Raw genomic sequence first — 57,671 nt, 5'->3', positions numbered from 1 at the left:
TTGACCGGCCGTGTGATGTTGAAGCGGACCGTCCAAGCGATGTTCTCCCCGTTGCCCACGCCAGCCGACTTTTTCAACATTGTCTCTCGGGAAATGATCCTCCGTCCCGTGCAGATCAAAGCGGAGGCTGAGGATGCCGCGTTCATGATTCCCGCCGCAGCACGGTTCAGCGCCGTTTATCTGGAGCTCAAGATGCCGATCAGCATCTTTGCGGGACAGGATGACAAGGTTATTGATCCCCAAGCGAATTCTGTGCGATTGCATCGCGAAATCGCGCATAGCACCCTCTTTATTGCGCGTCGAGCGGGCCACATGGTGCATTACGCAGTTCCCGCTCGAATTGTCGAGGCGATCGACCTCATGAGCGCTGGTCAACAGTCCGTGGAACCAGGCGATAGGCAAGCTGCCAGTGACGAGACGTCGGCGGCTGAGAGGTCGCCGGTCACGCCCGCGGAAGCATAACCCAGGGAAGCTTGCAGGAACGACAGGCAGCGACGACAGCGAACGGCGACAACTGGCCGAACGCGATGGCATGCTGAATGGATCTCCAATCTTCCAACCGGATTTCCTCAGGCACAGGCAGTGCGCAGGCAGGGAGATCCAAGTGGATCGGATGGTCCGCTACCACCACCCGAGGGCATATGCCTAAATCGACATCTAATGAGAATCATCGTTCTGAAGACGGCCTGCCAGAACAGTCCGGCGCTGCAGCCGAACCCATGTCGGATGAGAGCGCGCAACGCGCACTGGATGGGGGCGATCACGAGAAGATTGACCGCGCCCTAGACGAGCTTCACGTCTCCACCACGGAATCAGGTAAAGACCAATCGGCGAAGCCGGACACCGAAGGGTCGAATTCCTCCAGCAAGAATCTTGACGAACAGGGCGAGTAGCTATCGGCTTTGGCCGGTTCAGACAGCCGGCGAGCGCGGCAGGCACACGATGAAGCGGGTGCCGCTTGCCGACCAGGCAACGCCGATTGTTCCCTGATGCGCGCGATGAAGTCGCGTTAGTAAAGAGCCCCCCGTTGCCGGAGAAACTACATCGCTGGGCGAGCAGGCCCGGTCGCGCCTTGTAACAGCAGATGTAAAGACGGACGATCCAGAACACTAAGTGTCGCTACCATGTGGTTCACCTGGCGCAACGACCCGCTCGTGCATCGCCTTGCAATGCCAAACGAGGTTTGGCCGCGACAGCACGTAGCGCTTCAACGGCGTATCAATGTCATAGTAGTAGATGTTTGCAACGCAGCCGTAGATCGCGGCATCGACGGTGGCCGGCTCGGGGCCGAAGACAAAGCCGCTGTCGCCGAGCAGATCGGCCACGACGCGCAGATCGCCGATGCCGCGCTCATACACCTGATCCGGCTCGTAGCGGCCGATGCCCTGATAGTGATACCGCAGGCGGTTGTACTCGCTCGCGGCCTCGAGCGCACTCGCGGTGACTTTTGGGTGCGCCGCCATGAAAGCGTTGAAAAACGCCGGGCGGAAGCGCTCGTCGCGCCAGCGCGAAAAGCTCATCGGCCAGTAGAGGTCGTCGAGCGTGCGCCGCACGAGGAAGTCGAGATTCTCTTGCCCCGTGGAAAGCGCGCTGTCGATGCGTAGATCGTACTTGCGCTTCAGGTAGGCAATGATTGCATCACTATCACCGATTGATTCTTCGCCGTCGATCAGATACGGCAACTGCCCGTGCGGCGCCTCTTTCGTATCGAGAATGTGCCTGTGCTCGAAGTCGAGGCCGCACAAGCGCATGAATGCGTAGACCTTCAGGCCAAACGGATTGTTGTCGGCGACGCCGAACAGGTCCGGGTAGGAATACAGGGTGGGCATGGGGCTCTCCCGAATGGAGACAGGGTGCGGCCGGCGTCGAGGGTGTTCGCGGCCCGGCGCAATGTGTGATTGTGACACCTGGATGGCCGCTTCGACTGTGGACCAGCGAACGCAGCCGGTCTGAATGAATGTAATGACCGCCGCCAGCATGGCCGAAGACGGGATCAAAGAAGATGCGATAAAACATCACGGCATGGCTAGAGATGAAACCACAAATGTCGAGGCGAAGCAGCCGTGTCGATACGAAGTGAGCCACGGGCCGAGCAACATTGTCCGTTGGCTAGTAAAGAGCGGCCTTACATGGGGCGGTTTTGGCGAGCTGCCGGGCGTCGGCTTCTGGCCGCCTTGAGGCAATACCACTGCCAATTTGCTCGCCGGAAACCGGCCATTGCGCGGGGAGGACGAGACCTTGGGTACTCAAATTGGATGGCGACCTCGACCGACCGCTTGTGGCCCGTTTGAGGAAACTGGTCCTCATCGACGCTGAGGACTTGTTTTGGTCCGGAGGCTTACTTCGGCCGTGCAAAATTGCTCGGACTTCGGTTTTCCAGTCGAGCAGCAATTCGGCGACGCGGTTGGAATGTTCTGGATTCGCATCCAGACCCATTCGCAGGCTCGCGATGTTGTCAAGGTATGCCGCGATTGTCGACACATTCGCTCCCTCACCCTGCAGCATTGAGAAAACGATGGGCAGGTACCCGTAATATTCGTCGCGTGCTGCCGGGCTGTTTGCGACGCCAAGCGGGTCCCAAACATAGAACAGAACTTCATCCACTCGCCGGTACAATTCCAGCTCTTCATCGGCCAATTTGTGTCCCATTACTTCTCCCTTATTCGCCACTCGCTATCCGGAGACGGACACGGAAATTGTCCACGATCTAGGCGGTGGCGTCGAATGACCGGACGTGCCCCAACCCGAAAGCTCAGCCAGCTCCCCACCCATCACCCGGACCTCCAGGCGACCATCCCTTTTGCCCCGAAGCGGTCACCACATCAACTCATTTGTCGATAACAGGTTTGCGGTCCAAAGCGGCCGTCGTTCTGACCACCGACGACCGCGAACCGCCTTCCATCCGCTTTCCACCGCCTAACGCCGTCTCGAGCTTGTTTCGATCGAGCCCGCCTTCCCACGCCGACACCACGATCGCCGCCACCCCATTGCCGACGATATTGGTCAAAGCCCGGCATTCGGACATGAAGCGGTCGATGCCGAAGATCAGCACCATTGCGCTCACGGGAACCGTCGGCACGACGGACAGGCTCGCGGCGAGCGTGATGAAACCCGCGCCCGTTACGCCGGTCGATCCCTTCGAGGTCAACATGGTGACGAGCAGCAAGGTGATTTTTTGCGCGAAGGACAAGTGCGTGTTGGTCGCCTGCGCGAGGAACAGCACGGCGAGCGTCATGTAGATGTTGGTGCCGTCGAGGTTGAACGAGTAACCGGTCGGCACGACGAGCCCGACGACGCCCCGCGGGCAACCCAGCCGTTCGAGCTTGTCCATCAGTTGCAGCAGGGCCGCTCGGACGTCGAGGTGCCGAGCACGATCAGCAATTCGTCGCGAATGTAGGCGAGAAAGCGCCACAGACTAAAGCCGCACAGGCGCGCGACGAGGCCGAGCCCGACCGCCACGAACAGAAATGCGGTGAGATAGAACGCGCCGATGAGCTTGAGCATCGGCACCAGCGACAGGATGCCGTATCGGCCGATCGTAAAGGCCATCGCGCCGAAGGCGCCGATCGGCGCAAGACTCGTAACCATCCGCACAATGCGGAAGAACGCTTTCGAAAGTGTCTCGACCAGTTGGGTGACCGGCGCGGCGGGCGCCCCCATCAGCGCGAGCACGGTGCCGAACAGCATCGCGATCAGCAGCACGGGAAGGATATCGCCCTGAACCAGCGCGCCGACAAACGGATCCAGATAAAGAGATCCTTCGACGACGTGCCCTACGGAAGCGCGCCGTCGATCGTGATGCGTCGCAGTAACGCGCAGGGGCGGGGGGGTGCTCAGCCGGCGAAGCGCGGCTCAGGGAAGTCGTGACCCCGGGTGGCTTCGTCCGGTTCGGGCGCGCAACGCGCACGTCGCGTCTCGCGATGGCGCGGCGCTCGTCGACGCGACTCCGGGAATCTACCGATCACGCCGCTTTCAGCGGCGGTTCACCTCGTTCGCCGAGTCAAAGATGGGCCCCGAGAAACGCTCGATCCAGACCGCCAGGCGATCGGCCGCAAAACCTGCAGCACGTGTACTGGACCGGCAGACGATGGTGTCACCGTCACGCACGAACTGGAGAGCGCCACCGGCTTCGTCCAGCCACAAAAGGCAGGCAAGCCAGGAGGCATGCGTAGCCGATACACCCTCACCCACCGGCCGGGTCAGGAACTCGCTCAACGTGGCCGGCGAAGTCCAGATCAGCGCGTCGCCACGGCCTTGTACTACGTCGCCAAGAACATCAGCAAGGATAGGCACCGCATTAGCAGATCCGCGCCCCGCCGTCTGCGTACGCAACTCCATCAGGCGTGCGCCGACCGCATGCCCGAAGCTGCCGCTACATTCGCTCTCCGCCTGCACCACGTCAGCGTAGTCCATACGCTGCCAGTCCGGCTCCGCATTGCGCATACCAGCGAGTTGCGTACCCTCGAGGTAAGTCTCCACAGGCTCGAAACGGCCCGGGCCAATCAGGCTGGCGCACAGCGCGTGCACCATGCCGATGCGTGTCGCCACGGTCTGGGTCTGCATTACGCCCAGCTTTTCGCGCACGAGCTGGTCGCGTTCCTTGCGCAATCCGGACAACTCCAGTGCCTGCTTCATTTCCATGCGAAGTGCGCTAATGTCCCAAGGCTTCTTGATATAGCGGTGTATCTGCCCCTGGTTGACGGCCTCGACGGTCTGATCCAATTCCGAATACGCCGTGGTCAGAATCCGGACGATGTGCGGATAGCGCTCGCGCGCATAGCGCAGAAGTTCGTTGCCGTTATCGCCCGGCATGCGCTGATCGGACACGAGCACGGCCAGGCTGGCGGCGTGGGCGTCGAGCATAGCCTTGCCGTCTTCCACCGAGGCGCCCGTCACCACTGGCGCAATCGCGCCAATCGCGCGCTCGAAGTATTTGAGCGCGGTCGCTTCGTCATCAACGAACAGAATCGCCGGGGGCGGTGTCTGGGTGGTAATCAAGTCGGTCATCGGTAACTCCTTTGCATTCGATCCCTGAAAATTTTCGGACGTCAGCCTCACTGTCCTGCCGGCACCGGAGGACACCCATGCGATCCTGCAGTCACCGGAACGATTGCACGACGCGGTCGCCCAAAGCCTGCTCAGGCCGCCACCGCCCACCTTCCCGATAACCCGCTTTAACACAAGGCAGCATCAGGTCCGCCGCAATGCCGCAGCCGTTATGGCCGATGCCAGCACCTCGCGCACAACGGCCACGCCTAGCGGCTTCTCCAGGATCCGGAACACGCCCCCAGAAGTGACCGCTTCCAGCAGTGCGTGGTTTTCCGCGTAGGCCGTCACTAGTATCCGCACAATATGCGGATACTCCTCGGACACCTGGCGCATCAGGTCGTCGCCGTGCCGGTCAGGCATGCGGAAGTCGGTCACGAGGACCGCCACCCGTGCGCCTTCACGCCGCAGGATCGACATCGCGTCATCGGCTCCGCTCGCCAGCAGCACCTCATAGTCGCTGCCGGCCGCGCGCGCAAAGTACTTGCGGGCCAACTCCTCATCATCGACATAGACGACACTCGGCCGCGCTTGCTGTGTATCTTTCATCTCGACATCACTTGGCGCGCGGCAGGTCGAAATTGAACGCGGTCCACTCGCCCAACTGGCTTTCTGCGAACAGTGTGCCGCCATGCCGTTCCACCACCGCATAGCTAATGGACAGGCCGAGGCCGAGCCCCTGGCCGACTTCCCGGGTCGTAAAGAATGGCTCGAACACTCGCGCCAGATTGTCCGGCGCGATCCCCGGACCGTTATCGCGTACTTTCACGTGAAGCCGATCGTTCTGCCATTGGGCCGTGACGGCGATCTGCGGCGAAACGGTGCCCGCCTTGTGCATCGCCAGCGCGGCATTTGAAAACAGGTTGATAAGCACGCCGATGATCGCGGCTTCATCGCCCAGCACGAGCGTGTCGCCGGGCAGCTCGGACTTGACGCTCACGCCACGCAGCTCGTGTGCACTCAGGCGGACCGACGAATCCAGCGCTTTCTCGAACAGATAAGGCACGTCGTCTGCCGCTGCGCCGGGTTTGCGGTAGGCAAAGGTTTTCAGGTCCGACACGATATGCTGTATGCGATGCATGCCCTGCTTCACATCGGTCAGGCATTCCATGAGCGACGGGCTCCGTTTGGCCTGCGGTTCCTCGATGGCAAGTTCGATGGCCATCAGGCAGAAGTTCACTGGGTTGTTGACCTCGTGGAGCAGCCCCGCGGACAACGTACCGATCGCCGCCATCTTCTCCTGCTGGAGCAACTGTCCCTTGATCTGCGACAGGCTTTCATTCGTGCGAGCTAGCTGGTCGTTCTTCTGCGCCAACTCGTCCTTTAAACGGAAAAGCTGGAAACGGCCCTTCTCGTTGAAGTACGTGTAAATGGAACTGGCCACTGCGCAGAAGAAGATGAGGATCGACTGGAACAGAAACTTGCTCTGGTCGTGTATGCCGTCAGGATGGACGACGCAGGCAATGTAGTAAAGCCCGACCGTGGCGAGCCCGAACGCCAGCGTCTGCCAGTAGCCCGCAGGGAACAGGATTCCGACCGCGAAAATCGTCAGCGTCAGTCCGGCATAGAACAGCGACTGCTCGCCCTGCGTGACATAGATCATCCAGGAGATCATCGCCTGCGGCAGCAGCAGCCAGATGAAGGTGATGGTCTGCACATGGCGTTTGCCGGTTTTCGTGTAAAACGAGAGTAGCGCCAATCCGATGGCTACGCTCGTCAGCAGCCGGATGATGGCGAAGCGTTTTTGCTCTCCCGGATACACGACGTAGTCCAGCGCAACGCCCATCAGCACCAGCACGATTACGGTCAGGCCGCCGGCCTTGCTGCATAGCAGCCGGTAGTCGCGCAATTCTTCACGATAGTTCGAACGCAACCCCGCGATTGATGTTGTCATCTCAGGCGACTTGTTGCTGGCCGATGACCGTTTCGGCAAACACATTAACCCCGGTGGAGTCGGTGTACAGGCGCGGCTCGCCACAATTTTCCGGCATGACCGCGGCCATCTGGGCCTCGTTGCGATAGATCAGGTACCACTCCAGCACGTGCTCCATGCTCAAGCGCTCAGGATTGTCCGCGTGGACATTCGTGACCAGCAGGCGGCCGCCCCGTCGAATGCGGTTGGCGAAATGCTGGTTCAGCCGGGCGCAGACCTTGTCGGACAGGTAATCGAACAGCCCGGCGCAATAGACTGCGTCGAACTCGCGGATGTCCGATGCGTGTGCATCGATCCGGCGCTTCAGCAGATGGTGAACCGAGTCGTGCGTGTAGCTGATCGACATTGGCCGGGACAGTTTCTGCGCGATGGACGCAAGGCGCTCGCGCGTCCAGTCAAGCGTCTCCTGGCTGAAGTCGAGCAGTTCGAAGCTCAGCCACTCAGGTTCGTCGAATTCATGCATGAAGCGCTGAATCTCCTGAGCCGGGCCGCAGCCCACGTTCAGCACGCGAAACGGCCGGCCCTCAGCTCGCGCTTCATGGGCGAGCCGGGTTAGGTAGTCCACCAGGAGATCGACGCGATTCCGGTGCGCGCGCGCGACAGCCGTCTGCAGGAAAGCCGCGTTGACGATTTGGAAATACGTGCTCGGACCCTGGCGTGGATCGTCGAGCATCTGGTTGACCATCTGGTAGTCGCCAGCATAGCCCAGAGGCTTTGTGAAGGTGCGAAACACAAAGGGGGAGCGCAACAGCAGCGGATGCAGCGCGGCCTGCGCAAACGCACGGTGTGCCGGCGCCTGCTCTTCGTCGACCAACCGCGCCTCGCCTTCAAATTCGTCGAAGTAGAGCTTGGTCCGCTGCATGAGTGGCGTGGCCAGTTCGAGGAAGAAGTCCTCGCGCAGGGTATTGCCTTCTTTTGGCATGGTGTCAGCCAGGTCCGCCTGCTCGACCCAGCGCGACATGTCCGAAAGAAAAGCCCGGATCTGGTTAACTGCGATCTGATAGTCCCGGCGGATCTGAAAACGCCCGGCCCAGTCCTGCGCGAACCGTCGGGCTTCTTCGCCTACCGCGCGCGGTGCCAGGGCGCCGCTACTGAGTTCCCGCCACTCGGCGATCAGCGTGACCGACACAATGGCTGTCAGGCCGGTATTGACCATGCTGATGACGACCGCCTTGCCGGAATAGGCGTGTTCCAGGCCCATCTTCACCGACAGGTCGGTCAGCACCTCGCTGACCTGGACTATCGAGTACGGGTTATAGATCTCCATCACGAGCGAATTTCGCTGGAGATTAATGATGGTGCCCCGCACCTGCTCGCCCTGCGAGTTGCGGAAGCTCACTACCGGATCGATTTGCGTTTTTGAGTACACAGTGCTGCCGATAGGTGAATACCACGACAAGTCGGTTTGGGATCTGCCGCAAATCTGCTGCTGCACCCAGGCGAGTAAGTCGGGGCGCTCTAGCGTCGGTCGTTTCCGCGATAAAGGCAATGAGGCGCCGCAATGCGGGATCTCCACGATTGCAGCATTCTACTGATAAAAAACGCTGTGGTCTCACCTACTTCGGAGGCTCAACCATGTTATGCGACCTGAGCATTGAGCATCTAACTGCGAGCAGATGCTAACCTATCTCGCCGTTACCATGGCGTAACCCTTCCGGCATAAGACCGTGCGGCCGTCACGATGTCTGTCTTAACCAACGACAGGCATGTCGCGGCCGAAATGAGTTTGCATGTGCTGCCATACAACCTCAAGCGAGTCATCAGCGTTCTTGGGTTCGCAAAGACGATGCGCGCAATCAAGCTGGCAGGCGCGTGAACTCGCGCGCCGACGTTGTTCATCGAGCAAAGCTCGATCACGTCATCCGCGTGCGTCTCGGTCCAACGCAATCGTGCTCCCGGCAGGGCTTCACCAACCGGGCGTTATGCACGTTTTTACACGGCCTCGGCCACACCGAGACCGCCGTCATTCGTGGCGAGCTCTGGTCTTCTGCAGGCTCACCGCGGCGGCGGCGAGCGATCGGTCTTGCAACGCTCTAGCGGAAGCACCTCAGCCGAATAAAGCCGTAAGACTTTACCGGTGGCTCCGTCGGCGTCCATATCGATGCAGGCGCATCCGTAGCCAGGCCCGCCCGCATTCGTGTGCCGGTGGGCAGCAAATGAAAGCCTTGTCCTCCCGGTCAAATTGCTCGCCGCAATTCGCTAGAAAATTGAAAGCGCCGTATTTCTCCCAATGTTTCACAACAATGATTGCGGGCTCTCACCGGTTTCCAAACGAACCGTGCGCTATTCCACGGTAACCGATTTGGCGAGATTGCGAGGCTTATCGACATCGGTTCCCCGTGCCAATGCGGTGTGATATGCGAGTAACTGAAGTGGCACCACATGCAAGATGGGCGACAAGGCACCGTAATGCTCCGGCATCCGGACAACGTGAATGCCGGCTTCGCTATCGATCCGTGTGTCAGCGTCGGCGAACACATATAGCTCACCGCCCCTCGCCCTGACTTCCTGAAGATTTGACTTCAGCTTCTCGAGCAGTGCATCGTTGGGTGCAACTGTGACGACCGGCATTGCATCTGTCACTAGCGCCAACGGTCCGTGCTTAAGCTCGCCTGCCGGATACGCTTCTGCATGAATATACGAAATCTCTTTCAGCTTGAGCGCGCCCTCGAGTGCAATCGGATAGTGCGAGCCTCGCCCAAGGAACAATGCGCTGTGTTTCCCGGAGAACTTCTCGGACAAAGCGATAATCTGCGGCTCCAGCGCAAGAACCGCGTTCAACGCCGCCGGCAAATGACGCAGCTCGCGCAAGTAGTCGGCCCGTCGGGTTGCATCCAGTACCCCACGAACAGCCCCCAAAGTGACGGCGAGGATAAACAGCCCGACCAGTTGCGTGGTAAATGCCTTGGTCGAGGCGACGCCAATTTCGCGGCCCGCATGCGTATGAAACGACAGTGACGTCAACCGCACCATCGCACTCGTCGCGACGTTGCAGATCGACAGCGTGTGCTGATGCCCCTGCGCCTGCGCGTGCTTGAGCGCGGCGAGCGTATCGGCAGTTTCGCCGGACTGCGAGATCACAACCACCAGTGTCCTTGGATTTGACACGGAGTCGCGGTAGCGGTACTCGCTGGCAATTTCCACTTGCGTCGGAATCTTTGCGACGGATTCGAGCCAATACCTGGCCGTCAGCCCCGAGTAATAGCTCGTGCCGCAAGCCAGTATCAGCACACTGTCGATTTCCGCGAACACCGCGCCGGCCTCTTCGCCGAAAAGGGAAGCATCGAGCGTTTCGCCGTGTGGCACCGTATCGCCGATCGCCTGCGGCTGCTCGAAGATTTCCTTGTGCATGAAGTGCCGATACGGCCCAAGTTCGGCGCCGCCTCCGTACGCGGCCACGGTGCGTATCTCACGCTGCACGTCTGCGCCGTCGCGGCAGACGACCCGCACCCGCTCAAGTGTCAACTCGCACACGTCGCCCTCCTCCAGGAAAATGAAGCGCTCCGTTTCTCCGGCCAACGCGAGCGCGTCGGATGCAAGGAAATTCTCGCCCTCTCCGAGGCCGACGACCAGTGGCGAACCTTGCCGCGCACCCACCACTGAATTTGGATGGTCCTTGTGTTCAACCGCGATCGCATACGCGCCGTCCAGTTGCCCCACAGCTTCACGGACTGCCGCGAAGAGGTCGCCGCGATAGAGGCTATGCACGAGGTGCGCGACCACTTCCGTGTCGGTTTGCGAGACGAAAACATAGCCCTTATCACGCAGCATCTCGCGCAGTGACTCATAGTTTTCGATGATGCCGTTGTGCACCAGCGCTAACTCGTCCCTGGAAAAGATTGGATGCGCGTTGTCCGTCACCGGCGCGCCGTGCGTGGCCCACCGTGTATGCGCGATGCCGGTACGCCCCTCGACGTGTGTATCGCGGACCTGCGCATCGAGATCGGAGACGCGCGCCGTGCTACGCGCCCGGCGCAAACCCGCGGGAGTCAGCAGGGCGACGCCGCACGAATCGTAGCCCCGATATTCCAGGCGACGCAGTCCTTCCAAAAGAACGGGGACGATGTTACGTTGCGCAACCGCGCCGACTATGCCGCACATAATTTTGCTTTCCTGATAGATAGTGTGTCCGTAGAGGCCAGCGTGCCTTCGGGTTCGGACTGTCCGTCACGCGTAACCAGTCGGATTGCCCGACTGCCAGCGCCAGTGGTCTGCGCACATGCGTTCAATGCCGTATTGGGCGCGCCAGCCGAGAAGCCTGTCCGCCGCGGCAGGGTTCGCAAAGCAGCACGCGACGTCGCCAGGACGGCGCCCCACGATTTCATAAGGGACCCGCTTGCCCGATGCCTTTTCGAATGCGCGCACAACATCCAGCACACCGTAACCTCGTCCAGTACCGAGATTCACGACGAAGCCCGTATCGCGCCGCGCGAGCGCGTCAAGCGCAGCGAGATGTCCGCGCGCGAGATCGACCACATGAATGTAATCACGCACACCGGTGCCGTCCGGCGTGTCATAGTCGCCGCCGAATACGCGCAGTTTTTCCAGCTTTCCGATCGCCACCTGGGCTACGTACGGCATCAGGTTGCTGGGAATACCGCCCGGGTCTTCGCCGATCAAACCGCTTTCGTGCGCACCGACCGGATTAAAGTAACGCAAGGTGGCAATGCGCCATAACGGATCGGATGCTTCCAGGTCGCGCAGCACCTGCTCGGCGATCAGCTTGGTCTGGCCATAGGGGTTGGTTGCCGACAGGGGAAACGACTCGTCGATCGGCGACGTCTTCGGCACGCCGTAGACCGTCGCTGACGAACTGAACACCAACTGTTTTACACTGCGCTCACGCATGACCGAGAGCAGCGCGAGCAGACTGCCGATGTTGTTGTCGTAGTACTCGATCGGCCTTGTGACCGATTCCCCCACCGCCTTCAACGCGGCAAAGTGAATCGCTCCTGTAATGGGATGCCAGTCGAAGACGCGTCGCAACGCGCGCTCATCGCGCGAATCGGCTTCGTAGAACATCACGCGCCTGCCGGTGATCTGATCGACGCGCGTTAGCGACGCGCGGTTACTGTTGACCAGATTGTCGACCACGACGACGTCGTAGCCGCAATTCAACAACTCGACGCAGGTGTGCGAGCCAATAAAACCGGCACCGCCGGTGACCAGGATTGTGCCTCTTATCGTCATTCGTCAATCCTTTTTCCTGTTTGCCCAGTGTAAGTCGTGGGACTCGCTCAATGTTGGCGTGCCGACCCGAGGCCCACGCCCGCAAGCGCGCCATCGGTGACGTACGGCACGATCCCGGCCTGGCCGATGCGTGAAGCGGTGCCGGTTCGACAAGCTTCGTCGGCGGGATCGCAATAGTCGATTGCGAGCACCGGCAGTCTGTACCTGTCGCGGATCAACGCCGCCTGCTTGAGCAGCCAGTCACGGTCGCTTTGCGGCACTTCGACATAACGCTGCTTGCCCCCGTCCCAACCGCGATACAAGGATTCGAAGGCGACCATGTAGGCGAGCTCATGAACCTGCGGCAGCACTTCGAAACCCCGGTTGAAGATCAGCCTGGCTTTCGGATAACGGGCCTTGATCGCGCGTATGACCCGGACGAGCCCCGCTTCCTGGGCCGCACGCGCCTCGGGCGTTCTGGCAATGAGTTGATAGGAATCGAGTGTGTCGAGGAAAAAGCCCCGGTAGCCCTTTTTCCACAGCGGCGTGATGATTTCATCCACGAAAAATGCGGGCCATTCGGTCACCGTCTGATCGATCACCTGCGAAGCCCATGCCTCGTTGACGCCGCGCATCCAGGCGGGCGGTATCTGGCCGAAATAGGCGCGCTCGGCATTCACCTCGCCAACGCTGACATAGGCGAACCAGGCGGCATGCTGCTTCGCGTGCGCCCGCGGATTGAACTGCGCATCGGCATCGAGCACCACCACGTCGAATGAGGCCAGATCTTTGACCGGTGGATTCACCCCATAGTAGAGCGCAACCGAAGGGCCTCGGGGCCCTTCGGCCGCCCCTTGCGCCTGGCAGACCGAGGCCATCGCGCCCAGCGTCACCATGCGCGCAAATCTGCCGATGAGACGCAGCAGCGCGCGAACGGCAACACGCCAGTCCTGAACCTGCCCGATCAAACCCGATTGCTCTTTCATCTTGCTGGTGCTCACCCGCGACTCATCCTCGCAGCATGTAGGTTTCGTATTCGAGCGAATTGAATCTTCGGTCGAGCGTGATAACGGAGATCACCACCACGACCAGCAGCGCCAGCGCGAATCCGTAGCCATAAAAATCCGGGCCGAGTTTGAGCGTGATGGCGGTGAACAGACCGTTGAGCACGACGAAGCCAGCCGTGAGCTTGAGCACGGAGCGTCGCCCGTCCAGATAGAAAAACACGTTCAGCAAACCTAGCAGCAGCACTTGCAGGCTGGCCGAGATTACGTCCACGATCAGAAGCGGCATATACAAGGTCGAGATGCCCAGCGCTTCGAGCACGAGATGCCCGAAGGCGAGAATCATCAGCAGCACGACCGCCTGGATTTTCACGATCTCGTACAGCCCTGCCCGGACGCTGCTGACCATCATGTCGCGCATGTCGTTGATGTGGCGCAGGGTGGCGCCGCTGCGCACCGCATCGTAGAAACGGTCATAGTATTCGACGAAGTCCGCCTCGATACGTACGAGAAAGGTCGCCATGCCGGGCATCACGCATACGTATGCAATGAACACGGGAATGTCGTAGATCACCGACGCATGCAGCGGTCCGATCCCCTGCGCGCCCGTCTCTGGCGCATACCAGAACATGAACTTGTCGATCCACACACCCAGGTTGAACAGCAATCCCACCAGCGCGAGGCTCGGATACGCAAAGCGTTTTTCCATCACCTCGAACGAAATAAAGCGCGCGCTGCGGTAGTTGCGGTAGATAAGCCCGGACAGACCGGCGAGCAGCACGACATGCCCCGCGACGAAACCGCCGAGCAGACCAGACAGTCCATGACGGTTGAGCATGAGTGCGAACGCCACCGTGCAACCGTAGCCAAGCGCAAATACATACAGGATTTGCCGGTACTGCTTCACGCTCGATAGGAAAATCACCGCGATCCAGATATTGCTGACAACGACGAGGCCCGCCACCATCAGAAGCCGGTAGATCAGCGGCTCGCCGCGAAAACCGAACGTGACCGCGATCACGCCGAGCAGGCCGGCGACCGACGTGGATATCAGGACGACGCCGTTATAGTTGGAAAGCACGAGGTCGTCGCGCTTTTCGAACAGACGGTCTGAAATAAAGCGCGTGAACGATAGTTGCAAAGGCCCGGTCAGGATCAGGCTGCATGCGATCAGATACGTCACCGAGACCTGGAACTGCACGATCGCATACTTGGGTATCACAAACGCCAGGCTCAAAAGACCAATGATCAGGATACCGAATATCGACAGGATAAGCGGCCCCGAGCTGATGAGTCCCGCATACGCATAGGCGCGCGCGACGCCGGTCAGCGTCTGGTGTTTCAGTATCTTGCGAAGCTCGAAACCGATGCCCGCCATCAGTTCACTCCTTGCGATTGAGCCGGCGTTCCTGCAACGGCGCCATGGTGCACCGGACAGCCGCCGCGGGCCGCGGCCCGGCCGTCGGCATCGCCAGCCCGGGTGGGCGCCGCCGTCAGGCGCTGGTACAGCACGCGGTATTGTTCAATCATCTGTTTCTTCGTATAGAAGCGACGCACGCGTGCAATGCCGGCTTGCTGCGCGGCTAGCCAGCGCGGCTCGTCGCCGAGCAGTTCGAGCACGGCCTGCGCGAACGCGGCCGGATTGGCGATCGGCACGACACTGCCCGCAAAACCCAGCGCGGCGTCTTCGTCGCCAGAGCCTTCAATCAGCTGGCGGCATGAGCCGACGTCGGTCGTGATCGCGGGCACGCCCGCTGCGAAGCCTTCGAGTACGACGAGCGGCAATGCCTCGCTGATCGAACTCAGCGCTATCACATCCACTTGCGGCAAGATCTCATCGAGGCGCCGGAAGCCGAGGAACTTCACGTTTTTCGCAAGCCCGAGGCTTTGCACGAGTGCATGACATTCCAGTGCGTACGACGGGTCTTCCTCCTCCGGACCGACAATCCAGCCCTCGATGTCCGGCATGCTTCGCGACGCGATGAACAGCGCCCGGATGAAAGTCTTGATGTCCTTGATCGGCACCACGCGGCCAATCAGCGCGACCACGTTGCGCGCACGCACGGCGCGCTTTTCGATGAGCGGCGCGAACGCATCGACGTCGACGCCGTTCGGAATGCTGCGCGTGCGCGAGGCCTGCGCGCCGTCGGCGATCTGCCGCTGGCGATTGGCCTCGTACAGCGCGACGATGTCGTCGGCGGCGTCGTACGCGAGCTTGCCCAGCGCTTCAAAGAAGCGCACCCACAGCTCGCGGAAATAGCTGATCCGGGAAATGTCGCGCTCGAACGCACCGCGGTTGTCGCGAATCCACTGGCTTTGCAGCAGATCGATCTTGCGTTCCTTGGTATAGATGCCGTGTTCGGACACGAGCAGCGGCCGCCCCGTCCGGTAGTGGGCGAGCGCGCCGAGAAAGCCCGCATAGCCGGTGGACACTGTGTGATAGACCCTCGCCGGCGGCAACTGCTGCGCCACGCGCGCGAGTTGCCACAGCGGCTTGTGCATGATCCGCACGGTCCAGAAGTAATCGGTAAACGACGGGTCCGTGCAATACCGGTTGTACTGGTCGACGATAAAGTCCCACGCGGCACGGCTCCGCAGGAACTGCTCCTCGCTCAGCGGCGCATTGTCGCCGATCAGCTGCACCATGTCGGCCATCAGCACACCGGCGTCCGCGGCGCCATGATTACGCCATGCGTCGTGCAAGGCGGCGGAGCGGGCGAACGCTTCCGCGTCGCCCGGAATCTCACGCGCCGGCTGCGCGTCCGCGGGCGCGGCCTCGTACAGATAGTGCGCCTCGAAATGCACGACGTTATCCGGCAGCGCATACGCGGCGCCTTCGTAATCCTCTTCGCGGCTACCCACGAATACGATTGAGAACTGCAGTTCGGGATAAGAGCGGATCATTTCGTTGACCCAGCTCGACACGCCGCCGCGCACATACGGGAACGTGCCTTCCAGCAGCAGGCAGACATCGGCTTGCGCGGCGCGGCGCAGCAGTGAAGGTTTCATGTTGACCAGTAACGCGCGACAGGTTTGAGCATGGGCAGCGTCGCGGCATTGCCGAGCGACGCCAGCAGTTCGGACACGCGCGCAAAATCGCCGCGCAGATATTCAACTTCGGCAAGCCATGGGACGAGACGCTCGCGAGGAAAGCCGAGCGTCTGCGCACGCGCCATGTGTGCGGCGGCTTCGCCCGCCGCGCCGTTGGCAAGCGAAAGCCGGCCGCGGATCATCCACAGGGCGGCGTCGCCGTCGTCGATTTCGAGCGCGGCGCAGGCATGGCGGTCGGCCTGCTCGAGCGTATGCCGGTAGACCGCGCCCTGCACGAGGTTCTGATAGATCAACTCGGAATACAGCTCGGCTAGCTGACGATTGATCGCGCGACGTTGCGCATCGGTCGTGGCCGTCTCGAGGCTTTGCTCGCTCTGCAGGATGCGCTGCGTGACTTCGTTCTCCGCCTGATCGAGCGTTCCGTAAGCGATCAGCCGCACGTCTTCCACGGGGTCTGCAAGCAGTTCGCGCAGCAGAGTGCCCGTGGTGCGCGTCGGCATGGACTGAATGGCGACGAGTGCGGACAGCCGGTCGGTCGCGTTCACCTGCGTGTTGACGATACGCGCCTGCAAACGTGCGCCGCCGCCATGCGACACACGCGACATCAGATAAGTAACGAACTCGGGCGCCGGGACGTCGTCCATTTCGTCGCCGCTATTCGCACGCGGCGACCACGCGGCCCACAGACAGCTCGCGAGCACGACGAGCGCGCCGAAGAGCGGCACGAACGTGCATGCCAGCCACAACAGCAGCAAACTCCAGCCGCGCGGCTCACGATAGTGCAACGGCAGAAGCGCGCGGCACAACAACGCCTGCAAGGCCGCGCCGACCAGATTAATGGCGACGACCGGCAACAGCGGATCGAAACCTGTCTGTGTCCCCGCGATGCGCCAGATCAGCGCGTACTGCGCGATCCCCACGAGCAGGAGGCCGACAGCGGCGGCCGCTGCTGCGAGAGCACGATGCGTGGACAAAGGGCGGCGGGGGGTCTTTACGGACATGGCGTCAGACCTCGATGCCGCTGCGCACGAGAAGGCGCTTGAGCGCCGGGCCGGGGTCGCCGCCAAGATGCAGCGTATGCACGCCGATGCGCGCGCCTTCCAGGTCGAGATTGAACTGCGCGCGCAGGCTGCTTTCGATCCGCGCGAGATAACCGTCCACGCCTGTGGCATCCGTCACGGGCATCAGGTTGATCAGCACCGACTGTCCCACTGACTTGACCGGCCACATCAGATCTAGCGCGCGGCGGCGGCGCATCACGTGTTCGAAGAACGAATCGCCTTCGTCGTCGTGCGGGAATACCAGCGCGACCAGCGACGATGTAACGCCTGCCGCGCGTTCGAGGCGCGTGAGGCGGCTGACGTCCAGCGCGAATTCGTAGGGACAGTCCGGCACCGAACGCAGGATTTTTTGCACCTGCTCAGAATGCTCGACGCCGTCCGCGTAATAGCCGAGCAATACGAGCAGCAGTTGCAGATTGTCGAAATTCAACGACAGGAACGGCATCCGCCTGATCGCCAGCACGGCGAGTAGCCGGCCATCCGCCGAAATCACCGGCGCGCACACCAGCAAAGCCGAGCTGGTGACGGGTTGCCCGTCGCTCTTCAGATGGGCGACCGCGTGGGTGTCGAGCGCGCGTGCGACGAGTTCGTCGTGCGGATCGAGATCGAACGCGTCGCCGATACGAGCGAGCGCTTGCCCTGCAATCTTGCCGCCGTGCACCGGATAGAGCCCGGCCACTTCGATCTGACATGCCTGCGCGACGAATTCGAGCAGCGCATGCGCGCCTGGCATGCCTGCCTGGTTGCTTTGATCCGGCGCGGCCGGCGCCTGATCCAGGCCGTGCACGACCGACAGACGGCGCAGTTCCGTAATCGAATCGCGCAGCGTCGTGGGTCTCGACAGCAGATCCTTCTCGAGCCGCTCGTGCGACAGGCGCATCAGGTAATGACTATTGGTGATGGCGACGAGCCGGTCATTCAGATAGTCGTTCAACGTGTTCGCGCGTTGCGCGCGGTTGCCCCACGTATCGCCGAAATGCCCCGCGACGATCGTTTGCAACAGGCCGCCGGTGAAAAACAGCGTCGGCCAGGCTTCGGCGCTGCCGTGCATCAGTACCTGCCATGCGCCGATCAGCATCGCACAAGCCAGCAGGCCGAGCAGCGTGCCATAGCGCAGCGCGACGATCAGCGGCGCGAACCACAGCCACGGAAAACCCGCGTGCAGCAGAAACGGATCGTTGCGGTCGAATGTCCAGCACAGCGCGCCGATGACCGCGACGAAGACGATCGTCTCGACAACGGAAAACGGCCGCGTCACCGCGGGTGCAACGAAGCGCCGCAGCGCGCCCAGATTTCCGAACGGATTCGAGTGACGCGGCTTCGCCGCACTGGCGGCGGATTGCGCGGTGACGGTATTCACAGCCGACTCCTCATGATGTGTCGGGATACAGATGACAGCATGCGTGCGCCAGGCGGCGCGACCATCAACCGCGTACGCGCAGCGGCGACAACAGGCTGCCGATCAGCGACGATGCAACGCTCGACAGGCTCGAACGCGTCCAGCCGCTTTTCGACCCCGTGGCGCTCCACACGACCTGGCCCGACGCGACGTCGATCAACTCGAACGTGACGCCCGCCACCGGCTCGCCGTCCACGCCGACCTTGTAGCGCCACTCTTCCACTGCGCCGGTCAGCACGTATTTCACGTGCTGCTCGCGGGCCCAAGCGAGCTTTTTCTCGCCCAGATCGCGCTGCGCGGTATCGAACATCGCGTTCGCGGAAGGATCGGCCGGCGCAATCCGCACGTCGGTCAGACCGTTGGCCCGCAGTGTATTCGCCGCGATCGCCGCGGCGCTGCTGCCGGCCGCGGGCGTTTCGGTAAAGTTCGCCATCGACACGATCGCCACCGGGTCCTTAGCGGCAAGCGCCGGCGATCCGCTTTGACGGATCGAACCGCAGGCGCCCAGCAGCAGCGCCGACACCGCGACCAGCGCGGACCATTTGACTAGGCCGAAGCCTCTATTCATGCTGTTCATCGAACCACTCCTCAGTAAGGTTGTTTTTGTCGCGGGCGCGCTGGCCCGCGGTGTCGGTAGAACGGATCAGTCATCAGTAGTACCAGCTGTAGCGCGTGCCCAGTACCGTGACCGGCGTGCCGATTTTCGACACGCGCTGGTGTTGCAGAAACACGGCGAGATGGTCGTTGCCCAACACCGTGCCTGCAATGCCCGCGCTGAATTGCGGCCCCCAGCCCTGAATCGAATCGTGCAGCAGGCCGACGTCGAAGAAAGGACGCCAGCGGTGCGTGTACTGTTCGAGCAGATCGTTGCCTGCGCCGAAAAAGAAGCCGTATTGCGTGTAGGTGTCCGGCATGAAGTCGCGCGGAGTCGCCGGTTGCAATGCCACGGGCAACAGCCGCGAGATCAGCGGGTTGGCCTGCCCGCTCGCGCCGTAGCCGCCGTGCGTAATCAGCGCGCGCAGCGTGTAGTCCGGATATTGCGTGCGGATCCGGTAACTGACCTCGCCCGTCGACAGCACTCCGCTGCCCAGATACGTGCGGGCCTGGCTATAGAAGCGATCCGCTTCCACGCTGCCCGAGAACGTTATGTGCTGCGTCATGCGATAGGTGAAGTCGCCGATCACGTTGTCCTTCATGCCGCCCACCAGCAGCGATTGCGTTTCGTCCGCGACCTGATTGCGGCCGGCGCGCAGACCGAGCGTGAGGGGCGAATTGCGGCCCAGTTCGCCTGCCAGATCGAGCGTGTAAAACGAGCTGGATGCAATGCGCCGGCCACCCGTGACCGTGAACGACGTATCGCGCGTGCGCCGCTCGCCATAGATGTTGAGCCAGCGGTCAACCGAGGGCACGTTGACCAGCTGCGTGATGTCGGTCGAATGCTGGAAATGCTGGACCGCCGTCACGCCGACAAGATATCGCTCGGCGATCTTGCGGCTGCCGGCAAGCGTCGTCTCCACATAGTCGAGCGGATGTTCGACGTAGTTGGTGACGCTCGCGTCTATCGATTGCGGCCAGTCGAGCGCCGTCTCGGTCACGCGGGTATGCAGTTCGGTATCTTCCGGCGCGCCGCCAAGCGCGTCGAATGCCAGCTCTTGGGCGCGATCCGGCTTGTCCACGGCAATCGTTGCATCGATGCGGTCGTAGACGGGCAGTCGCGAACGCTCCTCGTCGAGCAGGCGCGTCATCTCGGGCACGTCGTTTTCGGCGAGGGCGATTGTCAGACGCGCGTCGGCGGGCCGCGACAGGCGCTCGGCGTATTGCTGCGCGAGCCAGCGCTTCGCCAGCGGATTGCTTTCGTGCGACAGTGCCCACGCAATCGCCACGTCTTTTGCGACCGCGCCCCGCACGCGTGCGTTTTGCGGCAAATCCGCGCCCTGCATCGGCGCGCCGCCAGGCAGGCCCTTCACCGCGCCGATCAGCGTGCGCCGCGTTTGTGCCGTGTCGGCGGGCGTCGCATGATTCGACATCAGCCCGTCGAGCAGCGCAGCCGACGTGTCGCCCGTTGCGAACTCGGTGGACAACGTGACGCGCCGGCCACGCAGATCGGCCACTGTTTCTGCGTCCTGCAACGTGCGCCCGCGCATCGACGCGCGTTGGGCATTGCGCGGCGTCGCGAGCTTGGCCTGTTCGTCCTGAAGTTGCAGCCACACTTTCTTGCGGATCGTCCACGCAAGTCCCGCATGGCCCGACTGTTCCTGCGCGTCGGCATAGGTAAGCAGCCACAGTGGATCGCGTGACATCACGCCGGTTTGACGGCGCAGATACTCAAGCGCCGCGACGGGACGATTCAGGCGCATTTCGGCTGCGGCGAACGGTCCCCACAACGCGGAACTCTGAGCGGCGCTGCCGCGCCAGCGCTTGAGCGCCGCCCGCAGATCCGCGTCGCTGCCGTAGTCGACCAGCGTCCATAGATACGCCGCGCTCACGTCGGAGCCCGCGCCCGGAAGATCGACCGCCCGCTTCAGATCGGCGAGTGCATTTTGCGGCTGCCCCACGAGCCGGTAGTATTCGGCGCGCACGCCGAGCAGCGCGGGCGACGACTCCGCTGTCACACGCTCCTGCGGCGTGAGGCCGTCCAGCAGTGTGGCGATACGGTCCAGCGCCTGTGCGTCCAGGTAGTAGTAGATCGCGTCGCGCAAGGCGCGCGCCGTGTGCTCGCGCCGAAAACGCAATTCAGCAACGCGGCCCGCGTCGATCGGATAGGGATCGTAGAAGTCCGTCATTTCGCCCAGATCTTCCGACGTCGCGGTGCCGTTCGCGAGCAGATGGCGATACGCTTCGTTGGCGTCGTCATCGCGTTGCAGCAACCGCGCCAGTTCCGCATAGTTGCGCCAGAAGATTTCGTCACCGGCTTTTGCGCCCGCGCGTGCCGACTTCAACGCGGCCAGCGAGGCGCGATAGTCGCCTTGCCGATACAGAACGCTCGCGGTGCGCAGAGCAGCCGTCGCGTCGTCCGGATGGCGCGCCTGGACTGCCCGGTAGATGGCGAGCGCCTGGTCGTCGTGGCCGGCGCGTTCGGCAAGCGTGCCGATGCGCTGATCGATCGCGTCGCCGTTTGTGCCGCGCGGCAGCGAGCGGAGGAACGACAGACCGTCGTCAGGGCGGCCAAGCCGCTCGTAGGTGGCAATCACGCTGTCCACCAGCTTTATGTCGCCGGGTGTGGCGCGGGCCTGATGAACCAGCGCGACCAGATACGCTTCGTCGTCGTTGAGCATGGGTGCGATTCGCAGGACGTTCTGCCAGCCGACGGGGTCGTTCGACACCTGCGCATATTCGAGCCAGGACTTGAGCGCGAGCGGCGGGTCCCGGTTCCATTCGGCCACCTGGGCGAGCCGCTTGACCCACAGCGCTGAGCGCGGGTCGCGCTGCACCTCTTGCGCGGCAATCTTCTGTGCGTTCGGCAAGTCGCCTGATTCGACGAATGCCTGGAACACGGTGTCCGCTATGCCCCCGCCACCAGCCGACCTGGCGGATGAAAGCGCTGCGGCTGACGGCGGTGCCGCTGCCGGTGTGCTTGCGGCTTTCGTCGCAGTTGCAGCCGATGCAGCCGATGCGGCCGAGACCCGGACGACCCGCACCGCGCCCTGCCCTTCGACGCCGCCGCCTGCCGCGCGCCGGCTCGCGCGCAGGAAACCACTATTCACCGCGACGGGGCCGTCCATGTACGCGTAGCTTGCGGTGTGAGCAGGCACCGCTTGCGGCGACTCGTCGTGCGGTGCTATCGACGCATAGCGCGCCAACATTTTCGCGTAACGGTCTACCGCCGCCGGCCGGTTCGCTGCGCGCGCAACGCTCAGCAATACGACGAGCGTGCCCGGATCGTCGACGAGCTTGCCTGCGTGCGCGTCCGCCGCGGCGAGCGCATCGTCGAGCAGATTGCCCGCTTGCAACGCGCGTATGCCGGCCACGAAACAATGGCGTTGCCCATCGACCGTATGCGCTGCCGCCTGCTGACGGAACCATGCGTCCGCGGCCGCGCGATAATCGCCGACCTGAAGCGCATAGCGCGTGATTTGCGTGTCCCATTTCGTGCGTCCCTCGGGATCGTTCGCCGAGAGCCGTGCGTAGAGTTGCATCGCAAGGTCGGGCAGGCCGGCGGCAGCCGAGCGCTGCGCAAGCCATTCGACGTCCTTCGGCGCCCATTGCAGGCGCGCCGCCGCTTTAAGCTTCGCGCGGAAGCCGGCCAGTTCGACCGCGCGGTGCGGATCGTCCTCGGTAGTCGCAAAAGTGCGCTGTTCCGCCGTCGAAAGACGCAGCATCGTAGCGCTGCGCCGCATGTCGTCGGTGCCAAGCGCGTCCATGCGAGCGGCGATCCGCTCGGTATCGGCGGTGCGGCCAAGATACGAATATTGCGCGCCGAGCAGCGCGAGGAATTCCTCGTTGTCGGGCCGCACTCGCGACCATGCTTCCAGGTAGGCGACGCTCAGTTCGTTGGGCGCGCCTACCGAGGCGACGCGCTGACGCAAGCCGCCGCGCGGCGACACGCCGTACAGCGCGAGTAGAACGACGCCCGCAAGCAGATAGACGAGCCAGGCCGGTGCGATACGAAGACGTTTAGCGCTCACAGGAAATCTCGACGGGCTGATAGTTCACCTGCAGACTTGCGGCCGCCGGCGTATCGAAGCGCACCGTATCCCCTTCGCGGCGCGTGGCGACCCGGCGTCCGGCCACGCTGACGCTGCAGCTCTGCGCACCGGCCAGGCGGACGAACGGCTGGTAATAGCCGCCGAATTCGAAGGACATGCCGTTCGGCTCGCGCTTGAAGTTGCGCACGAAACCATTAGCTTCGGCGATGTAGGGCCATGCACCCGACGTCGGAACCGCTTCGCGGCCAGCCGATGGGTTGAACGACACACGTGCGGCGCCGTCCGCGATGTGAATGTAGATGCCGTCCGGTCCCGCCAAGTACCCGGTGACGCCGGTGGAGGCGCGCAGATCCGGCGTGCTCGTCGAAGGCCAATGCAGCTCGCGCACTTCGCCGTTGCCGCGCACGATCCAGTCGTCGCCCGCGCTGTTGCCCGCACCGGCACGCGCATCGGTGTCGCCATGCACGGCGCGCGCGACGGCGAATGAACGCCAGTCGAGCACCTTTTCCGTGTAGTCGGTCATCTGCACCGGCAGCACGGGCTGTGTGAGCACCGCCGTGAATATCTGGTCCAGCGCGCGCAGCGAGGCGATTTTCGTGCCGCTATACATGTGGTAGTACAGATCGATCGGCTTGAAGCGCAACGGCTTGTCCGTCATGTCGAAGGTTTCGAGCACGCGCGTGAAGCCGTAGAACGGGCCAAGCCAGTCGTTCGTATAGACGTTTTCGTCCTGATTCGGCGCGTAGACCTGGTAGGCGCCCGGCCCCTTGTCCACGCCGATGGGCGCGATATTGGTCCAGCTGCTCGCGCTCTTCGTAATGACGGTATCGCCGCCGTTCACGTTGGCGACGCCCGCCGCGTACACCTTGCGAATCACGATTGCGGGCGGCTTGCAGTTGCCCGGCCATTGCAGGATGGTCGTCTTCTTGCCGGGCGGCGCGAGGCGCGTGTTGATGTAATCGATCGAGCCGGTCACCTCGCGATCGATGTCGAACGTGTAATTCGGAATGCTCAGGGAGAATGCGGTATCGCCGCCGCCGCGGTCTACCCGCTGGCCCGTCGTGGCATCCACACTGCCCCAGTCAAACGGATGCGAATAGGTATGCGTGCCGATCGCGACATAAGGCAGCGCGAACATCTTGCGCGCGATCTCCTCCAGACGCGGCGAAATCTTGGGGTACAGGCCCGTGGGGCCGACTTCCCCCTCGATGACGGAGAGCGTCATGGGCACTTTGTAGCGCGTGAAAATCTGCTGATAGAGCGCGTCGCCCGAGTAGTCGGCGCCGGGGAATTCGGCGCGCGACGCAAAACCGTCGCCGTCCACGTGCGACATGAAAAGTCGCCGTCCATTTTCCGTCGTCACACTCGGCGACGGCATCTGCGTGAGACGCAATGCGGCGGTGAGGAACGAAATGGGCTGAATCGCCCAGCGTTCCTGGTCGATGCCGTTGAGCGACACGACCGTGTACGGGCTCATCGCGAAGCCGCCCCATGGGGTGATCGCGACAGGGTCGACGGTCGCATCGCCGCTTTGCACCCGCAGCAGCGGCCGGCTCGCAGCACCGACGCGCACGCCGGTCAGATCCCGCGGACCCAGCTTCGGATCGACTTCGAAGCCGATCATCGGATCGCGCGAGACCACATCCACCTTGTCGGTGAATGGACCTGACACCGCTTGCAGGTCGAGCGCGGGTCCTTCGTCGGCGGCCGCATCGAAACCGAACTGGCCGAGAAACGCAACGGGCACGTGCGAGGCGATGCGAGCATCCACCCAGTTGCGCCACGCCGCGCTGTCCTGCGTGCCGGTGCCCTGCAGCCACGCAACGACACCGGCGTAACGGTCCGGCGTGATGCCGTCGGGCAGCGGGTCCTTCACGTTCGCGTACTCGACGTCGTAGCCGAGATAGTTCAGGGGCGTCGCCAGATCGCGCACGCCGGGCGTTTCGTCGAGCAACAGGTCGTCGCCGGTGTCCTGCACGATCAGCACCTTGCGCGGCAGAACTTCGATTGCGCCGATACCCACCACGTTGCGCCTGACGTTGGTCACGTATGGCGTCACGCCTGTTGCCACCACCTGCGCGGCCGTCTTGCGCGCACATGCACGATCGTCCGCAGCGCAGTATTCGACCGACAGCACAGGCACGCCCGTCTGCTGCATGAACGCCTGAGCGGCCGCAGTGCGCGCGGCGCTATCGTCCGCGGAGACGACGGTGTCTTCGTCACCGTTGGCACTCATGCCGCGAATGAGCGAAGCACCGACAACCGCGTAGAGCGCTTTGGCGTGCGGCGCGGCGAGCCTCAGGGCGTCGGCGCCGCCGGCGATTAGAAGCGCGTCTGGATGCGCGGCATGGATTGCGTCGAGGGAGGCAATGGCATCTGTTGTGTCCAGCAGAAAACCGCGATAGCCGCGCTGCCACAGCGGCTCGATCTCGCGCGCAACGAATGCAGCCGGCGTGCCGGCATTGGCATCGGGATGCGCTCGCGCAAGCCATGCGGTATGGCGCAGCACATGTTCGGCGGGATTGAAATCGTACGCGGGATCGACTACGACTGCGTCGAAGGCTTGCAGAAGATCGACCGGCACATTGACGCCGTCGAAAAACGCGACATTGGCCGATTGCGCCTCGCGCGGTGCGCCTTGCGCTTTTTTCTGTGGCTGTGCTGACAGGGGTGCGCCTTGTACTTTCGCGGGCTGAGCGTTTCCGCCGATCGAGATCGTAGCAAGCGCCGCCACAACGGCGCACTGCAAAGCGCGCATCGCCAGTTGCGGATAAACCCGTCCGCACAGTTTGCGCGGCCGCCTCGACAGCCCATGTGGCACGTCGCGAAGCGGCGATTGCCCCTCGATTATCGTTTGAAACCCCGATGTCATATTTTGTTCGCTTTGTTGGTCTTTCTGCTGACCCACGATTAAGGCAGCATTTTCCTGGCTTTCACCTGACGCCCCGACGCGACACACCGCCTTTTTAACGATTTCCAGACTAGCTCAGATAGCTGCGCTATTACGGCCGCCATTCGATTGGACCTGATTAATCAGGCCCTCGTCCAGGCTGCGCATTCTAGTCGCACTCTGTTGCAAGTGCACGTATCTTTTTTGCGCTGAAAACCCGCTTCAGGTGCTTAAAGTGGCCCGAAGATCACAAAACAGACGGCGTATGGAATCACAATACGTTTGCGCAAACGTTTTACCGCTTCGGAAGATCGCCGGCAAGCCCCACTCTTATTTGAAAATAATTAACGATTCGCGAGCCCAAAGGGCCTATTTGTCGAAAATACGCAACGGCAGATGACTTTTACGGACACTCGGGTCTCGTTCGAAAAAACTCGCGAAACGCGAATTATTCCAACGCTCGCGCGAGCGATCACCCACGCCGAATGCCGTACAGCGGCGTGCGGACATCAATTGTCTTAAACAAACAGAGCAAATACCGGACGGCGTAGAAAGTCTAACTGCGCGCTGTTCACGCTGCTGTACCTCGGTGTCAACGTGCTTTTACGAGGCGTCCGCGTATCACTATGGCGATCAGGCCGCGCCCAGACAGAACACCGTCACTTGCTAATCACCGCAGCCATCGCCGCTTCCTGATGCTGCCCCCGTCTGATGCTACTGTCGAATTGCCGGCCAGTTGAGCGCCGGTCAATCGCCGCTGCGAAGGCTCACTAAGAATAAGCGTGACCCGTAGTAAATCCCCCATGCGCTCGTCATAATTCACCCCTAGTGAGCAGCCGGCAAAGCTACAAAAGAAACCGGATACACTCTCGACGATTGCCGAGACCTCGCGGATTTCCAGCTCTCGGCTACCTGCGACCAGCAGCAGAATGCAGGAGTCTAACTGACTGTCAGCGATGGCCAGCTGCTCGGCGGCACGCGCTACGGCACGTGCCGCGCGATTTTTGCCTTGTGCAACGCCTAAACCTACTTTTACTTCGCCAACGTCGACAAAACCTTCCAGCATGGTGCGCAGGTCCGTAACGCCAAGCGCAGATGGATTGAATCCTTCCGATAATCCATCCACGATCGCCGCGATACGCAAATCAAGCTCATTAGCGCACGCTGAAGGATTCAACAGGGGCAGCGGGATCAGCAATACTCGTGCATTGGCGGGTAGGGCCGCCAGCATCTCCCTAGGTCCAAAAGTCGATCGCTCAAAAAAAAGCACGACAACCAATGCATCTGAGCGATTTTCGATCGACAAAATGGACCGGACCACGGCGACAGCGTCGCTTTCGAACGGCTCAACTAGGATTATGACGATATCCGCGGTGTTAAATATTTCCGCTGCGGCCGGCTCGCGCGGGTATCCCGGATTCGGGGAACTATTCACGCCGGTTGCGGACGAGGTTGCGCTAAAGAATTGCACGTCGCCCTGAACACCTGTTCGGAACAAGGCGTCAACCATCCGCGCTCCGGTGATCCCGGCACCCACTATGCGTAACGCAGGATGGCCGTGGTTCTCTCCAAGACAAGTAGCCCCCACACTTCTTTGAAGCGCAACCCGCAATTCGCCGCCCGGTTCCTGGTTGGTTTTTGCCATTGTTCTTTTTTATGGTTCGAATAAAGAGCCAGCGGAGCGAACACCGGCGCGTCATTGGCATCAAGCTTTGGAGGGAAAATCAAGTCCGTTGACGCGTATTCTGATGACTGGAAGAAGCAGCCACCGAGCCGTGATATCACCGCTTCAATTTCATAATTGCCTGGCGCCCACAGATGTCCCCGCCTGGAAAGCCATGATGATGCGCTTTCCAACCTGTCGTTCGCCTCCGAAAGGACGCGCCGAGATGCGCTCGCGGCAAAAAACCTGCCACGCGTAGCGTATGGATCGTCTGCGGATTTATTGCTTAAGCAGTGGCATGCCTAAATTCACTGCTCCCGCTGAGTCACGATGGCAGCTGGGGAACTTTGCCGATTTGTATTCTACTTGTTCCTGTTTACACGCGTACGACCATTTCCGAAAAATACCCAGGCGCGAATCGTTAGCCGCACGAGTCAGAATCAAACTGATCACCGCTTACATTAAATATGATCTCGCAAACGTTTTCGGCAGCGGAAAACAGAACCGCCGGTCCCTTTTCTTTGCAGAAATTGGAGCGCTCGAAGTTGGGCGGTGTGCAGTGCACGAACGACGGCACCGTAAGACGCATCAAAGGTGTCAGCCTGGCGACCAGGTCCTCGGACGCGGCAGCCCGCCTGTACCGCCGCAGCAAAATTCGGCAGGCTTCTCACTGACCGCTGAGTCACAAGCCAATGTTAGCCGCCACGATCGGCTAAGGGGCCGGGAGGGTACCGACTGAGATGGAATGGACACCGTCCTTCCTAGGGGGACCAAGGCCAGCTGAGGGGCCTCCAAGACCGGACGGCATCAACGCGCCAAAGCGGAATTTCGACACGACCACTGCATGAACGGCGACCCCAAATGAATGCCACGACATATCGACTCGGTATCCACAACGGGTGTTCCAGCTGTGCCGGTCGACGCTTAAACCGGCGAAATCGAAAATCGATGAAGGCACACCAAGAACTGCTTTCTGGTTGCGAAGAATGGGCGCATGGCGTGGGTGACTCTGAGGTACGACGACGCCTTCGAATATGTATTGGCGACCGCATGAACGAACACTACTCCGATAGCCAAGCAGCCCGAAGCATCAGCGCAGCCACGAGGCGGTTGACGATCACTTTGCGTTGCTAACGGTGATGCGAAGGGGGTTAGACCCGCGTAAGACGCACCTGTCAGAAGACCGGGGATTACTGTTCGGTCCAAAGAATCAGGTCCGTGCGCGCGTCTTTCATCAGCGTCCGGGACAGCGGAGTATGGAGTTTGTAGTAGAGCACGTCCTTCACCTTCTTAGCACGCCGCGCTTCGACTGATGTTGTGCTCAACAGGGAAACACTTGTAGTTCTTCTGGGGTGGCAAAAGTCACCAAAGCGACTGGCAACCGATGTGCGCCAATCGCTCGAGCCTGATAAGTGTCTGGCGCGATCCGTCGCAGCCATGAATCAAAGAATCAGGTGCACTCGGCTACTCCATTCGGTCGGTGGAACACGAATCGGCTGCTGACCCAGCCGAGGTTATTGTTCGCTCACTTGACACCGGGTCCGCTCATGAGCGTCGACGATCCATACGTTGACGTCGACAGGCCGTTTGTGCCCGCGCGATGCCGGTTGTCCAGCCTCTCGCGCTTCAACGTTGCAGTTGCACTGGCGGACCGTTGAGCGCATCCGCGCGACTGACTGGACGAGAGAGTCGGGAACAGTTGCATGAAGCACCGCTCGCACACGCCAGGAGTTGAGTGCACCTACCGGTTCTCGTCTGAGGACTCGACGGCCCCGGGGGCAAACTTCATCCCCGCAGCCTCCGCTAAAAAACACTGATCCATACAATCGGACGCTGTCGTTGGCCGCTGCGAATGCAACCGACATTCCGCGTCGTTCACACCGCCGAATCCTTCCCGGTCGTGCCGATCCGGTCATGGATGGCTTCGCAATGTTGCACGAGCGCCGGGCGGGAGACCACGTACTGCTTCAACGGCGTATCAATCTCGTAGAAATAGATATTGGCAACGAAGCCATAGATCGCCGCGTCGACGGTGGCAAGATCGCGGCCGAAAACATAGCTGGTGTCGCCGAGCATGTCCGCAACGACGCGCAGATTCGCGATACCTCGCGCATAGATCTGCTCCGGTTCATATCGGCCGATGCCCTGATACTGATATCGCAGCCGATTGTATTCGCGAGCGGCTTCAAGATCACTCGCTTGAACGTCCGGGTGAGCGGCAAGCACGGCGTCGCGAAAGGACGGCCAGAAGCGCTCGTCGCGCCAGCGCGAAAAACTCATGATCCAGTACAGGTCGTCGAGCGTTCGACGGACCATATAGTCAAGATTCAATTGCTTTTGGGAAAGCGCCGAGTCAATGTCCAGATCATACTGACGTGTTAAATGGGCAATGATGCTGTCACTGTCGCCGATCCTATGGTCGCCCATCTTGGAGATAAGGCAATTGGCCACGGGGCGCAAGGCTGGTGTCGAGGACATGACTATGCTCAAAGGCGAGCCCGCACAATCGCATGAACGCAAACACCTTCAGACCAAAGGGATTGTTATCGGCGACGCCAAAAAGATCCGGATAGGAACAAAGCGTCAGCATAAGCACTCCTTTCTAGCGACAGAAAATAGCTCACTAACGCCAAGATGAAGATAGGGGCATTCTCGGAGTACAGCGGATGTTCGCTTCATCGTCCACACCGGTCGAATACGTGCAGTAAATGAATGGCAATCTGAGCACGTTGCGATGAACGACCAAGCCGCGCGACATTCACGGCGCCTGTGCCGGGATGCTTGAGCCCGGGGCCGCACGGCGGCGTGGCGCATGTCGATCACCTGCGCCATCCCAGTCGACGCTTCGATGGCCGGATGGAATGTGACCGTCATGATCGCCGTCATCGCTTCCCCTGAGTCGACCTGCACGCGTCTTGCGACCCGCCTGCGGACTATATCGACGGCATCACGCTCGGAAACACCAGGTGACTCTCCACGCGCTTGACGCCGGGCACGCCCTCGGCCGCGACGCGGATCGCGCACTTTTCCTCCTCGGACTCGATCACGCCCCATAGATGCGCAACGCCGTCCTTGACGAGCACGCCTTGCTTCGGCAACCGCCAACGCTGCCCATGCATTTCCAGAACTATCGCGTCGCGCAGGCTCACATCGTCGTGCGACGCTGAGTCCACGGCCGGCGCGACGCTCGCAAGTGCGCGGATGAGGTTCGAGCGGCTCACAATACCGACCAGCATACCGTCCTTCAGCACCGGCACACGTTTGAGATGCCGGCGCTCCATGAGGTCCGCGATCTGCTGGAGCGGCATGTCGTCGGGAATCGAAATCACCTGGTCGCACATCACGTCGCCCACGACATGTCCGTGTTCCTTTACATACCTCGCAGCCTGCTCGCGGGGTGACGACGACAGCAGTTCGAGCCACCACGAGCGCTTTCCGCGGCACGTGTCTGTCTCCACCCGATGCAGCAGGTCGCCCTGGCTGACGATGCCGACAACCTGTCCGTTTGCGTCGACGACCGGCATGCCGCTGATACGATTATCGACGAACAGTCTTGCCGCGTCGTGGATCGTCATGTCCGGTGTGGCAGTGACGACGGACGCCGTCATGATGTCGAGTGCGCGCATGGTCGCTCCCTCAGCGTGTGGCAACGGGTCCCCATCTGTTGCACCCGTTGCACGATTCCGGCAGACGCACCGGCGGCGGACTGCGCGGTGCTGAGGCGCCTGATTCCAGTGCGCAACAAACGGCCGCTCGCGCCAATGTCGCGCATACCCCGATGACTGCACGCTGCCCGGACTCCCCCGGTTCTGATGGAAGTGGCCACTGCTCGCGAGCAGAGCCCAGTCACAACCGGGTTCCTCGATTGCGTCGACGAACGACAGCACGCCGACGATGTCCTAAGTATGTCTCGCTCGCCGTTTCTGCAGGCAGCGATAGCAGAATGGAACTCCGCGAGCAGGACCGTCCATTCGGGAATGCCAAGCAAGATCGTCGGTGATTCGATCGAGGCAACACAGTCGCGATAGCGACCGGCGTTGTGATAGTGAATCGCTTTACTAAGATCATTTGCCGACGGGTCTTCGCGGGCGCGTGCCGGAGAGCCTCGCGAGGGCCCGCAAGTATTGGCGACTTTGTGAGCCAGCCACGCATTAAGATTGTGTTGCGATAATGAGCATAGGCTGAATCAGGAGAAATATCCAAAAAAACGAGGCGAATTCTCACTCCGATTCGCTCTCGATGGAGCCGCCGCTCGAACGTCCGCGTGAAAGCGTGCGCGGGCTGCTCGAACCCAAACGGCTGAACCGCGCTCCGACGCTGCACAAGACGCACGCAGCTCCAAAGCGGGCCGAAGCCTAATTGTCGTCGCTATGGGACCGCGGCGCCCCTACGCGGCCCGTGGCAATTTAGTTGTTTTACCGGTTCAGCGAGTCTACGTCCGCGGTCGCTGTCAGCTTCTCCCCTTCAAGGAAGGGTGAGACGTTCGCCATCGCGCGAGTAACGTAGATATCTTATTCCCCCACCGGAGCGACGTAGTGGATCGCGTTGCGTGCCGCCTCGATGCCGGCCAGACTCGGATGTCAGGCGCAAGTGATAGCGCCAGCAAGCGGGTCATGTGGGTCATGTGGGTCAGCGCAGCCTTCGTTACCGAGTAGGTATTGACGCGCCCTTCGGTCGAACACCGCCGAAGAAAATATCGCTGACCGATCGCACTGCGCGGCGGACAATCGCAAGCGATATGCTTATGAAACCGCCAATGAGCGTTACCTCCCCCGATCGAGTGACGGCCGTGACTAACGCAGTGACAAATACGGGAACAAGCACCTTGGTGATTACGTTGGGGACATGGCTGGCGAGGGCAGAGCCACTTGTAGGTGCAATCGCGACTGAGATAGCTAACTGGATAACTTCCGTCGGGCAAAAACTGATCTTGCCTGCCAGCAACTCAACAAAGGAAAAGCGACCATGTCGAAGCGATTCATAACGTGGCTCTACCTGACGTGCGCGCTCGCGCTTATCGGGAGTGTCCTCGGATCCGTAAAGCTGGTTCTATCTCACTATATCCCGTCCCAACCGTTTCCAGATGTGCGCACGTTCTCCCTTCGTAATGCAAGGCTGTTAATAAGCGGAGCGCTTTTTTTATCCGGATTAGGCGCTTTTCTTGTTGTCTTGACGAATTGGATTTGGCCCGAACAATTTCCACTCCGATCGAAATTTGGAAGTAGGGATGACTAATATTTTAAACGGCAGTTGCGTCCGTTAGTGAAAAAGAAATAACAAGAATAATTATAGGGGCTTTCTTCCTTGTATATCGACAGAATCGAAGGTTGGTTGAGGGTCGAGAGGACTCATTCGTCGATATCGAAGGCTGACGTTCGCGGACATGTAGTCGCGAATGTCGGCAAAGAGACCCGTACAGGCCGCACGTTCCTGATCTGCCACCGTCGGCTTAGACCCACTTTCGGTCATTCCAGGGACTGCGTGTACGGCGGCTTTCCGAGGCGACAATGGACAGTCGCTCATCGTCGCTCAAGTCTGAAAGCGGCACGAGACTAACGGAGGTCGCCCGCAACCCACATCGAAATGCCTGCTCACCGTAACGTCCGTGTAATCGAATTCGAGGCGTGTCTCGCGGGTTCTAGGACTTCCCCGCGACATTCAACTGCATGAAAGCGCAGTGCGCTTCGTACGCACAAGCTCTGTCACCTCATGCCGATCATCGCGCATGAGATCGGAACAGTCAGCCCTTTACTGTCACGGTACCGACACAACTGTCACCGCGGGCCGCCGCTACTTTGCTCGCGAGTGCCTACACCGAGTAAGCGGCAATGCAAGTTGCGACGGCAGCCAGTGACGCGTTCAAGCACAAGTAATTGGCGAGGAAGGTGGCCCAGGCTTAGTGCGGGTGAGCATTGCCACGAGCGGGATGCCCTGCGCGTCGGTAACGAGTTCTTGCTTTCAACCAGCTCGCGCGCGGTCGGTGCGATTCGGTCCCGTTTTTAACCTCCATCCACCGCGCGGAAAGAGGAGGAATTGACAACGACCCGGGACCAGTCGAACCTGTCCGCCTCGGGTAGCTCCGCGAGCAGCACTTCCTGCAGCCGGTCCCAGACGCCGGCGGCCTGCCAGTCTCGTAGACGGCGCCAGCAGCTCATGCCGCTGCCGCAGCCCATCTCGCGCGGCAGCAGGTGCCAACGCAGACCGGTGTGCAGGATGAACAAGATGCCGGTGAGCACGGCCCGATCATCGAGCGGTTTGCGTCCCGGATACTGCGAACGACGGGGTTTATGTATAGGCAACAATGGTTCAATGAGTGCCCACAACTCATCATCGAGTATCGGTTTTGCCATGTGCTTTCCTTCGCCGAAACGATGATGATATCAACGGCAGTCTGTGGAAGTTAACAGGCGCAAAGCCCTATGGCACGTCACCGCACCCCCTGTTAGGCTGAAGTTACATAGGTCTGCTCACCGGACGGGACCGCGTCTTTATATGATCAATGTCGAACAAATCGTTGTGGTAATCGACGACGACAAATCAGTTTGCCGCGCCATCAAGCGTTTGCTGCTTTCCGTCGGGATAAAGGCAGAGACGTTCTCCACCGGAGAGGAGTTTCTGGATACGCTTTCGTCGACAGCTGCCTATCGGCCCGCGTGCGTGATCATGGACTTCCAGATGCCAGGGATCAACGGGCTGGAGCTCCAGTGCCGCCTTGCCCCGACTCGCGTGCCCATCATCTTCATCACTGCGCACGACGATCCCACCGTTCGCGACAAGGCTCTTGCGTCAGGCGCTGCAGGCTTTGTGCGTAAACCATTCAACGCGGCAAGATTAGTCAAGACCGTGGAAATAGCGCTAGGCGCTACGCCGATTCCCATAGAGCGCTTTGTTCCGTAGCCCCGAATGCCCGTTCTACGGGTAATGCGGCGATGCGCGCGCAGAAGGTGGCTGTCCGGGAAGGGTCGGGTGCAGGCGTAGGCGTCGGGCAGTGACCGGCCAGAAAGCGACACTCGACGGCGTTGCCTACATCGCCGACAATCGACGTCCAATTCAATGACATGTAGCGTTCCGACGGATGTCCATGCGAAATCGTGTTACCCGCTCGCTCCATGAGCGCGTCCTCCCTTTGGTCCATGCCGTTGCCGCTGCGTGCTGCGCGGTTGCCGCAGCGCCGCTCGCCGCTCACCCACATGTGTGGATCACCTATGCGAGCGTTGCGCGGATGGATGGCTCTACATTGGGCGCTGTGCAGGAGAAATGGACCTTCTCGCAGGGGTTTCCGGTATCAATTGTCGGCGACCTGACGGGTATTCCGAAATCTGGACCGCTCGGTCCGAAGTACATCCGCATCTTCAGGCAGCAGGCGTTTGATTCGCTGAAGGGGGCCGACTACTTTACGCATGTCTTTGTCGACGGCAAGGCTGTCCATTTCGGGGAGGTCCGCGAGTTCGCCGTCTCCATCGAAGGTGGCCGGATTATCTACACGTTTGTGCTGCCTCTCGCGGATAAGGTCGACGTGAAGCTCGCGCAGGTGCAACTCGGCATATGGGACGAAACCTTCTTCGTCGATTTTCAGGCGCCGTCCAAAAGCGGGGCGCCCGTCGTCTTCGATGCGACAGCGGAAGAGAGCTGCACCGCCCAACAGTTCGAAGACAAGGTTCACACTATATTTGGCGGCGCCATTTTCCCGCTTTCCACGAGGCTCTCATGTTGATCCCTTCCGGGCGCTACAGTATTCGCCGTAGCGCGTTTGCGCTCGTGTTCCTCATGATCACTGCCGCGCAGACCGCAGGGGCTCAGGCGGTCGATGTCTTCGGAAGGACATCGTCAGGGGCGTCAGGCGCTGTGCAGGCGCCGGCGCCGGAGAATGGCGCTGAGCCGCGCGTCGAGATGCTGGAGCCGGTGCGACGTGCGATTGCAGCAGGCGTCACTCTCCAGGGCCGCCTGAACGCACAGCTTCAGGACCAACTCGCCGCGCAGCGCAATGGCGCGAGCGTGCTGGCCGCGTGGACCCTCATGCTGCTATCGTTCGCATACGGCGTCCTGCATGCGCTCGGACCGGGACATGGCAAGATGGTCGTGAGCACGTATCTGATGTCACATCGCGCTCGCGTTGGACATGCCATTGCGCTAAGTGTATGGAGCGCCTGCGTGCAGGCGATCTCGGCGATTTGCCTTGTCGGCAGTGCGGCGTGGCTCGCGCATGAGGGACTAGGCGGCGTGCTAACGCAAGCGGCGACGCTTGATCTCGTCAGCTATGCTTCACTTCTCTGCGTCGGCCTCGTAACTGTCTGGTCAATCGTCACGCGTCGCGACTGCTGCGACGAGGCGCGCATCACGCTCATCCCTAAACGCCGCGCGGGCTTGTTTATGATCAGGCGTGACAATAACGACAGTCAGCACGGCCGTTACCTTGGTGCAAGCTCGCTGCCGAGCCGGCGAGTGCCCAACTGGACGCGCGTGGACGAGAAGGCCGGGAACCTTTGGATCGCGCGGCAGATTGTTATGACGGGGCTGGCGGTGGGCCTGCGACCATGTGTCGGCGCGATCTTTGTACTGATTGCTGCGCTCGCCAACGGCATGTTCATGGTGGGAGTATTGTCGGCGTTCGCTATGGCTGCGGGGGTGTCGTTAACGGTATTGACGATTGGTCTGGCAAGCCTCGGCATCAACCGGGCAGTGTGCAGTCGTAGCGTCGCTCGCAGGCAGGTGCTGGAAATGATCCGCACTCGCCTGGCGCTCGCGGGGGCACTGATCATCACGCTGTTTGCCGCGTGGCGGGTGCTCGCCTTGCTGTCTGGCTGGCAACTGGCCACGCTCGCCTGAGGGTCTCCAGCCTTGTGGGACAGGCGATTGCGCGCCTCCGATCCAGAAGACCCGCTCTCGCTGCTTGGATCGAGCGACCAGCCGATCACAGGCAACAAGAATTGAATGTCGGAAAACGCAGTCGCTTGGAGTGGAGGAATCTCGCCTTCGAATTCGCGCCTCTGCTAGTCGGTCGGTTCGTTCCGCGGTTACGACGCCGAGAGAAGCTTGCGATAGAAAGACCACGAGCATCAAGAGATCGAACGTCAGTTGTGCGGAAAGTTGGAAGGCCGTTGCGGGTCGGAAGTACGCACTGACGACTGTCCGCTCACGGGCCGCGAGATTCCACTGGCCGCTTTCCGGCGATGAAACTGAAGAGCGGGTTGACGCTGGCCCGACCCCAAGCGGACTTTCAGACCTCGCTAGATGCATGACCGCTTTCAGCGCGACAGGTGACCGCGACACCCGTATGGCGCGGTTCGAACTCCTCTGCAATGACCCATCAACGCCCCCGTTGCGATCTCATTCGCGCGGGAGCGACACGGAAAAGCAAGTTTCCCTTTCGTTGGATCGCGCTTCGATCGAACCGTGATGGGCCTTGGCGATTTCGTTGGCGATATACAGGCCTAACCCGAGGCTTTCTCCCTTGTCGGATTTGCTTTGATGGTCGGGCCCCCGCGCTAAGGGATTGAACATGCAGCCGAGTGTTGCAGGTTCAATGGCAGGTCCGCGGTTTCTAACATCGATGCAGACACGGGTTGAGTAGCCGGTCACCTCCACGCGTACTGGCGTATCCTGTCCGCCGTACTTGATGGCGTTGAGTACCAGGTTCTGGAGCAGTTGTTGCAGACGCTTTGCGTCCCAGACTCCCTGCGAATCGCCACTCACATGGAAGTCAATCTGCCGGTCTGAATGAACTGCGCGCAACTCGTCCAGCTCGTCCGTCACGATGTCCGCCAGATTGATATTGGTGCGCGTCACGTTGATGCCGAGACCCAGTCTGGTTCGGCTGAAATCGCTCAGGTCATCAAGCAGCGCTTGCATTCGGGCTCCGCTTCGTATGAGACGGGCCGCAGCGTCCGACACCTTCTCACTGGCCTTCAGCGCCGACAGGTAGGACGCAGTCACCTGTATCGCCTGAAGCGGGCTGCGCATATCGTGGCCCAGCATGCCGAAGAAGAGGTTTCGGCTTTGTTCAACGTGTCCACTGAAAAAGGAGACAGATTCGGCAAGTGCCTGGTCGATCGCTTCGTTGAAGCGCATCATGTCGTCCAGATCTGGCGCCTCGGGTGCGCAATCGTCCATCCAAAGGCGAAGCACGCTCGCTCGCAGTGCACGGTATTCAGCGGCGAGCTGATTAATGTTAAAGCCGGCCTGTGCTCTTAGGACAGCGTGAGTCTCGGCAGCAGTTTCGGTCGCCTCCATCGGCTCTGGGGCTTGCCCCATCGATTTTTCGCGTTGCACCTCCCTGGTTTGCGAGGTCTGCAGATCCTTCGCCACAGCTTGCAGGATCTGTTGTGCGTGGTTGCGTAAGGCCAGCGACCCCAAATTTTCCGCCGCTGGCAGGAGCGTAGCTGCGAATGCTTCCCACTGCGCCAGAATCCGTTCCATGTCCCGCGAGATGAAGTCAGCAAGTCGCATCTATGCGTCTCCTCGGCAAATCGGTGTGATGGGAGTGGCTAATGCACCAATCTTACGCGCCAGTTGCCACGGATTTCGAGCGGGAGAGAACCCTGGAGTGGACGCAGCCCCGTTATGGATACTGAGGCGACCAAGGGATGTGGCACTTTACTGGGGATCCGTTAGTCCCAGCGCCATTTGTACAGCCCTCATTGATAAGGCGCTACTTAACGGTTTTTTCAGATGTCCGCCACGCCTCGCGCGGGAGCCTTCCCACGAACAGTTCCATCGTCGGTCGCCGTCGACGTTGACGAGGCTGGCATGCGGGGCCACCATGGCAGATGGTCACCAATGCCCGACCAGGCTGGGGACTCGTTGCGGTGGCTTGGTGCGCTCGGGAATGGATGGTCAAGGGCGCCACTATGAGCTTTCAGGGGGATATCATGACTGAGTGCGATAAGGCGTTTGCGGGCTCGATCCCAAAGTTCTATGACACGCTGATGGTCCCGCTGATTTTCGAGGCCTATGCCGCCGATCTGGCGGAGCTTATCGCGGCCTACTCGCCCCGTTCGGTGCTTGAAACGGCGGCCGGCAGCGGCGTAGTCACGCGGGCCCTTGCTCCAAAACTCTGCGCCGGCGCGCGCTACGTGGTGACCGACCTCAATCAGCCCATGCTCGACTATGCCGCCACCAGGCAGGGGGCCGACAACCGTATCGAATGGAAGCAGGCAGACGCGCTGGATCTGCCGTTCGAAGATGCCTCGTTCGACGTCGTTTGCTGCCAGTTCGGCGCGATGTTTTTTCCCAACCGGGTCGTCGGCTACGTCGAGGCGCATCGCATGCTGAGGCCGGGCGGCCGCTTTGTCTTCAATGTCTGGGACCGCATGGAAGAGAACGCCTTTGCCGACGACGTCACCAACGCCGTCGCCACGGTGTTTCCGCACGACCCGCCGAGATTCCTCGCCCGCACGCCGCATGGCTATCACGATATCGCACTGATCCGAGAGGAGTTGAGCCGTGCAGGGTTCGCCGACATCGAGATCGAGACACGCGAGAAGGTGAGTTGCGCGACCTCGGCACGCGACGCCGCCACCGCTTATTGTCTGGGAACGCCGCTGCGTAACGAAATCGAGGCGCGCGACGCCGGCTTGCTTCAGCTGGCTACAGACCGAGCGACGGAGGCGATTGCCAACCGCCATGGCGAAGGCCCGCTGGCCGGCAAAATTCAGGCGCATGTAATCGTGGCGACGGGATAGCGGAGTCTCGGATTGCTCATATCGAATCAACGTTGATGGTCGCTCGATCTCCCGCGAATCTAACGGTGTAGCCCGGCGCTTCGACCATGATGAATTGTCTGCGGCCCGAACTCCGCAGCGCGAGGCCGCGAACCGGCGATGACGGGAGGGGCGATGAGCGAGCAAAGCAACGTGCAACTGGTGCAGCAGGCATACGCGGCGTTCGGCAGGGCCGATATCGACGGCGTCCTGCAGACGCTCTCCGAAAACGTCGACTGGTTCATACCGGGGCCGACGGACATCATTCCGTTCGTCGGCAGAAGACATGGGCCGCAGGAGGTCGCGGCGTTCTTGGGGACCCTTGCGTAGACGCAAACCGCGGAACTGTTCGAGCCGCTCGAGTTCATCGCCAGCGGCGACAGAGTCGTGGTGCTCGGCATGCAGCGCTGGCATGTCCATACGACCGGGAGCACGTACGAGGATGAGTGGGCGCACGTGTTCACAGTCGAAAACGGAAAGATCACGAAGTTTACTGAGTACCACGATACCGCGGCTGAGGCGGCGGCGCATCGGCGGTGAGGGCGCCCGCACGCGCGCTAAGCCTGTGCGCGAGACGCGCGGCTCGCGCCGATTTCGCCGCGCCATTCGTTGACTAACGACGACTCGTTCTGCCGGGGCACGGCCCCATGCACGCGCCAGACACCGCTGGGCCTTGGTAACTTCGGCGGTCGGCAGCACGCGACCGTAGTTGCCTGATGACATACTCAAGGTCGATGGCAGATTTGGGATCAGGTAGCGGCCGTTCTGACCGCTGGCTCCTGCGCCTTAAGCATCATATGTAACGCCGATCATAATCGCCCGTGCGCCCAGTGAACCCAAACTTTGACTTCCCTCCCCCCTGCCATACACTAGATTCGAAGCACGCTAATCGTCGCGGAACACAAGGAGCACAACCATGACTCCCTGGGAAATCCAAGGCACCGAACTGATCAACTGCAATTGCTCATACGGTTGCCCGTGTCAATTCAACGCACTGCCGAACAACGGCTTCTGCGAAGCGATGGGCGCCATCTCGATCAGCAACGGTTACTACGGCGACGTGCGACTCGACGACATCAACATCGCGGTCGTGTTTCAATGGCCGGGGCCGATCCACGAAGGCAGGGGCAAGTGCCAGCCGATCGTCGACGAACGGGCCAGCCCGGAGCAGCGCGAAGCCATTCTGAAAATCATGACGGGGCAGGACACTGAGCCGTTCGCCACAATGTTCTCCGTATTCGCGTCGACCCTCGAGCAGGCATTCGATCCGATCTTTACGAAGATCAACTTCGATGTCGATGTGGATACCAGACGCGGCCGGATTCATGTCGAGGGCGTATTCGACCTTGTCGGCGAGCCGATCCGCAATCCGGTAACGGGCGACGAGCATCGCGTTCGAATCGATTTGCCGCACGGCTTCGAATACGAACTTGCCGAAATCGGCTCCGGCACCAGCCGCTCGCAAGGAAACATCGCACTGGATTTCAAGGGGACTTATGCGCAGTTCGCACGACTGCACTTGAATAACAAAGGACCGATCCGGCATCGCGCTGCCGCATGAGCAGCGTCGAAAGTATCCTCCGACGTGAGCGCGTCACCACCGCGCTCGGCATGGTCGCTGTTGTCGCGTTGTCGTGGGCGTACTTGTGGACGGGCGCCGGGATCGGCATGTCCGCACTCGAGATGACGGCCGTCGCGCTGTTTCCTCATCGATTGGCAGACGGCGGCGGGGGAATGGATCCGTCGCTGCCCACCGTGATCCTTATGTGGTGGGTGATGATGATCGCGATGATGACGCCCAGCGCAGCGCCGCTCGTCCTGTTGTATCGACGCGTATCGCGGCACCATGCCGCGATCGAGGCCAAGTCGACCATCCCCTCGTTGTTTCTCCTGGGCGGTTACCTGACCGCATGGCTGGCATTCTCGATCTGCGCGGCATCGCTGCAGAAGGTGCTACAACCGACCGGCCTCATTTCGGAAATGATGTTGTGGTCTAAGAGCGCGTCCCTCTCCGCGATCGTTCTGGCTGCGGCAGGCGTCTATCAGTTCTCGCCGCTCAAGCGCGCCTGCCTGATGCAGTGCCGTTCACCAGTGAATTTCCTCACCGCTCACTGGCGTCCTGGCGTCGCAGGCAGCTTCCTGCTGGGGATGCGTCATGGCAATTACTGCGTGGGCTGCTGTTGGCTTTTGATGGCGTTGTTGTTCGTTGGCGGCATCATGAATCTCATCTGGATCGCCGCGCTATCGCTAATTGTTTTCGTGGAAAAAATCCTGCCCGGCGGTGAGCTTGTCGGCCGCGTGCTGGGCGTTGTGCTGATCGCCTGGGCAGGCGTCACCCTGCTGGTGTGATCGGCTTTTCTCTTCTCACACGCTCATTTAAATGACCGGAACAGCCGGATCTGTTAATACAGGTGCGTCCCGTAATCCATGGCCTCATTAAAAACCCAGACGATCTGGCGTGGCTCGGCGCTCTATATGCATCGGACCTCTCCCAGTCGGTGTTACGCGTCTCTGCAAGAGCCCTGTCTGGAGACGTCCGCAAAATTGTATAGCTCCGGTTCGACGAAGCTTGACGCCGAGAACTCTCGTTCGATGAAAACCTGAACGGCATCAGGCGCAACGTGACAGCGCTATGATTCACTTTTGCAAACGGCAGCTGTCTGGGGCGCACCGGTCGTTCCAGCGGCCGGCCGAATGCGATGGCAAATGACGGGTTGTGGCCGAACTTGGACCGACGCTGAACCGACGAGATCGGCCGTCGCCGCCCCGACTGCATCCGGCAGCAGTCGACCCCGGTGCAGACAGTCATCGTCCTGCGAACTGTGCGGTGCGTCTCGGAGCGCAGCGGACATTCGAGGGATGAGATCGTTGGCGGATTCTCGGCCTAAGCTCGATTGGGTGGACAGCGGGCGGCATTTCCGCTGCGGCTATCGACGTGCCTATCGACGAGTATCGAGTAGGTGTCGCCATAGCTACCCGACGAGTTCCGATGGACGTGGCCGACGCGGTGTTCGTCGGCCACGCCGCCCGAAGACCCGAAGACGAAGAGCGCGCCGAGATAACAGTTAACGGGCGTTCAATACTCAAGGCCTTCTGATATTTGGTGCGGTCGGCCTCACGGGGCTGCTGCCACGGATCATCGGCGTGCCGTTTTCTTCATCGGACGACTCGCCGGCTACCCGGTCTTACCCCACGTTTTGCGCCGCTCGGGAAAGCGGCGCTGCGCATTACGCTCGGTCAGGCGAAGAACACGAACGGCAGTGTCAGCATCAGGTAAATCGCAAGTCCGGTGCCTGGCAGGCCAGTGGCGATCGCGATTGCCGCGACCGCGCTTCCGATTAGCGCGAACGCAACCAGCCAGCGTGGGGCAGCTTGCTGAGCGCTGACGTCCGCGCGTGGGCTTGTATCGACGTCATGTTCGTTGTGCCGTGCCATGCATTTTCGGATGTGCAGGTCAAGCATGGCTATTCCCCTCAAGGTACGTTTGGTGTCCCACGATCGCGCGTCCTGTCGTGCATCTACTGGAACGTAAAGAGCGTCTGCGGATGCAATTCATAATAGTCGACTTTCACTAACGGCTTGGGAGGAGCGCCGATGCAGCTTGACGAGCTGGCGCTTCTAGGAGCGCATCAAGATCCGCGCGATTCAGCTATTACTCCCTCCAGGCGTCCTTAACCAGCATCAGGGTTGGAAATTCAAGGGGACTCCGCACCTTCGCCTGCCGGATTCCCCTGCGATGTTCTCGCTCAATGTGGTGCATGGCCGATGTTATTGGACTGCTCTCAAATAATGTGGGCCCATTCGTGTCACCGCCAACCTCGAATTCTCCGATGATGCACCGGTACCTCCCCTAAGCCTCCGCGCGACGGCCTACGCCACAACCCACGCTCGTCGATTTCCTGTCGGACCGCTCTCAACGGACACTTCGTCGAGCGCCGGTCGCATGATCGTTTGAAGTCGATAACGGCAGTGTGTTAGTTGGACATCCCATTAAGTTGTTAGCTGATTCGCAAAGTCGACGAGCCGCGTGCATCTTGTCGCTAGGAACGGCTTGTAATTGTCATCAAACTGTTCAGCGTCGCAAAAGGCCGTTGCAAGAGTCTGTTCGCGAAGTTCAGCATCGCCAGCTAAATCGTTCACGTATACTGACGGCCGTTTGCGACCAATTTTTTTTCGGCTGCACTTAGAAAACAAAAGTTGCCCAGCACATTAATTTCGCCGTCGGCGAAACCTTGCTCACGCAGGAAGGCGCGCGGATAGATGTGATGGAACTCGGAACGGTTGTAGCGTTGCAGAACCTTATCGAGGTCTATGTTCTTTCCAGACAGAAGGCTGCGTGGGTCGTTACCGGACCTTCAGATCTGCCGAAAGCGGCCGTTTACTTAGCCTACACGTATCCAACGGCTTTGGATGCGATGGAAAACGGCGTCACTGACAGAGAAATGTGTCTCTGCTACCTGCCGCTACTTTGGCTCACGGCTAGAGGGAGTTTTTTGCTTCTGGTGCCCGCGGCCCTCAGCCTCTCTCTTTTTGTTTGGCTGCTTACTTTGCACCCTGCTGCTAGCGGTCGGGTCTATGCCACATATGGCGCGATATGTATCGCTACAGCACCCGCTTGGCTCCGGGCCGTCGATGGCGTCGCCCCAACCTGGGCCGATGTGTTAGGCGTAGCCCTAGCGTTGTGCGACGCCGCTGTTATTGCAATGGGACGACGCTTCGCCGCATAGTTTGGCGTTAACTTAGACGGTCACATCCAGGGCGGCGCTAATGGGCGTCCCGCAGGTTCGCTAGATGCGCGAAAGCGCTCCATTCGCGCACAGATTCTGCAACGCCATCGCCACATTTCGATACTCCGCACGGCCCCGGAAATTCCCGGAAGAGCGGTTGATCGGCGATGTTCTTAATGGAAACCCCGATTGCGGCGGCTCCAGTTCGTGATGGTCGAAATGAGCATCGTGCGGGAGTTGAGCGGTGGCCGCAGCCGCAGTACGTTGTTGCGCTGGCCGGGCCGTCGCCCGGACCGCTCGCGACGAGCGACTGCATACGATAGCGCTTTATATGGCGAAACGACCATGGTGCGCCCGCAGGAATAGCGACGTCTCCGGGTACATGCGTTCTGGCAACGGGGTGCTTCTTTCGGCAGCAATCGGGGTAAGACCGTCGACTCCCGTACATCATCGGACCCTTCATTGGTCGACGTCGGCTGCCAGCAGGACGGCATGAATAGTCGCTACCGCATCGGTATCGCACGCCCTATAACATAGATGCAGGGCGATTATTACGTGTCGAGGGTCCACAAAATTTGTCGACACTGCCAGTTCGCACGCCACCTTCCGTCCGGGAACTCCGTTCGGCGCACTGCACTTCTGTTTTTTCTCACGACCTAGAACTTTGGCCTCGGACATCACGCCCGCAGACCTGAAGGACGCGTGTCTGAGTATCTCAGGTGAACGACGATTCCGGCGTTCGCGAATGACCAATCACATCGATTGGAAACTCAATGTATTTCAGGAGCCAACGTGAAAACACGACTGATGATTGCTTCCGCAGCAGGGCTGGTTGTCTTGGCCGGCCTGGCGCATTCGCAAGGAATGCCAGATACGACACAGCCTGCCGCACCTCAAAATGCCGTGACTTCGGATGTCGCCCCCAGTGCGGCGACACAGGCATACGGCGGCATGCCCGATACGAAAGTGCAAGGCGGCGTGAAACGTGGAAGACCCTGCGGCACGACCCCACAATGCGACATCTTTTTCGGCGGGAGCTAGAAACAAACTGGCAGCGTCCGGCACGACGGGGGAAGGACCGGGCGCTCGCTTCCAGCGGAATGGTTAGAGCCATCTTCAAACAAGGCACGGCGGCACCACGCCGCAGGGCTGCCGACGTACGACTGGGAGTTCGATCCGCTGCGCAATCCACCCCAGCAACGGCGCCGAATTGGGAATCGGGTTCGCAGCTGGCCGCGACAAAACCTCGGATGCGAACCTTCAACCGCACTCTCCGGTGCATGGACAAATAGCGATACCACGCCGATCATAGTCCTCGACGGCACAGCAGAGATTTAACGATGACGGACGATCTGACGACATGGCTGGTGCAGATTGGCCTTGGTGGCCACGCCACGAAGTTCGCATCGCAAGGGATCGACTGGGATGTGCTTGGCGATCTGTCCGAGGGCGATTTGAAGGAGCTTGGCCTTACGCTCGGTGACCGCAAGCGGCTCGCGAAAGGACTCACGGCATTGAACGAAGCCCGCGCGCGATCGCGCGACCGCGTGAAGGGACGAGGAGACTCGCCTTCGCCGCCTGCGTGTGGCGCCGTCGAGGCCGAGAGGCGGCAACTCACCGTGATGTTCGTCGACCTCATCGATTCGACAGCTCTCGCGGAACGATTCGATCCCGAGGACATGCGACGCCTGCTAGGAAGTTATCATCAGGCTTGTGCAAGCGCGATCGAAGCTCATGAAGGTCACATCGCGCTTTACATCGGCGACGGACTGCTCGTTTACTTCGGTTACCCGACTGCGCACGAAGACGATGCCGTGCGCGCGGTACTCTCCGCTCTCGCCGTCGTTTCGGCCCTTCGAGAGGCCAACGATCGCATCGAAGTCGAGCACGGCGTACGCCTGCAGATGCGGATCGGGATCGAGACGGGGCTTGTCGTCGCCGGCGCGATCGGCGCTGGTTCTACGCGGGACCGTCAGGCGATCGTCGGAGAGGCGCCGATCGTCGCCGCAAGGCTGCAGTCGGTCGCTCCGCCGGACGCGATCGTCGTAGGCCCGGCCACCCAACGCCTGATCGAAGGATCGTTCCTGCTCGAAGACCTCGGTTGGCAAGAGCTGAAAGGGATCGCCGGTCCGGTTCGAGTCCAACGCGTGCTGGCCCAAACGGATGCGATCGACCGCTTCGAAATCAGGGCGGTCTACGGCATCACGCCGCTCATCGGCCGGGCCGCGGAACTCGACATGATCCGGCAACGCTGGCAGCAAAGCGTCGACGGCGAAATGCGCTGCGTGGTATTGATCGGCGAGCCGGGTATCGGAAAATCTCGCGTGCTGCGGGCATTCGGCGACGGCATCAGTGGAGAGAACTATGCGGTCGTTTCGCTGCACTGTTCCCCTTACTATTGCAACAGCCCTTTCTGGCCGGTATTGCGCTGGTTGCGACGCGCCTTCGGCCTCGGTCCCGACGCGCCCGACTCTTCAGATCTGGAACGGCTCGAGGCCGGAATTGCAAGACTCCGACTGGATGCCGACGAGACGTTTCTCGTGCTTACCACCTTGCTCGGAATTCCGACGGACGCGCGCCATCCGGCAATCGATGCCTCATCCCCTTCCTTCAAACGTCGGACGCTCGATGTGCTCGTCGCCATCATCGAAAAGTCGGCACGAGTTCAGCCGGTGCTCCTCATCGTCGAGGATGCGCACTGGATCGATCCGTCGTCCCTCGAGTTCGTTCGGCTCCTGCTTGAGCGGCTGGTGGCCGCCTCGCTGCTGCTACTGCTCACGGCGCGGCCGGAATTCGAACCGGGATGGACTTACCCTCATCTCGTACAGATCAACCTCGATCGGCTTTCGCGCCGCGATTGCGTCGCGATGATCGAAAGGCTGACTAATGGAAAGCGGCTTCCGCGTTTCGTGCTCGATCAGATCGTCTCCAAAACGGACGGTGTGCCGCTCTTCGTCGAGGAGCTCACGAAGACCGTCCTCCAAGGCGATTTGTTGCAGGATGCCGGCACGAGCTATGAGTTAAAAGGAACACCGCAGACGATTGCGATCCCAGACACGCTACAGGGCTCGCTACTATCGCGGCTCGACCGGCTCGATCCAGCCGTGAAGGAAACCGCCCAGATCGCGGCCACAGTGGGGCGCGAGTTCGGGAGGAAACTGCTTGGCCTGATTGCATCGAGGTCGGAGAACGACCTGCAGCTAGCGCTCGACCGCCTGATCGCAGCCGAAATCATCCTTCCCGCTTCTGGCAAACCGGCGGAGGAAGACGTGTATCTGTTCCGGCACGCGTTGATCCAGGAGATCGCCTACCAATCCCTGTTGCTTGCGCGCCGCCGCCAATACCATGCGCTGATCGCCACTGCTCTGGAGGACCATTATCCGGAAATCGTCAGCCGGCAACCCGAATTGATCGCTCAGAACTTCACTGCGGCCGACCTGCCGGACCGCGCAATCGGCTACTGGCAGCGCGCTGGCGAACGGGCGCTGGCCGGCGCAGCCTACGACGAGGCTATCGCTCACGTGCAGCGCGGGCTTGAACTGATGAACCGTTGTTCCTACAGTGACCAGGATCGGGCAGCCCACCTGCTGCCTCTGCTGCTGACAAGAGGCGGAGCGGAGCTCCGGTTGGCTCGCCGCGAGGCGATAGCGACCTTCCGGCAGGCGGCGCAGCTTGCCGGCGAGCAGAGCTTCCCGTCGTTTCTCGTGCAGGCGGCGCTGGGGTTCGACACCGCCGAGACGTTCCTCGAAGGCTCCGGCAAGGCATCGCTCTCCTTGCTGGAAGAGGCGCTCGGCTTGATCGGCACCGAGGAGTCCGTCGAGCGCTGTCGCCTGTTGAGTCGACTGGCCCGCACCGTTCACATGACGGGTGCAGGTGAACAAACTGACGAACTGGTCCAGGAGGCTGTCGCTCTGGCGAGACGTCTGAACGACCTGCCCAGCTTGTTCGACGCATTGGCGTGCGACATGATGCATATCGGCGCTCGCCCTTTACCCGCGGGCCAGGTTCCCGGAGCGTGCAGGCGTGTTACAGGAGTTGAGCCAGATTGCAGAAGATGTCGGTGATGCGCACACCATAGGTCACGCATGCGCCCGATGTCTGGCCGGCTATCTGGAGATCGGCGCGGTGGAACGCTTCGACAGCGCGCTGGAAAGATACCGGCAAATCGCCACCAGTGGACAGCATTTCGTCGACAAGTGGTGTGTGACGGGCGCGCAGGCGATGCAGGCCATACTAGTGGGGGACTTCGTCGTGGCGGAGCACAAGGCGCGAGATTCGTTGCAGATGGCGCAGAGCGTCGACGCGAAACTCGCAACGGGCGTCTACGGCATGCAGATGTTCACCATACGCCGCGAACAAGGCCGGCTCGCCGAGGTGGCGCCGCTCTTCAAGAGGTTCGTCGACGAGCATTCCGAAGACGCTGCGTGGCGGCCCGGGCTCATGTTGATCTGCAGCGATCTCGGCTTCGAGGCGCAGGCCCGTGACAATCTCAATCGGCTTGCGGAATCCGAATCCAGCATCCCGGTAGATAGCAAGCGGCTCGTCACGTTGACGTATCTGGCGGAAGTTGCTGCGCGGCTCCGAGACATCAGGCACGCCGAACGGGTTTATGCCCTTCTCCTGCCGTTCCGTGATCAGGTCGTCACCGTTCCTGTTTTTACGTTGTGCTGCGGAGCGGCGGCACGGTATCTCGGCATGCTCGCCAGCGCTCTTGGCGATTGGTCCGCCGCCGAAGAGCATTTCGAGTACGCGCTGCACATGGATGAGCGCTTGCGAGCGTCACCCTGGTTGGCGCATAGCCGGCACGAATTCGCGCTGATGCTGGCAGTGCGCAATCGCACCGAAGATAAAGCACGAGCACGAGACCTGCTCGCCGCGGCGGCCACCGCAGCCAACGAACTGAAGATGTTCGCTCTCCTGCAGCGCATCGGTGGCGCGCGGACAAGCACAGGGCTCAGAAACTAGCGCACGGCTGCATGGTTTGAAGCGCAGCGATGCAGCCACTACCCAAGGAGGATCCAATGCCACGTTTTATGATCGAACGAAACTTTGCGGAACAGCTCGAGGTCACCGGCGAAAGTGCGGGTGTCGTGAAACGGATCAACGACGAGGAGGGCGTCGAGTGGCTCTTTTCGTTTCTCAGCGCGGACAGGAAGAAAACTTATTGCCTGTACGAGGCGCCCAACGCCGAAGCCATCCGCGCTGCGGCACGCCGGGCGAACCTGCCCGCCGACGTGATCATCGAGGTGAGCGACTTGCGGCCTGAAATGTTCAATTAGACGGGTGGGCGGCCAATGGCACCGTTGTGTCGCGAGGACGATGCAACGAAGCGGCGCCGCCCGCATTATCGAGCAACGGCTACAACGCTGGATCGGGTGACTCGACCCATAACAGGGCAGTCCTGGCAATTTTCCCGAAGGCCCGAGACCGCCGGTTGCTTGCTGGATGCGCACATCGTGGGCGGGTCCATGCTCCAGTCATCCACAGTTGAGCGACCCGAGTCGATGGAATGCATCGGGCAACGCCCACCCTACGAGGCAAGCGCCGCGTCTACCGCAGGCAGATAGCTGCTGAATCCCGCTTCCACGAGGTCTGCGCGTACACGCTCGAGTTCGCGCTGCGTTCCTTCGCCGCGATGGCCGTGCTTCGCACGCGCGAGCGCGCGCCCTCGCCTCACAAACAGTTCCGCCCACGGCAGCGGCTCGACGCGGGTATAGTCCTCGAGGGCAGTGGCATAGCGCAATGCGCCGGCTGCGTCGCCGGCGGACAACATTGCTTCGATGGCATCGCGGTAAAACCACAGATGATTGTGCCCGACCGCGCCGAGCTGCAACATGTCCGCACCTTCGGCGAGCAGACGTGCGCGCTCATCGTCGTCCTCGACGGTGCGGCATAGTGCGCCCACGGCCTTGGGCGCGCTGAACTGCGTTCCCACTTCGCGGCAAATCGCCAGTGCTTCGCGCAGTAATTCGGCAGCCTCCCGCCGATGCCCGCTGTCGAGCAGTACGCGCGCTCGCATTTCCGTATTCTGCGCTTCGAAGCGGCGAGCGCCGAGTTGACGGATGATTTGCATCTCGCGCTCAAGATGAGCGAGCGTACCCGGCATGTCACCCATTTCGTAGCAGGCAAACACGCCCAGCGTTTCGCACAGCATCTGCGCACGCGGCTGGCCGACCAGCGCCGCAGCGCGTGCGGCGGCGCTGACGTCCTCGCGCGCTACGCGTGCCTCGTTGAGGAAGATCCTGCTGAAGCCGACCATCGAACGATTGGCGACCTCGATGCGGCCGAAGCCGTGTTCGCGGCTCAATCTGACACACAGAACAAAGTGCTCGAAGGCGGTGCGCATGCGCCCTTGTGCGTAGGCAGCATCCGCGAGACCGCCCAGCGCACGCGCCTCCGCTTCTGGGAGGCCGAGCCGCCGCGCATAGGCGAGCCCGCGCTCGTGCTCGGTGCGGCAATCTTCGATCCTCCCTAGCGGAAACAGGACGTTGCCTCGCAGGTGATGCAGGCGTGCGAGTTCGGGCACCCTGGCTAGACGTTGCGCCACTTGCTGCGCGGCGTCGAGCAGCGGGAGGGCTTCGGCGAGACCTTCGCTGACCCGCAAACCTTCGGCGAGTCCGAGTTGGGACTGACAGAGATCCGCTTCATTCGGCGCGGTGGCTACGGCCACGCGGTAGGTCGCGATCGACGCGGCCATGTCGCCGAGATCTCGTTGGAGTTCGCCCTTCAAGCAGGTCAGCGCGTGGCGATCCGTATCGCTTTGTGCGATCTGCAGACCCCGCTCGACTAGCCGGAATGCCGCCTCGGTGAAGTAGGCCGCGCGTTGTGCGAGCGCGGCGTCGAGGTAGGCCAGCGGCGTGCGCTCGTCCTCGGCGCGATCGAGATGCTGGGCGCGCAGCACCGGGTCGGTCGCTGCAAACCAGTCGGCCGCGAGGCGGTGCAACTCGCGCCGGCGTGCCCGCAGCAGCGTCGAGTAGGCGCTCTGCTGGATGAGCGCGTGCGCAAACAGGAAATCTTCGCCTTCCGGCAAGACCAGCGCGTTGCCGATGAGCCCGTGACAGACGTAGTCCGGTGTATCGATCAGCCGCCGCAGCAAGGCGAGGCCAAAGCGCTGCCCGATGACTGCGGCGGCCTGGAACGCCTCGCGGTCGCGTTTAGTCAACCGGTCCATGCGCGCCAGCACGAGGCTCTGGATGGTGGCGGGGACCGCCTCCTCGCTGCCTTCCTCTGCGTTTCGCAGGAGTTGTTCGAGGAACAGCGGATTGCCGCCGGCTCGTTCGATGCAGGCACGCGCGACACGCTCGCTTGCATCGATAAAGCTGCCGGCAAGGTTCAGTGCCTCGTCGCTGCGCAGCGGGCCGAGATCGATCGTGGCGAAGGGCGTGCCGCGGCAACTGGCTCGCCATGCCGCGTCGAGCGGATCACCGTCCACGCGCGAAGTCATCACGAGCAGCCCCGGACCCTTCACGATAGCCACGGCGAACGCGGCCAGGTAACCGAGCACCTGCGGATCGGCCCAATGAAGATCTTCGATGACAATCAGGGTTGGCCCGTGCCGGCAGGCATCTTCTATGATCGCTGCCGCGACCGCGCGCTTGCCGCGCGTGCGTGCGGCATTGTCCATCGCATCGTAAAGCGTGCGCCATTCACCTGTTTGCGTGAGGTCGAGGATGTCATGGAGAAACATAAGCTGCTCGGGGCCGACGGCCCCGGAGGCAGCAACCCGTCCGGCGGCGGCGCGCCGTTCATCGACGCCGGCCGCCGACCCCAGGCCCACCAGGCTGCCGACAATGGTGCGGACGGGATCCTGGCCTTTCCCAACGCCGAAATCGAGCACGAGGCCGCGGTGGCGGGAAAACCCCAGCGTTTCGACGAACCGGCGCATTTCATCGACGAGCCGCGTCTTGCCGATGCCCGCCTCACCGCGGACATAGACGACGTGGCCGGCCCGCTGCTCAAGGCACGCGCGGGCGAGACCCTTGAACTGCTCGAGCTCAGCCTTGCGGCCGACAAAAACACTGAGGCCCGCCATGACGGCTTCATCGGCAAGGCAGCGCAGATGCCACACGCGCACCGGCGAATCGATCCCCTTGAAGCGCATCGCGCCGCCAGCGTCGCTTATCACGCATTGACCGAGTGCGCGATGCGCGCCATCGGAGAGCAGTGTTTCTCCAGGGCCGGCGGCGGCAACTAGCCGGGCCGCCAGGTTCACGGATTCACCAAGCACAGAGTAGTCTTGAACGTCCGCGCGCTCGAACGGACCCGCGACCACCTCGCCGCTGGCAATGCCCACATGCGCCTTCAGCGGAAGTGACACTTGCGCGGCCAGTCCGATAAGTGCCTCATGAATCTCCAATGCGGCACGCGCCGCGCGAAGCGGATCGGTGTCGTGCGCGCGCGGCGCGCCGAAGATGGCCATCACGGCATCGCCAATGTGCTTGTCGATCGTACCGCCGTAGCCGAGCACGATCCCATCGACGAGCGCGGTATAACGATCGATCAACTCGCGCAACTCTTCAGGGTCGAGCGTTTGCGAAAGGGCCGTAAAACCACACAGATCGGCGAAGAGAATGGTGACTTGCCGGCGCTCCCTCGCGGGCGCATTCACGGCGGGCGGCGCGTCGCACGATGCGGCGGCACGCTGATCGGCAATTGCCGCGAGGAGGCGCTTGCGGTGGCCGAGCGAGAAAACGCCGAGTTCCTTCAGGTCCGCGTCGTCGAGTTGTTCCAGCATCGTGAGGTCGATGTCGTTCCCGGCAAATGCGGGTGCATATTGTTCAAGTCCCAATGCATGCAGCCACTGATCGATATCCATCGCCGCCGCCAATCCGATGCGTTCGGACCTTACTCCGCGCCGCTCATTGCCGCGCAGGCTGTCAAACGATATGCCCGAACCGAGCTGTGTTGCATCCAGAGATCATACGAATCGACGCCCCTATCCGCTGCCGGCAGCGACGGGCGCAACGTGCTCTGCGTTCACGGCATTCCCGAAGAAAATACAGTGTACGTCCGGCGCGTAGAGACGGATACCGGGAATCAGCGACGCGGTGAATGCAGGTGCGGCCAGCGCGCGACGGCGTGCCGCCGTGCGTTTGACACTGGTTGCCGGCACGACGGATACTGCACGACGAGTCGGGCACGTTGGGGCACGTTGCCGCGCGAAGAGGCAAGCGCAACGTGCGGTCGTTCGTCGTCCCGAACGATAGGTGACGTTCGAACGTGGCACAGCCGCAGCGCGCCGCGCGAACCGCACAGCCCGGACGCGATTGCATCCGCTCTCACGGGGAAAATACTGTGAAGCCAGCTACGTCAGGTACCTCATCCGGTCCCCGCTCCGGGCTACCCATTCGAAGCCTTGCCGGAGATCTGACGGCCGGCATGGTGTCGATGCTGGTCATGCTCTGCTACGCAATGAGCCTGGGCACCATGATCTTTAGCGCGGATCTCGCCCGGTACGCCGGGCTTGGGGTGCCCACCGCTCTCATCAGCTGCGTCGTGACCGCACTCGTGATCGCCTTGATGAGTTCGATGCGCATGAACATCGCCGGACCCGACGGCAACGCGACAGCGTTTCTTGCCGGTGTGGCGGCCGGCGTCGCGAGCAGCGTGCGGGCTGACGGCGGAACACCCCAAACGATCCTGCTGACGGTGCTGATCGCCATCGCGTTGTGTTCGGTGGTGACGGGCATCATTCTGTATGCGGTCGGGTCGTCGAGACGCAGCCGTTCCCTGCAATTCCTGCCTTACCCGGTAGTAGGCGGTTTCCTTGCCGGGACCGGCTACCTACTGCTGGCCGGCGCGTTTCGGGTCGTGACCGGCGAGCCCTTGAACTGGCACACATTGGCGCTCTTGACGCACCTGAACTGGCTCTGGACACCGGCTTTACTGGTGTGCGCGTCAGCCACGCTCCTGTCGCGCACCTGGAAACACGCTGCGGTACTGCCCATCACACTTGCACTCGGCGTCGCCCTGTTTTACGTGCTCCTCTTTGCCGCCGGGTTGTCGATCGACGACGCCCGCGACACGCGATTATTGCTTCCGCGCGTGACGCCGCACGCCATGCGGATTCCCGAAATGCATTTGCCGGCATCGCTCGCGCACGGCAAGGTCGACTGGTCGGCAATCGGTGCGCACTTGCCGGAGACCCTTGTCGTTACGTCAATTTCGGCGATTTCGATCCTGATGAATTCGACTGCGATAGGCGCAGCCACGGGTGAAGACATCGACCTGAACCGCGAGATGCGTGCGGCCGGCATCGCCAACATCGCGAGCGGGATGTTAGGCGGAATGGTCGGCTACCAGTCGTTCAACCGATCGATGCTCAATGCGCGCGCTGGCGCGACTAGTCGTCTGGCCGGCGTCTTCGCTGCCCTCGCTTGCCTGTTCGTGCTGGCCGTCTCGCCGGACCTGGTGGCGCTATTCCCGGTGCCCGTGCTGGTCGGGCTGCAGCTCTTCATGGGAGTGCGTCTGTTGATCCAGTGGCTAGTCGGCGCATATCGCAAGCTCGACTGGCACGAGTACCTGCTTGTACCGCTCATTCTGGGGGCTATTGCGCTCTACGGCGTCGTCACGGGGGTGGTGGCCGGGGTGATCGCCGCATGTGTGATGTTCGCGCTGCTCTACGGCCGCGTCAGTTGCGTTCGTATGGAGTTCGATGGCAGCACGCGCACATCGACTGTCGAACGCAGTATCGAGGCAACCGAACGGCTTCACGCACTCGGTGCACAAGTGTGCGGAACGTGTCTGCAGGGGTTTCTTTTCTTTGGTACGGCCAATTCGATCTTGCAGCGCGTGCGCGAACGGCTGGCCACGCGCGGACCGGTGCCCGTTCGCTTTGTCGTGCTCGATTTCGCCTCGACCAACGGCATGGACGCGTCGGTATCGGTTAGCTTCGTCAAGCTCTGGCAGCTGTGCGCGACGATTGATGCGGACCTGGTGCTGACGGGGTTGCCGATACGCTCACGTGAACTACTCATGATGACGGGCACGCTGAATCTCCGGATCCACGAGTTCTCTACGCTGGATGTCGGACTGGAATGGATCGAAGATACGCTTCTCGCGTCGGATTCACGCGCGTTGCCTCGCGCCGAAGAGGATTTTCACGCGATGCTTGCTCCGTATTTCACGTCACCTGCGCTCGCGAGGCTGCTGTCCCTTCTGGAAGTGCGCGAGCTCGGCGCGGGGCAGCCGGTGTTTCGTCGCGGCGAGCCGGGGGACGCGATGTACTTTGTCGAGAGTGGCCGTGTCACTGTTTTACTGCCGCTTGCCAATGGGCGCAACCTGAGGTTGCGCTCGTTCGGGCCAGGTACGGTCGTCGGCGAAATGGCGGTGTACACGCAGCAGGCGCGCAGTGCGGATGTGCTCGCGGAGGGTCCCGCACGCGTCTTGCGTTTGACGCTCGAGTCGTTGCATGCGCTCGAACGCGACGACCCTGTGACCGTGCAGCAAATTCATCGTTTTGTCGTCAAGGTCATGGCGTCCCGTCTGACTGTCGCAGACGAGGCCTTGCGCGCCGCTCACTTCGTCCCGGGCGGGTAGGAGTACATGGTGCCGTGAAAAACCGTGCCCGGTAGGTGACGATAATGTTGGTCCAGGAGGTCACCCGGCAGCCACCGCAATCGGCCGCGCTGCCATCCTCCGCGCAAAGAATCAGCCCCAATGCGGGCAGCACGATGTAACCTACCCCCAGCAACGTAATCGCGTCGCTCGATACAGACGACAGGACGCTACTCACGCCGAAGGCCAGTCCCATCTGCGAGCAGCATAGATGGCGCCGGCCGAGCCGCGTTGGAAAACGGCTCATGCAAATGGCCGACGCGCAAAGCACGATCAATGAGCCGCTGATTGACATGCCCGCCACGTTGAGCAGGAACCCCCGCGCGGACATGTAGCCCGGTGTCGACAGCGTCAACAACGCCGAGCCGCGCAGGATCGCGATGGCGCCGGGGCAGCAATACAAAGCCGGGCGTTGCGAAAAGCGCCATTGATGAGCGTACGCTTTTTCACTTCTCCAAGGGCTGCTGTGGGCCGAACTGAGCCCGATGGCCTTCGGCTCAGGTCCACCCCAAGTGGCCGTTCAAGCGGTTCGGACTCCGAGACTTAGCGAAACGCTGAACAAGGCGTCGGCACGCAGGTTCGGCAAGAAGCCGTCGGAACTTGCCGCTTGTTGAACGCCAAAAAATGCGCCTTGCCGGAGCTCCGCTCAGCACCTATCCTGATTCTGTCGCAACCTGTCTCCTTGTCCCCGAGGCTGCCGGTCTGGAAGGCAGGACCAATCCGTACCGCAACTGGCGCCGCCCGCACGGCTCACTCGGTGGCAAGACGCCCGTTGACCGCGTCGCAGAAGTGGGCGAAACCACACCTCTCGCGGAGCAGGTGGAAAGCGTTTACGACGGGCTGAAAGCGAGAATCCGGCATCGCGAATGGCGAGTTGGAGTCGGGCCTGAATGACGCACTTGAAGAACGCCCACAACGTAACACGCTTGTTGTGTTCCGCTCGGATCGTCCGGAAGCACTGGACAACCGTGGCACGTCCACGTGGTCGATCGCGGCAACGCCATTGAACTGGAAGGTACGCCGAGCCTGATCAACAAGACGCCGGACGTGAAGGGCACGGGCAGCGACTGGAAGAACGGCACGGTTGTTCGTGCAGACGGTGCGGTGACGGAACACCGCGTTCGGATGCTCCACGACGGTACGCTGGTCGTCATCGTGCCGAACGGCGTCAACGACAGCGACGAAATCGCTGCGAGCTACGGTCTGGCCGCCGCGAAGAAGCAACTCGGTATCGGCGTCAAGGCAGTGAAGGCCGTCGTTATCGAAGCACGCAACGGCAACGGCGCGAATAACGCCTGATGCTGCAACCGCTGAGAATTGGCGGCCATTCGAGCCCGGCGCGAAATCGCCGGGCTTTTTTCGTTTGATTTTTGCTAAAAGGATGGACGGCAGATTTGTTGGAGTTCCTTATTCCACGCCAGCGTTGATCAGTAACCTTGGTCGCAGCAATGAGCGGTTGGCGTTTCGCTTGGGTTGAACTGCCTTGTATTTGCTGTGCCCTCTGATGCAAGACACTTTGTTCCACTGCAAGAAGATGTCGAACACTTCCTCTGGCTGTTGTCGCTGAAACTAAGGCTGGATGCCGGAGAAGCGCCGAGACAAGCATTGATCCATCGGCCGTGCGGAACGCTCGTACACTAATGGTTCCGGACGAATGTTCGCTACGCGAGGCCCGTGCATGCCGACGATTGCCCTGATTGTCCTCACTGTCGCAGTCACGCTCTTCGTCGTGCTTCTCATCGCGAATCTGACGAGTGGCGAGAAGAAGATCGAGCACAAGATCGAGCGGCTGTACGCCGGCGACGATCCGCAATTCATCCGCTCGAT

The 57,671-nt window shown here is 61.3% G+C and carries 41 protein-coding genes and 4 pseudogenes (2 of these 45 only partly in view); 19 read left to right on the top strand and 26 right to left on the bottom strand.

All coding sequences use genetic code 11. From position 1 onward, the window contains the following. On the top strand, window positions 1–462 hold the 3' end of the coding sequence (locus ABIE53_RS05270) for an alpha/beta fold hydrolase (protein ID WP_192700569.1). 594 nt of this gene lie to the left of the window's left edge; the window shows 462 of its 1,056 coding nt (coding positions 595–1,056); its start codon lies beyond the left edge, outside the window; the stop codon is at window positions 460–462. Window positions 463–641: 179 nt separating this feature from the next. Next, window positions 642–893 (top strand): hypothetical protein, encoded by a 252-nt coding sequence (locus ABIE53_RS05265; protein ID WP_192700581.1) that lies wholly within the window; start codon window positions 642–644, stop codon window positions 891–893. Between the two features lie 216 nt (window positions 894–1,109). Here the strand turns inward: ABIE53_RS05265 and ABIE53_RS05260 are convergent, their stop codons facing one another. The 23 genes and pseudogenes from ABIE53_RS05260 to ABIE53_RS05150 form a co-directional block, all read right to left on the bottom strand. Beyond that, complete coding sequence (locus tag ABIE53_RS05260; RefSeq protein WP_192700568.1) at window positions 1,110–1,829, bottom strand: glutathione S-transferase C-terminal domain-containing protein; 720 nt, start codon at window positions 1,827–1,829, stop codon at window positions 1,110–1,112. A 280-nt stretch (window positions 1,830–2,109) separates the two neighbouring features. After that, window positions 2,110–2,649: a hypothetical protein gene (locus ABIE53_RS05255; protein ID WP_376914758.1), complete on the bottom strand. Its 540-nt coding sequence runs from the start codon at window positions 2,647–2,649 to the stop codon at window positions 2,110–2,112. A 178-nt stretch (window positions 2,650–2,827) separates the two neighbouring features. Then, window positions 2,828–3,735: pseudogene (locus tag ABIE53_RS05250) on the bottom strand (cation:dicarboxylate symporter family transporter); the annotation flags it as partial. 237 nt (window positions 3,736–3,972) lie between these two features. Then, the gene (locus ABIE53_RS05245) at window positions 3,973–5,007 is read right to left on the bottom strand and encodes a response regulator (RefSeq protein ID WP_192700557.1); all 1,035 of its coding nucleotides are present in this window, start codon (window positions 5,005–5,007) and stop codon (window positions 3,973–3,975) included. A gap of 183 nt (window positions 5,008–5,190) precedes the next feature. Next, window positions 5,191–5,595 (bottom strand): response regulator, encoded by a 405-nt coding sequence (locus tag ABIE53_RS05240; RefSeq protein WP_192700556.1) that lies wholly within the window; start codon window positions 5,593–5,595, stop codon window positions 5,191–5,193. A gap of 7 nt (window positions 5,596–5,602) precedes the next feature. Beyond that, the gene (locus ABIE53_RS05235; RefSeq protein WP_192700562.1) at window positions 5,603–6,940 is read right to left on the bottom strand and encodes a sensor histidine kinase; all 1,338 of its coding nucleotides are present in this window, start codon (window positions 6,938–6,940) and stop codon (window positions 5,603–5,605) included. 1 nt (window position 6,941) lies between these two features. After that, a complete protein-coding gene (locus ABIE53_RS05230; protein WP_192700561.1) occupies window positions 6,942–8,348 on the bottom strand; it encodes a class I SAM-dependent methyltransferase in 1,407 nt (468 codons plus the stop codon). A 626-nt stretch (window positions 8,349–8,974) separates the two neighbouring features. Continuing rightward, window positions 8,975–9,160, bottom strand: a complete 186-nt coding sequence (locus ABIE53_RS05225; protein WP_376914755.1) for a DUF4087 domain-containing protein — start codon at window positions 9,158–9,160, stop codon at window positions 8,975–8,977. Window positions 9,161–9,262: 102 nt separating this feature from the next. Then, window positions 9,263–11,080: a glutamine--fructose-6-phosphate transaminase (isomerizing) gene (gene glmS, locus ABIE53_RS05220; RefSeq protein WP_192700554.1), complete on the bottom strand. Its 1,818-nt coding sequence runs from the start codon at window positions 11,078–11,080 to the stop codon at window positions 9,263–9,265. A gap of 66 nt (window positions 11,081–11,146) precedes the next feature. Continuing rightward, window positions 11,147–12,169 (bottom strand): UDP-glucose 4-epimerase GalE, encoded by a 1,023-nt coding sequence (galE, locus tag ABIE53_RS05215; protein ID WP_192700553.1) that lies wholly within the window; start codon window positions 12,167–12,169, stop codon window positions 11,147–11,149. A gap of 47 nt (window positions 12,170–12,216) precedes the next feature. Beyond that, on the bottom strand, window positions 12,217–13,149 hold the full coding sequence (locus ABIE53_RS05210) for an endo alpha-1,4 polygalactosaminidase (protein WP_376914753.1): 933 nt from the start codon (window positions 13,147–13,149) through the stop codon (window positions 12,217–12,219). Window positions 13,150–13,156: 7 nt separating this feature from the next. Beyond that, the gene (gene pelG / locus ABIE53_RS05205; RefSeq protein ID WP_192700552.1) at window positions 13,157–14,530 is read right to left on the bottom strand and encodes an exopolysaccharide Pel transporter PelG; all 1,374 of its coding nucleotides are present in this window, start codon (window positions 14,528–14,530) and stop codon (window positions 13,157–13,159) included. Continuing rightward, entirely contained in the window at window positions 14,530–16,161 is a 1,632-nt protein-coding gene (gene pelF, locus ABIE53_RS05200; RefSeq protein ID WP_192700551.1) for a GT4 family glycosyltransferase PelF, read from the bottom strand. Before pelF ends, pelG begins: the two co-directional genes overlap by 1 nt. Further along, entirely contained in the window at window positions 16,158–17,204 is a 1,047-nt protein-coding gene (locus ABIE53_RS05195) for a hypothetical protein (protein ID WP_192700550.1), read from the bottom strand. Before ABIE53_RS05195 ends, pelF begins: the two co-directional genes overlap by 4 nt. Before the next feature lie 4 nt (window positions 17,205–17,208). After that, the gene (locus ABIE53_RS05190) at window positions 17,209–18,624 is read right to left on the bottom strand and encodes a PelD GGDEF domain-containing protein (RefSeq protein WP_192700549.1); all 1,416 of its coding nucleotides are present in this window, start codon (window positions 18,622–18,624) and stop codon (window positions 17,209–17,211) included. Between the two features lie 64 nt (window positions 18,625–18,688). After that, window positions 18,689–19,231: a penicillin-binding protein activator LpoB gene (locus ABIE53_RS05185; RefSeq protein WP_502922735.1), complete on the bottom strand. Its 543-nt coding sequence runs from the start codon at window positions 19,229–19,231 to the stop codon at window positions 18,689–18,691. A gap of 82 nt (window positions 19,232–19,313) precedes the next feature. Further along, a complete protein-coding gene (locus ABIE53_RS05180; RefSeq protein ID WP_192700547.1) occupies window positions 19,314–23,288 on the bottom strand; it encodes a tetratricopeptide repeat protein in 3,975 nt (1,324 codons plus the stop codon). Beyond that, window positions 23,278–26,181: a bifunctional glycoside hydrolase/polysaccharide deacetylase family protein gene (locus ABIE53_RS05175; RefSeq protein ID WP_192700546.1), complete on the bottom strand. Its 2,904-nt coding sequence runs from the start codon at window positions 26,179–26,181 to the stop codon at window positions 23,278–23,280. The genes ABIE53_RS05180 and ABIE53_RS05175 overlap by 11 nt, the downstream gene beginning before the upstream one ends. 688 nt (window positions 26,182–26,869) lie before the next feature. Next, on the bottom strand, window positions 26,870–27,709 hold the full coding sequence (locus ABIE53_RS05170; protein ID WP_192700545.1) for an FtsZ/tubulin family protein: 840 nt from the start codon (window positions 27,707–27,709) through the stop codon (window positions 26,870–26,872). Window positions 27,710–27,735: 26 nt separating this feature from the next. Continuing rightward, on the bottom strand, window positions 27,736–28,056 hold the full coding sequence (locus tag ABIE53_RS05165; protein WP_192700544.1) for a hypothetical protein: 321 nt from the start codon (window positions 28,054–28,056) through the stop codon (window positions 27,736–27,738). A 1,681-nt stretch (window positions 28,057–29,737) separates the two neighbouring features. Continuing rightward, window positions 29,738–30,452: pseudogene (locus ABIE53_RS05160) on the bottom strand (glutathione S-transferase C-terminal domain-containing protein). Between the two features lie 343 nt (window positions 30,453–30,795). After that, a complete protein-coding gene (locus ABIE53_RS05155; protein WP_192700542.1) occupies window positions 30,796–31,488 on the bottom strand; it encodes a CBS domain-containing protein in 693 nt (230 codons plus the stop codon). A 2,335-nt stretch (window positions 31,489–33,823) separates the two neighbouring features. Then, window positions 33,824–34,212, bottom strand: a pseudogene (locus ABIE53_RS05150) (transposase); the annotation flags it as partial. Between the two features lie 142 nt (window positions 34,213–34,354). On the opposite strand from ABIE53_RS05150, the gene ABIE53_RS05145 reads away from it, so the two are divergent. From ABIE53_RS05145 to ABIE53_RS05135, 3 genes are all read left to right on the top strand, one after another. Beyond that, window positions 34,355–34,759 (top strand): response regulator transcription factor, encoded by a 405-nt coding sequence (locus ABIE53_RS05145; RefSeq protein WP_192700541.1) that lies wholly within the window; start codon window positions 34,355–34,357, stop codon window positions 34,757–34,759. A 184-nt stretch (window positions 34,760–34,943) separates the two neighbouring features. Continuing rightward, the gene (locus ABIE53_RS05140; protein WP_192700540.1) at window positions 34,944–35,576 is read left to right on the top strand and encodes a DUF1007 family protein; all 633 of its coding nucleotides are present in this window, start codon (window positions 34,944–34,946) and stop codon (window positions 35,574–35,576) included. Continuing rightward, complete coding sequence (locus ABIE53_RS05135) at window positions 35,570–36,688, top strand: nickel/cobalt transporter (RefSeq protein ID WP_192700539.1); 1,119 nt, start codon at window positions 35,570–35,572, stop codon at window positions 36,686–36,688. The genes ABIE53_RS05140 and ABIE53_RS05135 overlap by 7 nt, the downstream gene beginning before the upstream one ends. 501 nt (window positions 36,689–37,189) lie before the next feature. Here ABIE53_RS05135 and ABIE53_RS05130 read toward each other — a convergent pair. After that, window positions 37,190–38,308, bottom strand: coding sequence for an ATP-binding protein (locus ABIE53_RS05130; protein WP_192700538.1), 1,119 nt, complete (start codon window positions 38,306–38,308; stop codon window positions 37,190–37,192). A 422-nt stretch (window positions 38,309–38,730) separates the two neighbouring features. Here ABIE53_RS05130 and ABIE53_RS05125 point away from each other — a divergent pair, with 422 nt between their 5' ends. From ABIE53_RS05125 to ABIE53_RS05105, 5 genes are all read left to right on the top strand, one after another. Further along, window positions 38,731–39,543, top strand: a complete 813-nt coding sequence (locus tag ABIE53_RS05125; protein WP_192700537.1) for a class I SAM-dependent methyltransferase — start codon at window positions 38,731–38,733, stop codon at window positions 39,541–39,543. Between the two features lie 153 nt (window positions 39,544–39,696). Continuing rightward, entirely contained in the window at window positions 39,697–39,891 is a 195-nt protein-coding gene (locus ABIE53_RS05120) for a nuclear transport factor 2 family protein (RefSeq protein WP_376914747.1), read from the top strand. 15 nt (window positions 39,892–39,906) lie between these two features. Continuing rightward, entirely contained in the window at window positions 39,907–40,101 is a 195-nt protein-coding gene (locus tag ABIE53_RS05115) for a nuclear transport factor 2 family protein (RefSeq protein ID WP_376915758.1), read from the top strand. 376 nt (window positions 40,102–40,477) lie between these two features. After that, a complete protein-coding gene (locus ABIE53_RS05110; RefSeq protein WP_192700536.1) occupies window positions 40,478–41,122 on the top strand; it encodes a DUF1326 domain-containing protein in 645 nt (214 codons plus the stop codon). Continuing rightward, window positions 41,119–41,910 (top strand): DUF2182 domain-containing protein, encoded by a 792-nt coding sequence (locus ABIE53_RS05105; RefSeq protein WP_192700535.1) that lies wholly within the window; start codon window positions 41,119–41,121, stop codon window positions 41,908–41,910. Before ABIE53_RS05110 ends, ABIE53_RS05105 begins: the two co-directional genes overlap by 4 nt. Window positions 41,911–42,798: 888 nt before the next feature. Here the strand turns inward: ABIE53_RS05105 and ABIE53_RS05100 are convergent. After that, window positions 42,799–42,996 (bottom strand): hypothetical protein, encoded by a 198-nt coding sequence (locus tag ABIE53_RS05100; RefSeq protein ID WP_376914745.1) that lies wholly within the window; start codon window positions 42,994–42,996, stop codon window positions 42,799–42,801. A gap of 980 nt (window positions 42,997–43,976) precedes the next feature. On the opposite strand from ABIE53_RS05100, the gene ABIE53_RS05095 reads away from it, so the two are divergent. From ABIE53_RS05095 to ABIE53_RS05075, 5 genes are all read left to right on the top strand, one after another. Beyond that, on the top strand, window positions 43,977–44,288 hold the full coding sequence (locus ABIE53_RS05095; protein ID WP_192700559.1) for a YnfA family protein: 312 nt from the start codon (window positions 43,977–43,979) through the stop codon (window positions 44,286–44,288). Window positions 44,289–45,080: 792 nt separating this feature from the next. After that, window positions 45,081–45,329 carry a hypothetical protein gene (locus ABIE53_RS05090; RefSeq protein WP_376914743.1) on the top strand — a complete coding sequence of 83 codons (249 nt, stop codon included), beginning with the start codon at window positions 45,081–45,083 and terminating at the stop codon, window positions 45,327–45,329. A 299-nt stretch (window positions 45,330–45,628) separates the two neighbouring features. Continuing rightward, complete coding sequence (locus ABIE53_RS05085) at window positions 45,629–48,352, top strand: AAA family ATPase (protein ID WP_376914741.1); 2,724 nt, start codon at window positions 45,629–45,631, stop codon at window positions 48,350–48,352. Continuing rightward, window positions 48,324–49,253 carry a hypothetical protein gene (locus ABIE53_RS05080; RefSeq protein ID WP_376914739.1) on the top strand — a complete coding sequence of 310 codons (930 nt, stop codon included), beginning with the start codon at window positions 48,324–48,326 and terminating at the stop codon, window positions 49,251–49,253. The genes ABIE53_RS05085 and ABIE53_RS05080 overlap by 29 nt, the downstream gene beginning before the upstream one ends. 29 nt (window positions 49,254–49,282) lie before the next feature. Further along, the gene (locus ABIE53_RS05075) at window positions 49,283–49,567 is read left to right on the top strand and encodes a nickel-binding protein (RefSeq protein WP_376914737.1); all 285 of its coding nucleotides are present in this window, start codon (window positions 49,283–49,285) and stop codon (window positions 49,565–49,567) included. A gap of 251 nt (window positions 49,568–49,818) precedes the next feature. Here the strand turns inward: ABIE53_RS05075 and ABIE53_RS05070 are convergent, their stop codons facing one another. Next, window positions 49,819–53,103, bottom strand: coding sequence for an adenylate/guanylate cyclase domain-containing protein (locus ABIE53_RS05070; protein WP_192700532.1), 3,285 nt, complete (start codon window positions 53,101–53,103; stop codon window positions 49,819–49,821). Between the two features lie 479 nt (window positions 53,104–53,582). On the opposite strand from ABIE53_RS05070, the gene ABIE53_RS05065 reads away from it, so the two are divergent. The 4 genes and pseudogenes from ABIE53_RS05065 to cls all read left to right on the top strand — a co-directional run. Then, the gene (locus tag ABIE53_RS05065) at window positions 53,583–55,826 is read left to right on the top strand and encodes a SulP family inorganic anion transporter (protein WP_502922728.1); all 2,244 of its coding nucleotides are present in this window, start codon (window positions 53,583–53,585) and stop codon (window positions 55,824–55,826) included. Window positions 55,827–56,573: 747 nt separating this feature from the next. Continuing rightward, window positions 56,574–56,720, top strand: a pseudogene (locus ABIE53_RS05060) (IS481 family transposase); the annotation flags it as partial. 105 nt (window positions 56,721–56,825) lie between these two features. Next, window positions 56,826–57,143 (top strand): hypothetical protein, encoded by a 318-nt coding sequence (locus ABIE53_RS05055; protein WP_376914735.1) that lies wholly within the window; start codon window positions 56,826–56,828, stop codon window positions 57,141–57,143. Window positions 57,144–57,522: 379 nt separating this feature from the next. Further along, window positions 57,523–57,671 carry the 5' end (the start) of a cardiolipin synthase gene (gene cls / locus ABIE53_RS05050; protein ID WP_192700530.1) on the top strand. Its footprint extends 1,123 nt past the window's final position, so only the first 149 of its 1,272 coding nucleotides appear in the window; the start codon lies at window positions 57,523–57,525; its stop codon lies beyond the right edge, outside the window.

It is taken from the genome of Paraburkholderia sp. OAS925, from assembly GCF_040543975.1.
In the GTDB taxonomy this organism is placed as follows: domain Bacteria; phylum Pseudomonadota; class Gammaproteobacteria; order Burkholderiales; family Burkholderiaceae; genus Paraburkholderia; species Paraburkholderia graminis.
This window is presented reverse-complemented; position numbering and strand designations above follow the sequence as displayed.

What these genes read in the sequence shown, in the direction of transcription:
- ABIE53_RS05120 (WP_376914747.1), top strand. Translation starts at nt 39,697, where the DNA reads ATGAGCGAGCAAAGCAACGTGCAACTGGTGCAGCAGGCATACGCGGCG.
- ABIE53_RS05125 (WP_192700537.1), top strand. Translation starts at nt 38,731, where the DNA reads ATGACTGAGTGCGATAAGGCGTTTGCGGGCTCGATCCCAAAGTTCTAT.
- ABIE53_RS05075 (WP_376914737.1), top strand. Translation starts at nt 49,283, where the DNA reads ATGCAGCCACTACCCAAGGAGGATCCAATGCCACGTTTTATGATCGAA.
- ABIE53_RS05155 (WP_192700542.1), bottom strand. Translation starts at nt 31,488, where the DNA reads ATGCGCGCACTCGACATCATGACGGCGTCCGTCGTCACTGCCACACCG.
- ABIE53_RS05170 (WP_192700545.1), bottom strand. Translation starts at nt 27,709, where the DNA reads ATGGTTGACGCCTTGTTCCGAACAGGTGTTCAGGGCGACGTGCAATTC.
- ABIE53_RS05185 (WP_502922735.1), bottom strand. Translation starts at nt 19,231, where the DNA reads ATGAATAGAGGCTTCGGCCTAGTCAAATGGTCCGCGCTGGTCGCGGTG.
- ABIE53_RS05095 (WP_192700559.1), top strand. Translation starts at nt 43,977, where the DNA reads ATGGAAAACGGCGTCACTGACAGAGAAATGTGTCTCTGCTACCTGCCG.
- ABIE53_RS05245 (WP_192700557.1), bottom strand. Translation starts at nt 5,007, where the DNA reads ATGACCGACTTGATTACCACCCAGACACCGCCCCCGGCGATTCTGTTC.
- ABIE53_RS05240 (WP_192700556.1), bottom strand. Translation starts at nt 5,595, where the DNA reads ATGAAAGATACACAGCAAGCGCGGCCGAGTGTCGTCTATGTCGATGAT.
- ABIE53_RS05260 (WP_192700568.1), bottom strand. Translation starts at nt 1,829, where the DNA reads ATGCCCACCCTGTATTCCTACCCGGACCTGTTCGGCGTCGCCGACAAC.
- ABIE53_RS05135 (WP_192700539.1), top strand. Translation starts at nt 35,570, where the DNA reads ATGTTGATCCCTTCCGGGCGCTACAGTATTCGCCGTAGCGCGTTTGCG.
- galE (WP_192700553.1), bottom strand. Translation starts at nt 12,169, where the DNA reads ATGACGATAAGAGGCACAATCCTGGTCACCGGCGGTGCCGGTTTTATT.
- ABIE53_RS05105 (WP_192700535.1), top strand. Translation starts at nt 41,119, where the DNA reads ATGAGCAGCGTCGAAAGTATCCTCCGACGTGAGCGCGTCACCACCGCG.
- ABIE53_RS05140 (WP_192700540.1), top strand. Translation starts at nt 34,944, where the DNA reads ATGCGAAATCGTGTTACCCGCTCGCTCCATGAGCGCGTCCTCCCTTTG.
- ABIE53_RS05110 (WP_192700536.1), top strand. Translation starts at nt 40,478, where the DNA reads ATGACTCCCTGGGAAATCCAAGGCACCGAACTGATCAACTGCAATTGC.
- ABIE53_RS05085 (WP_376914741.1), top strand. Translation starts at nt 45,629, where the DNA reads ATGACGGACGATCTGACGACATGGCTGGTGCAGATTGGCCTTGGTGGC.
- ABIE53_RS05100 (WP_376914745.1), bottom strand. Translation starts at nt 42,996, where the DNA reads ATGGCACGGCACAACGAACATGACGTCGATACAAGCCCACGCGCGGAC.
- ABIE53_RS05070 (WP_192700532.1), bottom strand. Translation starts at nt 53,103, where the DNA reads ATGGATATCGATCAGTGGCTGCATGCATTGGGACTTGAACAATATGCA.
- pelF (WP_192700551.1), bottom strand. Translation starts at nt 16,161, where the DNA reads ATGAAACCTTCACTGCTGCGCCGCGCCGCGCAAGCCGATGTCTGCCTG.
- ABIE53_RS05195 (WP_192700550.1), bottom strand. Translation starts at nt 17,204, where the DNA reads ATGTCCGTAAAGACCCCCCGCCGCCCTTTGTCCACGCATCGTGCTCTC.
- ABIE53_RS05265 (WP_192700581.1), top strand. Translation starts at nt 642, where the DNA reads ATGCCTAAATCGACATCTAATGAGAATCATCGTTCTGAAGACGGCCTG.
- ABIE53_RS05130 (WP_192700538.1), bottom strand. Translation starts at nt 38,308, where the DNA reads ATGCGACTTGCTGACTTCATCTCGCGGGACATGGAACGGATTCTGGCG.
- ABIE53_RS05255 (WP_376914758.1), bottom strand. Translation starts at nt 2,649, where the DNA reads ATGGGACACAAATTGGCCGATGAAGAGCTGGAATTGTACCGGCGAGTG.
- ABIE53_RS05235 (WP_192700562.1), bottom strand. Translation starts at nt 6,940, where the DNA reads ATGACAACATCAATCGCGGGGTTGCGTTCGAACTATCGTGAAGAATTG.
- ABIE53_RS05145 (WP_192700541.1), top strand. Translation starts at nt 34,355, where the DNA reads ATGATCAATGTCGAACAAATCGTTGTGGTAATCGACGACGACAAATCA.
- pelG (WP_192700552.1), bottom strand. Translation starts at nt 14,530, where the DNA reads ATGGCGGGCATCGGTTTCGAGCTTCGCAAGATACTGAAACACCAGACG.
- glmS (WP_192700554.1), bottom strand. Translation starts at nt 11,080, where the DNA reads ATGTGCGGCATAGTCGGCGCGGTTGCGCAACGTAACATCGTCCCCGTT.
- ABIE53_RS05175 (WP_192700546.1), bottom strand. Translation starts at nt 26,181, where the DNA reads ATGACATCGGGGTTTCAAACGATAATCGAGGGGCAATCGCCGCTTCGC.